The 57,671-nt window shown below is 39.3% G+C and carries 49 protein-coding genes, 1 other RNA gene and 1 pseudogene (1 of these 51 only partly in view); 35 read left to right on the top strand and 16 right to left on the bottom strand.

Annotation, left to right across the window (positions count from 1 at the left end):
• Together rseP and ssrA are read left to right on the top strand one after the other, a co-directional pair.
• Nucleotides 1–579, top strand: the end of a protein-coding gene (rseP, locus tag J7I42_RS31560; protein ID WP_209143857.1) for an RIP metalloprotease RseP. It extends 786 nt beyond the left edge of the window; 579 of the gene's 1,365 nt are visible here — the last part of the coding sequence; its start codon lies off the left edge, out of view; its stop codon occupies nucleotides 577–579.
• 652 nt (nucleotides 580–1,231) lie between these two features.
• Nucleotides 1,232–1,604: a transfer-messenger RNA gene (ssrA, locus tag J7I42_RS31555) on the top strand.
• A gap of 736 nt (nucleotides 1,605–2,340) precedes the next feature.
• On the opposite strand, the pseudogene J7I42_RS35810 reads toward ssrA, so the two are convergent.
• The 6 genes and pseudogenes from J7I42_RS35810 to J7I42_RS31525 form a co-directional block, all read right to left on the bottom strand.
• Nucleotides 2,341–3,120 (bottom strand): annotated as a pseudogene (locus J7I42_RS35810) (recombinase family protein); the annotation flags it as partial.
• On the bottom strand, nucleotides 3,065–3,361 hold the full coding sequence (locus J7I42_RS31545; RefSeq protein WP_014221565.1) for a hypothetical protein: 297 nt from the start codon (nucleotides 3,359–3,361) through the stop codon (nucleotides 3,065–3,067). The pseudogene J7I42_RS35810 and the gene J7I42_RS31545, both read right to left, overlap by 56 nt.
• Nucleotides 3,351–3,611, bottom strand: coding sequence for a helix-turn-helix domain-containing protein (locus tag J7I42_RS31540; RefSeq protein WP_014221566.1), 261 nt, complete (start codon nucleotides 3,609–3,611; stop codon nucleotides 3,351–3,353). Before J7I42_RS31540 ends, J7I42_RS31545 begins: the two co-directional genes overlap by 11 nt.
• Nucleotides 3,612–3,951: 340 nt before the next feature.
• A complete protein-coding gene (locus tag J7I42_RS31535) occupies nucleotides 3,952–4,167 on the bottom strand; it encodes a hypothetical protein (RefSeq protein WP_209143855.1) in 216 nt (71 codons plus the stop codon).
• A gap of 9 nt (nucleotides 4,168–4,176) precedes the next feature.
• Entirely contained in the window at nucleotides 4,177–4,827 is a 651-nt protein-coding gene (locus tag J7I42_RS31530; protein WP_209143853.1) for a helix-turn-helix domain-containing protein, read from the bottom strand.
• Entirely contained in the window at nucleotides 4,820–5,974 is a 1,155-nt protein-coding gene (locus tag J7I42_RS31525) for a HEPN domain-containing protein (protein WP_209143851.1), read from the bottom strand. The genes J7I42_RS31530 and J7I42_RS31525 overlap by 8 nt, the downstream gene beginning before the upstream one ends.
• Before the next feature lie 690 nt (nucleotides 5,975–6,664).
• On the opposite strand from J7I42_RS31525, the gene J7I42_RS31520 reads away from it, so the two are divergent.
• From J7I42_RS31520 to J7I42_RS31490, 7 genes are all read left to right on the top strand, one after another.
• Nucleotides 6,665–6,889 carry a helix-turn-helix transcriptional regulator gene (locus J7I42_RS31520; protein WP_209143849.1) on the top strand — a complete coding sequence of 75 codons (225 nt, stop codon included), beginning with the start codon at nucleotides 6,665–6,667 and terminating at the stop codon, nucleotides 6,887–6,889.
• A gap of 251 nt (nucleotides 6,890–7,140) precedes the next feature.
• The gene (locus tag J7I42_RS31515; RefSeq protein ID WP_209143847.1) at nucleotides 7,141–8,775 is read left to right on the top strand and encodes a hypothetical protein; all 1,635 of its coding nucleotides are present in this window, start codon (nucleotides 7,141–7,143) and stop codon (nucleotides 8,773–8,775) included.
• Nucleotides 8,759–10,600 (top strand): hypothetical protein, encoded by a 1,842-nt coding sequence (locus tag J7I42_RS31510; protein ID WP_209143845.1) that lies wholly within the window; start codon nucleotides 8,759–8,761, stop codon nucleotides 10,598–10,600. The genes J7I42_RS31515 and J7I42_RS31510 overlap by 17 nt, the downstream gene beginning before the upstream one ends.
• A complete protein-coding gene (locus J7I42_RS31505) occupies nucleotides 10,597–11,481 on the top strand; it encodes a hypothetical protein (protein WP_209143843.1) in 885 nt (294 codons plus the stop codon). The genes J7I42_RS31510 and J7I42_RS31505 overlap by 4 nt, the downstream gene beginning before the upstream one ends.
• A gap of 9 nt (nucleotides 11,482–11,490) precedes the next feature.
• A complete protein-coding gene (locus tag J7I42_RS31500) occupies nucleotides 11,491–16,701 on the top strand; it encodes a DEAD/DEAH box helicase (protein WP_209143841.1) in 5,211 nt (1,736 codons plus the stop codon).
• A gap of 158 nt (nucleotides 16,702–16,859) precedes the next feature.
• Nucleotides 16,860–17,570 carry a hypothetical protein gene (locus tag J7I42_RS31495; RefSeq protein WP_209143839.1) on the top strand — a complete coding sequence of 237 codons (711 nt, stop codon included), beginning with the start codon at nucleotides 16,860–16,862 and terminating at the stop codon, nucleotides 17,568–17,570.
• Between the two features lie 29 nt (nucleotides 17,571–17,599).
• Nucleotides 17,600–18,244 carry a hypothetical protein gene (locus J7I42_RS31490; protein WP_209143837.1) on the top strand — a complete coding sequence of 215 codons (645 nt, stop codon included), beginning with the start codon at nucleotides 17,600–17,602 and terminating at the stop codon, nucleotides 18,242–18,244.
• A gap of 200 nt (nucleotides 18,245–18,444) precedes the next feature.
• Here J7I42_RS31490 and J7I42_RS31485 read toward each other — a convergent pair whose 3' ends face one another.
• The 4 genes from J7I42_RS31485 to J7I42_RS31470 all read right to left on the bottom strand — a co-directional run bounded on the left by J7I42_RS31485 (nucleotide 18,445) and on the right by J7I42_RS31470 (nucleotide 24,606).
• Nucleotides 18,445–19,704, bottom strand: a complete 1,260-nt coding sequence (locus J7I42_RS31485; protein WP_209143835.1) for an SMEK domain-containing protein — start codon at nucleotides 19,702–19,704, stop codon at nucleotides 18,445–18,447.
• Nucleotides 19,705–19,826: 122 nt separating this feature from the next.
• Nucleotides 19,827–22,460 carry an HsdR family type I site-specific deoxyribonuclease gene (locus tag J7I42_RS31480; protein WP_209143833.1) on the bottom strand — a complete coding sequence of 878 codons (2,634 nt, stop codon included), beginning with the start codon at nucleotides 22,458–22,460 and terminating at the stop codon, nucleotides 19,827–19,829.
• A gap of 20 nt (nucleotides 22,461–22,480) precedes the next feature.
• Nucleotides 22,481–24,031, bottom strand: coding sequence for an N-6 DNA methylase (locus J7I42_RS31475; protein ID WP_209143831.1), 1,551 nt, complete (start codon nucleotides 24,029–24,031; stop codon nucleotides 22,481–22,483).
• Nucleotides 24,028–24,606, bottom strand: a complete 579-nt coding sequence (locus J7I42_RS31470) for a restriction endonuclease subunit S (protein WP_209143829.1) — start codon at nucleotides 24,604–24,606, stop codon at nucleotides 24,028–24,030. The genes J7I42_RS31475 and J7I42_RS31470 overlap by 4 nt, the downstream gene beginning before the upstream one ends.
• A gap of 993 nt (nucleotides 24,607–25,599) precedes the next feature.
• On the opposite strand from J7I42_RS31470, the gene J7I42_RS31465 reads away from it, so the two are divergent.
• The 4 genes from J7I42_RS31465 (at nucleotide 25,600) to J7I42_RS31450 (ending at nucleotide 27,969) form a co-directional block, all read left to right on the top strand.
• The gene (locus J7I42_RS31465) at nucleotides 25,600–25,881 is read left to right on the top strand and encodes a hypothetical protein (protein ID WP_209143827.1); all 282 of its coding nucleotides are present in this window, start codon (nucleotides 25,600–25,602) and stop codon (nucleotides 25,879–25,881) included.
• 100 nt (nucleotides 25,882–25,981) lie between these two features.
• Nucleotides 25,982–26,884, top strand: a complete 903-nt coding sequence (locus J7I42_RS31460) for a hypothetical protein (RefSeq protein ID WP_209143825.1) — start codon at nucleotides 25,982–25,984, stop codon at nucleotides 26,882–26,884.
• A 44-nt stretch (nucleotides 26,885–26,928) separates the two neighbouring features.
• A complete protein-coding gene (locus J7I42_RS31455; RefSeq protein ID WP_209143823.1) occupies nucleotides 26,929–27,633 on the top strand; it encodes a hypothetical protein in 705 nt (234 codons plus the stop codon).
• A gap of 48 nt (nucleotides 27,634–27,681) precedes the next feature.
• Complete coding sequence (locus J7I42_RS31450; protein WP_209143821.1) at nucleotides 27,682–27,969, top strand: hypothetical protein; 288 nt, start codon at nucleotides 27,682–27,684, stop codon at nucleotides 27,967–27,969.
• 319 nt (nucleotides 27,970–28,288) lie between these two features.
• Here the strand turns inward: J7I42_RS31450 and J7I42_RS31445 are convergent, their stop codons facing one another.
• Nucleotides 28,289–28,537 (bottom strand): hypothetical protein, encoded by a 249-nt coding sequence (locus J7I42_RS31445; RefSeq protein WP_209143819.1) that lies wholly within the window; start codon nucleotides 28,535–28,537, stop codon nucleotides 28,289–28,291.
• A gap of 467 nt (nucleotides 28,538–29,004) precedes the next feature.
• Nucleotides 29,005–29,571, bottom strand: a complete 567-nt coding sequence (locus tag J7I42_RS31440) for a DsbA family protein (RefSeq protein ID WP_209143817.1) — start codon at nucleotides 29,569–29,571, stop codon at nucleotides 29,005–29,007.
• A gap of 241 nt (nucleotides 29,572–29,812) precedes the next feature.
• Here J7I42_RS31440 and J7I42_RS31435 point away from each other — a divergent pair, with 241 nt between their 5' ends.
• The 8 genes from J7I42_RS31435 to J7I42_RS31400 are packed head-to-tail and all read left to right on the top strand — an operon-like array spanning nucleotide 29,813 to nucleotide 34,664.
• A complete protein-coding gene (locus J7I42_RS31435; protein ID WP_209143815.1) occupies nucleotides 29,813–30,625 on the top strand; it encodes an alpha/beta fold hydrolase in 813 nt (270 codons plus the stop codon).
• Between the two features lie 10 nt (nucleotides 30,626–30,635).
• Nucleotides 30,636–32,078, top strand: a complete 1,443-nt coding sequence (locus tag J7I42_RS31430) for an alginate export family protein (RefSeq protein ID WP_209143813.1) — start codon at nucleotides 30,636–30,638, stop codon at nucleotides 32,076–32,078.
• Between the two features lie 4 nt (nucleotides 32,079–32,082).
• On the top strand, nucleotides 32,083–32,223 hold the full coding sequence (locus tag J7I42_RS31425; protein ID WP_209143811.1) for a hypothetical protein: 141 nt from the start codon (nucleotides 32,083–32,085) through the stop codon (nucleotides 32,221–32,223).
• On the top strand, nucleotides 32,198–32,599 hold the full coding sequence (locus J7I42_RS31420) for an MBL fold metallo-hydrolase (protein ID WP_209143809.1): 402 nt from the start codon (nucleotides 32,198–32,200) through the stop codon (nucleotides 32,597–32,599). The genes J7I42_RS31425 and J7I42_RS31420 overlap by 26 nt, the downstream gene beginning before the upstream one ends.
• Nucleotides 32,530–33,156, top strand: coding sequence for an MBL fold metallo-hydrolase (locus tag J7I42_RS31415; RefSeq protein ID WP_209143807.1), 627 nt, complete (start codon nucleotides 32,530–32,532; stop codon nucleotides 33,154–33,156). The genes J7I42_RS31420 and J7I42_RS31415 overlap by 70 nt, the downstream gene beginning before the upstream one ends.
• Nucleotides 33,125–33,304, top strand: coding sequence for a DoxX family protein (locus J7I42_RS35805; protein ID WP_378573150.1), 180 nt, complete (start codon nucleotides 33,125–33,127; stop codon nucleotides 33,302–33,304). Before J7I42_RS31415 ends, J7I42_RS35805 begins: the two co-directional genes overlap by 32 nt.
• Nucleotides 33,305–33,315: 11 nt before the next feature.
• The gene (locus J7I42_RS31405; protein ID WP_209143803.1) at nucleotides 33,316–33,708 is read left to right on the top strand and encodes a Rid family hydrolase; all 393 of its coding nucleotides are present in this window, start codon (nucleotides 33,316–33,318) and stop codon (nucleotides 33,706–33,708) included.
• Nucleotides 33,708–34,664: an NADP-dependent oxidoreductase gene (locus J7I42_RS31400; protein ID WP_209143801.1), complete on the top strand. Its 957-nt coding sequence runs from the start codon at nucleotides 33,708–33,710 to the stop codon at nucleotides 34,662–34,664. Before J7I42_RS31405 ends, J7I42_RS31400 begins: the two co-directional genes overlap by 1 nt.
• A gap of 114 nt (nucleotides 34,665–34,778) precedes the next feature.
• On the opposite strand, the gene J7I42_RS31395 is transcribed toward J7I42_RS31400, so the two are convergent.
• On the bottom strand, nucleotides 34,779–35,519 hold the full coding sequence (locus tag J7I42_RS31395; protein ID WP_209143799.1) for an alpha/beta hydrolase: 741 nt from the start codon (nucleotides 35,517–35,519) through the stop codon (nucleotides 34,779–34,781).
• A gap of 271 nt (nucleotides 35,520–35,790) precedes the next feature.
• On the opposite strand from J7I42_RS31395, the gene J7I42_RS31390 reads away from it, so the two are divergent.
• The 5 genes from J7I42_RS31390 to J7I42_RS31370 all read left to right on the top strand — a co-directional run bounded on the left by J7I42_RS31390 (nucleotide 35,791) and on the right by J7I42_RS31370 (nucleotide 42,479).
• A complete protein-coding gene (locus tag J7I42_RS31390; RefSeq protein WP_209143797.1) occupies nucleotides 35,791–38,022 on the top strand; it encodes a tetratricopeptide repeat-containing sensor histidine kinase in 2,232 nt (743 codons plus the stop codon).
• Between the two features lie 16 nt (nucleotides 38,023–38,038).
• Nucleotides 38,039–39,223: a sigma-54-dependent transcriptional regulator gene (locus J7I42_RS31385; protein ID WP_209143795.1), complete on the top strand. Its 1,185-nt coding sequence runs from the start codon at nucleotides 38,039–38,041 to the stop codon at nucleotides 39,221–39,223.
• A 166-nt stretch (nucleotides 39,224–39,389) separates the two neighbouring features.
• Nucleotides 39,390–40,379 (top strand): catalase family peroxidase, encoded by a 990-nt coding sequence (locus tag J7I42_RS31380; protein ID WP_209143793.1) that lies wholly within the window; start codon nucleotides 39,390–39,392, stop codon nucleotides 40,377–40,379.
• A gap of 25 nt (nucleotides 40,380–40,404) precedes the next feature.
• Entirely contained in the window at nucleotides 40,405–41,439 is a 1,035-nt protein-coding gene (locus J7I42_RS31375; RefSeq protein WP_209143791.1) for an alpha/beta fold hydrolase, read from the top strand.
• Between the two features lie 158 nt (nucleotides 41,440–41,597).
• A complete protein-coding gene (locus J7I42_RS31370; protein ID WP_209143789.1) occupies nucleotides 41,598–42,479 on the top strand; it encodes a helix-turn-helix domain-containing protein in 882 nt (293 codons plus the stop codon).
• Here J7I42_RS31370 and J7I42_RS31365 read toward each other — a convergent pair.
• A complete protein-coding gene (locus tag J7I42_RS31365; protein ID WP_209143787.1) occupies nucleotides 42,458–43,315 on the bottom strand; it encodes a helix-turn-helix domain-containing protein in 858 nt (285 codons plus the stop codon). The two genes, J7I42_RS31370 and J7I42_RS31365, sit on opposite strands and share 22 nt — an antisense overlap.
• Nucleotides 43,316–43,483: 168 nt before the next feature.
• On the opposite strand from J7I42_RS31365, the gene J7I42_RS31360 reads away from it, so the two are divergent.
• From J7I42_RS31360 to J7I42_RS31350, 3 genes are all read left to right on the top strand, one after another.
• Complete coding sequence (locus J7I42_RS31360) at nucleotides 43,484–45,076, top strand: sigma-54-dependent Fis family transcriptional regulator (RefSeq protein WP_209143785.1); 1,593 nt, start codon at nucleotides 43,484–43,486, stop codon at nucleotides 45,074–45,076.
• A 951-nt stretch (nucleotides 45,077–46,027) separates the two neighbouring features.
• Complete coding sequence (locus J7I42_RS31355) at nucleotides 46,028–47,377, top strand: Gfo/Idh/MocA family protein (protein ID WP_209143783.1); 1,350 nt, start codon at nucleotides 46,028–46,030, stop codon at nucleotides 47,375–47,377.
• A gap of 23 nt (nucleotides 47,378–47,400) precedes the next feature.
• Complete coding sequence (locus J7I42_RS31350; RefSeq protein ID WP_209143781.1) at nucleotides 47,401–47,715, top strand: hypothetical protein; 315 nt, start codon at nucleotides 47,401–47,403, stop codon at nucleotides 47,713–47,715.
• Between the two features lie 103 nt (nucleotides 47,716–47,818).
• On the opposite strand, the gene J7I42_RS31345 is transcribed toward J7I42_RS31350, so the two are convergent.
• On the bottom strand, nucleotides 47,819–48,037 hold the full coding sequence (locus J7I42_RS31345; protein WP_209143779.1) for a hypothetical protein: 219 nt from the start codon (nucleotides 48,035–48,037) through the stop codon (nucleotides 47,819–47,821).
• Between the two features lie 349 nt (nucleotides 48,038–48,386).
• Here J7I42_RS31345 and J7I42_RS31340 point away from each other — a divergent pair, with 349 nt between their 5' ends.
• The 3 genes from J7I42_RS31340 (at nucleotide 48,387) to J7I42_RS31330 (ending at nucleotide 51,985) form a co-directional block, all read left to right on the top strand.
• Nucleotides 48,387–49,289, top strand: coding sequence for a helix-turn-helix domain-containing protein (locus J7I42_RS31340; RefSeq protein ID WP_236065624.1), 903 nt, complete (start codon nucleotides 48,387–48,389; stop codon nucleotides 49,287–49,289).
• Between the two features lie 190 nt (nucleotides 49,290–49,479).
• Nucleotides 49,480–50,526, top strand: coding sequence for an NADP-dependent oxidoreductase (locus J7I42_RS31335; RefSeq protein ID WP_209143775.1), 1,047 nt, complete (start codon nucleotides 49,480–49,482; stop codon nucleotides 50,524–50,526).
• 163 nt (nucleotides 50,527–50,689) lie between these two features.
• Complete coding sequence (locus tag J7I42_RS31330) at nucleotides 50,690–51,985, top strand: hypothetical protein (RefSeq protein WP_209143773.1); 1,296 nt, start codon at nucleotides 50,690–50,692, stop codon at nucleotides 51,983–51,985.
• 386 nt (nucleotides 51,986–52,371) lie between these two features.
• On the opposite strand, the gene J7I42_RS31320 is transcribed toward J7I42_RS31330, so the two are convergent.
• Complete coding sequence (locus tag J7I42_RS31320; RefSeq protein WP_209143769.1) at nucleotides 52,372–53,271, bottom strand: alpha/beta hydrolase; 900 nt, start codon at nucleotides 53,269–53,271, stop codon at nucleotides 52,372–52,374.
• A 95-nt stretch (nucleotides 53,272–53,366) separates the two neighbouring features.
• Between J7I42_RS31320 and J7I42_RS31315 the strand changes: the two genes are divergently transcribed.
• The 3 genes from J7I42_RS31315 (at nucleotide 53,367) to J7I42_RS31305 (ending at nucleotide 57,632) form a co-directional block, all read left to right on the top strand.
• On the top strand, nucleotides 53,367–54,236 hold the full coding sequence (locus J7I42_RS31315; RefSeq protein WP_209143767.1) for a LysR family transcriptional regulator: 870 nt from the start codon (nucleotides 53,367–53,369) through the stop codon (nucleotides 54,234–54,236).
• A gap of 100 nt (nucleotides 54,237–54,336) precedes the next feature.
• The gene (locus J7I42_RS31310; RefSeq protein WP_209143765.1) at nucleotides 54,337–54,696 is read left to right on the top strand and encodes a hypothetical protein; all 360 of its coding nucleotides are present in this window, start codon (nucleotides 54,337–54,339) and stop codon (nucleotides 54,694–54,696) included.
• A 356-nt stretch (nucleotides 54,697–55,052) separates the two neighbouring features.
• The gene (locus J7I42_RS31305; RefSeq protein ID WP_209143763.1) at nucleotides 55,053–57,632 is read left to right on the top strand and encodes an FG-GAP-like repeat-containing protein; all 2,580 of its coding nucleotides are present in this window, start codon (nucleotides 55,053–55,055) and stop codon (nucleotides 57,630–57,632) included.
• Nucleotides 57,633–57,671 lie beyond the last annotated feature (39 nt).

Here is a 57,671-nt window from a genome sequence, read left to right as displayed (position 1 = left end):
TCGTTTTTTCAACTGAGTGATATAAAAAAGGAGTATAAGAATAAAGAAGTGGCTTTAACTGTATTGCGTAATCACACCGATACGCAAACGGTAAAACTTACTTTGGATTCTAATGCCAGCATCGGGTTCTATCCTGTTCCCATCGACAAATTCCTGAAATTTGAAGTAAAGAAATATACTTTCCTGGGGTCATTACCGGCAGGCGTGAAAAAAGGCTGGAGCACTCTGGTAATGAACGTACAGAACTTTAAACTGCTGTTCACCAGCAAAGAAGTAAAAGCCAGTGAGTCGCTGGGTAGCTTTTTAACCATTGGTAACATGTTTGGTGCCCAGTGGGATTGGGAACGCTTCTGGACAATGACCGCCCTGTTGAGCATTGTGCTGGCGTTCATGAACATTCTGCCTATTCCGGCCCTGGATGGCGGTCACGTATTGTTCACCCTGTACGAAATGATCACTGGTCGCAAGCCAAGTGATAAATTCATGGAGTATGCGCAAATGGCGGGTATGTTCCTTTTGTTGGGCGTTATGGCCTATGCGCTGGGTCTTGACTTCTGGCGATATTTATTTAAACACTAGCCCTGAGCGGAGTCGAAGGGTTGGCTAGGGGCCGAGCGAAGTCGAGGCTCCCGATTCAACAAGATATAACACATTGATATAGAATAGCCCCGACGGTAACGTCGGGGCTATTTTTTTGCGTGCCCCCGCCGAAGCCTTGGCGTAGGCGGGCCTCACCCGCCGACTGGCGCCGTGTAGTAACCCTGAGGCAGCGTAATGGTGTCAGAAATGTACTGGGATGATAGCCTAATGGTCTGGATATTGTCACAGGATGCTCTACGGAGGCTCGAGGTATGCTCTTGGGATCAGTTCCAAGGCGACTGCCAGACAATACTTTGACCATCCCCTGACCATCCCCTGAGCACTTCCCTACAGGATGACGGCCATTTGCGGAGATACTTTGATACTTTCAAGGACCATAAATGGACCTGGCCAGGACCTAACAGGGATAAAATCCCTTCCAGGTCCTTGTGAGGTCCTTGTGAGGTCCTTGTGAGGTCCTTGTGAGGTCCTTGTGAGGTCCTTTCCAGGTCCTTGTGAGGTCCCTGCGAGGTCAAAATTTAACCCTCCTGGTTTATCTGTTCGGGATCAGAGAACATCAGTTAATCGAGTGGGTGACAGAGATTGGTAATGACGGGGAAAAATAGTAAATTTGCAATTCGCTGTTAATCATGGGGTCGCTTTGGTTTTGACAGCATAGGTCTTTGAAGGTGTAAGCATGTCGTGCGTTGGATAATTAGCACGTAAATCTGAATATTCAAAACTCAAATGGCAATACACAATTTGCCATGGCTGCCTAATCAGTGATTAAGTAGTCATTAGGGCCGCCGGGCAGGTTGTTCTGTTACCAAGCCCCGCCGCCGACTCAAACCAAATACAGAATGCTGCAACCGTAGGCTGTGCCGGTTGCAAAAGACTATCCAGCTAAGGAAACAATTGGTTCGTCCGTCTCCTGTTGTTTCCCGACAATTAATGCCGGAATAAACATGTAGAAAGCTTTTGGAGGATATGTTTGGACAGGGGTTCGAGTCCCCTCGACTCCACTCCACCGGACGGCAGCGAAAATAAGGTTTCGCTGCCGTTTTTTATTTTGGTGAAAGCCGCGTCTGGCGTGAAAAGCGCTTGAATGATTTCGTTATCAGAATTGGTTCGAACTTTTCCATCTTTAAAATGGAACTTCTCCGGAAAGGTCGAACCAAGGAACTGAAACTTCTCTTCCGGCGTAGCGAAATCAACCAGCACATTAAGATGACGCAGAAAGAAAAAGCCGTATTCTATTATTTTATCTTCTTCAGGATCTTTTTGCTCAAAGCTGGCTATTTGCCTGGCTAACCTTTCAATTTCCGGTTCAATTCTACTTTTGATATTTCTGTAATCACCTGCATCAATTCCGCCATCTAACATTAATAGCTGTGCATTTTCTAATCTTTTTTGATAAACTTCCAATTCCTGTTTTAGTTTTTTAAACTCTGTTGCCTTGTCCTGCCCATCAGTTTTGTTTGCATCTTTCAATATCAATTCCATTGATTTGAATAGTTTCTCATTATTAGTGATAGCTGTAAGCTGTCCATAAAATGAAGCATTGGCATCAGCCGCCTGAAACCGTTCCTTGCAACCCCTCCTGCAATGGTAATAAAAATAACGCCCTCCGTTGCCCTTAGAGCCACTGCCGGTTAATATCCGGTTGCACCTTGCGCAGGTTAAAAAGCCGCGCAAAGGCAATTCTTCTCGTTGGGTATGCTTTGCAGGTTGGTTGTTCTTTTTTCTTTTTCCTTCCAGGATATCCTGAACATCATAGAACAATTTGGTAGCAATAATTGGTTCATGTTTAGCTTCCACGATCATGGCAGGATCGACCTTGTAGGCAGGTACCCGAATCTTTCCTATATAAGCAGGATTGCGAAACATGTCATAAAAAGCACTGCGTTTGATTTTGAGTCCTTTTCTATGTGCCAGCATTCTTAAGTGATCAATGTGGTGCAATCCGGTCGCCATTTCCTCGAAGGTCCATTGTACCAGGGATGCTTTATCTGAAGGAATGATGCATGCTTTATTGTTTTCATCCCGGCTGCGTTTGTATCCGAAGGGAGCTGGCCCCATCCAACGGCCTTCTTTCATAGCTTTGTGAATACCGTCAGATATATTTAAGGAACGCCGGTCGTTTTCCACTTCCGGAGCAGCCAGGTAAATGGCCAACATAAATTTGTGCTCCGGAATTTTTAAGTCCAATGGCTGCTCAATAGCCTGTGGCTCTACTCCCAGTTTGTTTAACTGGCTTATCATGCCGTAAGCATCGGCTGCATTTCGGGAGAAACGGTCCCATTTTAAAAACAACAGCAAGTCAGTCGAATGCTTATTACTTTTAAGAAATGCCAGTAGCTTTTTAAATTCAGGCCGGTCAAAAGTTTTTGCTGAATGATCTTCTTTATAAAAGCCAGTTACTTCTATATTATTTAACGCACAATATTTACGAAGTCGCTCTTCCTGGTAAGATAAACTAAAACCCTCAGCTTGCTCGTCGGTACTCACTCTGACATAAAGGATAGCTTTGCGTGTTTTCATATTCTTGTATTTGCTGTTGTTTGATTAGTGTATATTCCTTCTCCATTCTTTGGCTGACGGCAATTATCATCTTCGCTACCGAATACAACCAGTCCCTGATTTTGATTAATTCATCATCTGAGTAACTATGGTGTTCATCATTCCAGATCGCTTTCAATTGTTGCAGGCTAACTTTTTCAGGTAGGCTATCCGTTTCTACAGTATTGGAGTTTTTGGGAATGGCTTTTAATTTATTTTTCATATAAATATTGGTTTAAATGTTCTTTAGAAAAGAGATGCCTTCCCCGTTTTGTATGTTGTAGTGTTTGTAGCCTTCCTGCATATACCAAAGAATAAACTCTTGATACAGACAGGTGCAGGTAAGTTGCAGCTTCCTGTAATGAAAGTGGCGGTGAGTTGATTTCCTGGAAGGATAGTCTTGACTGGATTTTATCCAGTTTGGTAATCAATGTGTCTAACTTCTGCTGGATAAGCTTTAATTCTTCATTCATAGATATGGTATTTATAGTTGGTACCATAAGATCAAATGCCAGGCCTGTTTTGTCATGGCTAACTCGATCAAAATTGCTAACGGAAAGAACTGATAAAAAGCGGTGAAAAGTGTAAACTTCTTTACCAATAAACCATCTAAAGAAAGTCTTAAAATTAAAATCCGGGTTTGTATTGTGGCATATTGTCACTGACATTGATAGAAAACATGAATGCCATACGGTCAGGCATTCATGTAATGTTTAGTTGTTATTAACCCGATAAATTATCATGTTCCTATTAAGTACGCTTCAGGATACATTTAAAAACAATTAAGGACAATTAAGGGTTATTAAAGATTTATCAGGAACGAGTTGCATTTACGTTGAGATTGTAAGCTGCTTCCACCAAACAATAGATGTGTTCATATAGTAACAATAGAAAAGAACGTTCAATCCCTTCGTCATATCCAACACCTTCGTTTGAAATACCAGCATCTAACCAGTTCCAAAATAAAAAACGTAACTGCTTCAGCGTATATTTTTCATAGAAATACTTAAGCACCTGTTCCGGATTCATTACTTGTTCTTAAACCAAATCACGAGGTTGATCCTGGGATTGTGCCGTAGGGTGTGCATCCATTGATTCCGTAGCTCCAACAGCATTTTCCCATTTGCCTTTTTCGTTTATCAAGTGTAGGGCTTCCAGTAATTCAAGTAAATCTTTATAGAAAGTCATTAATGATAAACGAACATCCTCTTCTTCACAACTACTTTTATTATTGGCAATTGCTGCTTTTATCCAATTCCAGGTATCATCACGAATAGAATCAATATCCCGAACTTTAAAGACTTCCTGAATAACTTGGGTAGGATTTTGAGCGACTTTTTCCAAAAGAAGCTCTGGTATTTTTTCAAGCTCACTAGATTCGCCTATTGTATTTAAATTGCTTGCTTCTTCCTCACTCAATTCTCCGTTCTCAACTGCCTGCTTTTTTAATAATGCAATCAAATCGTCCTGGGTAGCCATTAATTGATTCTGCAAGCCAAGAATATAAAAATAACAGGTTTCGCTTTTGAAAAAGGCATCCAGGTGTTTAGCCGTTTCAAACTTAAGAATGGATTTGCCTGCTTCCAATTCGGCATATTGTTCCTTGGACATGTGTAAAGCATTGGCGACCGCTTCCTGGCTTAGATTATTCTTTTCTCGGAAATAGCGCATGAAAATATTCTCAGTCATGTTGGGTAAACTTATTGGTTAATGAATCCATTTTTTCCTGAAAAACCTGTGTTGTCTTGTCATGAAGCATCTGTATGAGACGGAATAATGCCTGTAATTGATTATGCTCAATTTGAAAGTCATCCTTATATCTCGCATGTACATAGGCCTTATATAAAATATGGATCAGCTTTTTGTTGTCCCCTGGGCCGGAATGAAAAATTTCCTGTAATTCAGGAGCGCATTGTCTAGTGAAGCGAAGTAGCCTTTGCAGGTTATGGGTCACGTAATTATGGCCAGTTAGTGCATACAGGATGGCACGAAGGCAATGTTCGGTCGCCTGTTGGAGCATAAAGGCAGTCAGGTTTTTATCTTGTTTCAGATAGAAATAGCCAGCCCCCTCATAGAATAACTGAGCAATGCGAAATGTTTTATCAAAATCCTCCTGTGCTTTGGCTTTGATGGCTGTTATATCAGTAATGACTGGAACAGGTAAGGGAAACCGGCCATTATCATATATCAGGTTATCAGCAGTGCAAACAAATGAATAGAGTATATGACCTTCTTTAATTAGCCTGTAAATTTCGACCGCTTTAGAAAAGCTGATCATTGTATCTGCAATATCCTTGCATGCGGCTTCAATAGCTGCCTGAAGTTCATTATGCGGTTGCTGTAACTTTCCGGGTAGCAATATCAATATATCATAATGGGTAGCATGACCGGCGTTATCGTTTCCCTGGGCATCCAATAGGAATATCTTTTCAGCCTCAGTTATTTTAACAATAATGTCAATAATCCTTTCAAGCGGATCTGCTTCCGGTTGTAGTACTTCGGGAGTGAGTGGAACGATAGGTGTTTCTGTTTTTATATCATCTTCTGTATCTATTACCTCCACGGATTCATTTCCAAGGATTACCCAGGCTGCTTCAATCAGCTTTTCAATATTATCGTGTAGGGTTACATATTCCAGCGCCTCCACATCTTCTGCACGTAAAGCATCGATTAGCCATTCCTTGAGGCACAAACGGATATCTGATAAAGTGTACCAGGTGAAGAATTCTTTCAGGATATGATGAGGATTGTTTATTTCATTACAGGTTAGCCGGAAAGGTTGTTGGTGCCATGCTGGCCAATTGGAAAGTATTCGCTTGTTTAATGGTGTGTTCATTTGGAAAAGTTTAAAGGTGAATGCGTATGGGTGGAAAACGGGCGGTAGCCTTTACGGGCAATAAAGTATTGTTCCAGCTATGCTGACGATAGTTGGTTGCAGATATGTTTAAAAAATTAGCGAATTAGAAGATGGTTAACCCAGTTATAACGGAGTGTGAGGCTTTCCTGGGGGGATGACCTGTAAAGGCGTAGAAAATGTGGTTAAAAAGCTTATATACTTTGTGTAGATAAAAGCAGATGTTTGTTTGACAGGTAGTAGTGAACAATGCATAAAATCGCATTTGAAATCGAAGGAGAATTAAGGCTCACTTGTAAAGACTACCTTGCAGGGATTGAAATAAAATTGCGTGGGTTAGTCCTTACCGATTCTGAAGGGCTGCGACACCCCAAATCACGAATAAGAACGCCCACGCAATAGCGTGAGCGATTTACCTTATTTCTCGCGATTTTTGAAAGGTCGCAGTTTTCAGAATCGAGAATAAAGCAAACACGCTTAAAATATCTTATGTGTTCGCAAAAATAGAGTCTATAATCTAACTATCGTCAACAAGTTGTTTTAGTGTAAATGTCATATTGAGTTTAAAGATAAACAATGGTTATTAAATAACCAACATTGGCTTAATAATGACCAATATTGATAATTTAAAAAATACCTAATAATTTGCTAGTCAACCTTATAGAATAAACGATGGCAAAAAAGGAGAAAGTGAATTTAAACCGGCTCAGGATTGTACTGGCAGAAAAGAATAAAACCAACAGGTGGTTAGCTGATCAATTAGGGGTAACTGAAGGTACTGTATCTAAATGGGCTACCAATACACATCAACCATCTCTTGAAACCCTTTATCAAATTTCTTTGTTGTTTAAAATAGATATACATGAGTTGATTGAGTCAACGATGCCTAAAAAATAACCCTATTTATAGGTCTTAATTGGTAAAAATTGCGATAGTTTTTGAAGACAGTACATTGATATGGTTCTGTTTTATGGGGAATCGTACCACATCCAAGTGTAAGGGAATTCCCCTAAAATTATAAAAAATTGATTTAGATCATCTAAATTAAATTTTAGTTTAGGGAAAATGTTTATACTTTAAGCAGGCTATAACATCCCTAAACCAAATGGGTACCCACAAGCCTACCTGTTATTTACCTACATTATTGAATGTATAATGAGTTCAATAAATATATTTTTAATTCCTTCTTTGGGCCCAGTAACGTAGGTGAAAGCATCTGTCTATCAATTGATGATACTTTTATAAATAAATTTTGTCAATATAGGAATGTCGAGTTTTCGGTTTTTGAAACTTCTATCAAACAAAAATTAAGCTCAAACTGGGCTCCAGTTATTTCTTGCGGAAAAGAAGATATCCCAAATTATCTCGGACTGTTAGTGATGCAAGTTTATGCCGCCTATTTAATGCGTGACGATAACGAAATCTCTGAGAAAGCATATAATCCACGATTGATAGAGTTATTAGGGATAGAAAATATCTCAAGATTAAATATGCTTTATAGGGCTTATCAAGACACAGTATGGAGCAATTTTAGGAAATGGTGTATAACAAACGGTTATTTGGTAAATCTACCAGCTCCAAAAACAGGAAAAGGATGCAATATTCAATACCCTCTTTCACAGGCATTGTTGAACAAGGAGGATTTTAAATCATTATCTAGATTTTTTCACAAAAGGAAAATCAAACCGAAAGAACAGTTTAGTTATTCTACTTTTTGTAAACTTGTTTTCAAGATTAATAAAGGAGAAATTACTGCTCATTATGACCGGCTATACAATAGGCATTTGAAGGAAGGAACACTTGATTATCTGAATCAACAAGTATTCTCCTTTTATTGTAATTGGGATGGTAATATTGAAGGCACCTGCGCTATTTCTGAAAAAAACATTAACGGTAATTCTAGGAGTTCAGATAAAGTCGAGATTCAAAGTCAAATACTTGTAGTTGACCATGCAATAACGTCGGCCAGAATACTAAATGAATGGGATAACGAATTATACAAATTCAATATTTACGAAGAAGATTTTTTTCTGAACGTTAACTCGAAATATGACCTTCCTTATGATGGTGTTATTGTTTTTAAAAAAGATAAAGATTACAATGACTGGGTAGAAACAAGATTTGTAAATAAAAAAGATTGTTGCTTAATAATTATTGACAAAAGTACTTTTTCTAATAAAAATCTGAATGAAATCAGATGGGCTGCAGACAAAAATCATTCATATTCTCATCTTTATGCATTTGAAGTCAATCTTGCCGAATTATCACCCAATTCTCTTTATTTACTAGGAGAACATATAGATTTTGATTCTCAAACTTATTTTTCTGGTGGATTAAAATTACGAAGAAACGTATATATGAAAGGAGCAGGGCCAGAAATAGTATTTAATGGTCCTGTAGATGCCTGGCTAAATAGTGTCAGAGTTTTTGAAGCAAAAGACAGCTTAAAATATGATGCAACTGAATTGGAGGTAGGAGAATATGTACTTAAAGTAGAAAACGAAACACCTAAGCATTTTGCAATTCAAGATCCAATTTTCATCACAAGTAATAGTAAAGAAGGCTGGCAAATATCTAGGAATAATAAAAAATGGGATTTTAGTAAAAGTGAGCCCAATTTTCACGGATTATATTACTTAGGAGGGCAAAACTTGCAAAATAGTAGCTCCGAAATCAGGAATTGGATTAACAACATTATATTCACTAATAGAGAGAAATATAATGACTCACTTATTCTAATTGAAGAGGCAAAAAAACGTGCTAAATATGGAATCAAATTATAAGAATCACTATAAAGCTATTGGTTTTGTTGAAGAGATTTTGGGATTGGAGGTAAACCATGCCAGAGTCAGAGTCCTGGGCTTATATGATGAACAGGAGAAATTTAAGAAAGTGTCTGATCTACAAGCTTCGCAAATAATACAATCAGAAGGGATGGTTTTCTGGAGAGATTATCACAAATATAATAATGAGATAAAGCTTGGTGACTTTATCACTTTTAGCTGCCAATATAGTGAAGGCGAAACAAGAGCTGATAAGTATTATGTTGTAAGACCTGTAAAAAAACATAAAATCAAAATATATCAGGGGGATTCATCTATTATTAAAGATGAAAAGATTTTTAATTTTTGTGAACTGAATAAAGAATTTGGTGACAAAGACATCGATGGTAATTTTTACATCCTAATCGACAATAATCTTTATGGTATGATTAGGATTAATAATAGGAATGAAGTGGAATCTCAATCCGGTAAAACAATTAATGCATGGTATAATATAGAAAATGAAATTTTAAGCTATAACGGAAAAAGTGCTATTGTTAGCGATAGTCTTCGATATAGAGATGAAGAGCTCGACTTTATGGATAATAGACAACTTGTGGAATGGCTTAAGGAAAGAGTAAAAGAATTGAATGGTGATTTTTTTAAAAAGCTAGAAGTGCTTAATTGGCGAGGTGAATTTCGTGCCATATTTGAAAAGTTAAATCAAAGTTCTGTTGAAATAGATAGAATGAGAATAAAAAAGATTAGTAAGTTTCTTAACAATTGGGATTTGACAATCGAAGAAGTTAATTTTTTAGCAAACACCAATAAAACTTTTGCTGAAGATTTTAGAAGTGCTATTGAAAAACATAAAGAGCTATTAAAGCAAAACTATGAATTTGAGCTCGAAGCTCTAAAGGAACAGATAGTATTAGAAAAAAAACACGGAGATACGCATCAGCAAGAGTTAAAAAGTGAAATTGAAAACTTGATGAATCATCTGGCTCAACTCAAGGATCAAGAATCTACAATATTAAAAGGCCTAGAGCATATTCAAAATAACAAGAGCCGGTTAATAACCGAATTTCAATTTCTCCTTGATATTAAAAAGGACTCTACTTATTTAGACAATAGGGAAGTAAAAGGATTTGTAATAGAAGAAATTGCCTGCCCCTATAATGAAGATTTTATCATTAACAACAAATCCGATTTTGTTAAGCGCCTAAAATGCAATCTACATAATGCAAATATTGATAAAAAAATAGCGAGAAGATACATTGATTTATTTCTTTTATACGATTGCATTTTATTACCCAATCCATCATATGCCATTCCGCTAGTTGAAGCAATTGGAAACACCAAATTTATTTTCCAACAGGCGGAGGCCAATTGGATTACTTTTGAGCAACTCTGGATTAATGGCTTAAATGATTTATGGGCATCATGCTTTAGAAACCCTAACACAGTACATATATTTATTCTTGAGGATATAAATTTAGCCAGTATTGAATGTTATGGTAGGCCTCTGATGGACGTAATGAGAGGAATACGAAAGCAAATACCTTATGGAAAGATGCCGAAGCCAAAAAACTTAAAAATCCTAGGAACTGTGCTACCGCATAACTCGCCCAGAATTGGACTACCCATTTTTGAAGAGACTTACAAAAACTGGGGTTGTATTGGATTCGGTGCTCCACTGTTTGCCGCCGATAGTGAAATCCCACCCCATATTGATGGTTATGTAACTGCCGATTCATTAGAAAATATGAAAATTGCCAATGACATAGACCTCGAAGAATTACGATCTGATATAGCTAGGGAATTCGAATTAGTAGTCTCACTATGACTATAGATGTTCAAATACAACAATTGCTTCTTAATTGGATACGCCATCATGGTCGTCGAAAGTTGAATGATGTTAGATATGCTGTCAATATATTGGCTGAGCGCCATGGATTTAGTGGGTTAAATAATTTTTCAAAATTTTTTGTTCCATTACTGCAAATGGGATTTGTGGAATATTTAGGGGACGAGTTTTATGGGCCCGCAAATCCTTTAATTGTGCACAATGAATTTAATGATGTCGCAACTGGAATTAATCTGCCTGAAACCCTAATAATAAAAATAGACCAAAAGTTTTCGAAAGTTGAAGGCGGTCCATTTAATGTTTGCCGATTTCTAGCGTCAGCAAATCAGCTAAAAACCTTTTGTAGATGGAATAACTTGCTATTTCAATCTTCTAATATCGATAATATTCTTCCTGAATTTCCTAGTATTAAAGATGTAATACAGAGTTTTGAGAATACTACCTCGACTAACACTGCGTATCATTTCAATCTTAAAAATCGTAAGTGGGATCTTACAAATTATACAAGGAAGCCTGGTTTATATAAAACCTCTATAGAAACCTTTTCTAACCGCCTGTTTATAGATGATAAGGAAAATTGTTACAAAGTCCCGCCCCCAAAATATAACTCGGAGGCTAGTATGATAGCTAAATGTTATCAAGCAACCTTGGAGGATATTGATTATTTGAACTATAATGAAAATGACAAATTGTTACGTGTAAAATTTATAGAATTGCCGATATTAATAAGCAGAATGTTGTTGTTACCATCAGTATTCAATAGCTCATTTTATTGTGTTCCCATAAATGGAAGCGTAGTTTATGGCAACATTTCAAAAAAATGTTTCACCCAGTTAAAAAGAATTTTCCTTACTAAATAGACCCATATCATGAAAAATCCATTAAGTATTTGGCGCGAATTGAAAAATACATATCTTAAATATATAGACAGTGGTCTTTCTTTTCGTGAAGATGGATATATAAAAGAACGGAGAAGTTTGTATGAAGAAAATTCCGCGATTTGCCAGTCACCAATCATAGAGTTGGTTCCTCACTACGAAGAAATAGAAACGATTTATGAATTTTCTAAAGATCAAGGGATCGATTTGGAATTCTCAGAATTCGCAAAACAGGGCTTGTTTCCAGATTTTAAAGGTTTGCCGAGAAAATTGTATAAACACCAGGCAGAAGCCTTATTATATGCGCACATATTACGGAGACATATAATTGCCACTACTGGAACAGGTTCAGGTAAAACTGAATGTTTTTTATTACCCGTTATAGCTGATTTGATCAAAGAATCGAAAAATTGGGGTGAGACTAGAGTGAGGGCTGTAAGGACTCTCATTCTTTATCCCCTCAATGCTTTAGCAGAAGACCAAATGATCCGATTAAGAAAGTCATTAAACAGTAAACTCAATAATGGTGGAGGGGCACTAAATTGGCTAGATGCGAATCGAGACGGACATCGATTTTATTTTGGAAGATATACTGGAAAAACACTTGGGAGTGGCAAAAAAGATCGAAATAAGATTAAACAAAAATTAGATAAATTGAAAGCAGACTGGGATGACGCTGTAAAAAGATATGAAAGCGACATTGAATTCGAGGACCAGTTGTATTATATCACTTGCATGGATGGCGATACTGCCGAAATGTGTGATAGATGGTCTATGCAAGAGAACCCGCCAGATATTCTTATTACAAACTATAGCATGTTAAACATAATGCTAATGCGAGAGTATGAAGAGAATATTTTTACTTCTACAAAGAAGTGGCTTGAGGAAGATAAGAATAATGTTTTTCATTTGGTTATTGATGAGATGCACACGTACAGAGGTACTGCTGGAACGGAAGTAGCCTACTTACTACGCCTTCTATTATTAAGATTGAACCTGGATCCTAATTCGAGCCAAATTCAATTCCTTGCTTCCAGTGCGTCAATGCAAGAAACAGAGAAAACAAAAGATTATATCTGCGGATTCTTTGGATTTGATAGGATGATGTATGATGATCAATTTCATATGCTTATCAATCCTGACCACCTAACTGTTGAAAAGCCGGATATTGAATTACCCACAGAGCAATTGAAAACTTTGGCACAGTGCAATTATTTAACAGAGAGTAATAGAAGTGAACCCGACCTCAATGCTTTTATTCAATCCGTAGGAAGCAGTTCTTTATCAGATGTATGTACGAAATATTCTTTGCAAGATTGGTTAAAATATGGATTGCAGAGCGAAAGTGGTAAACTGGTAGCTAAGAGTTCTTATTCGTTATCAAGACTACTATTTGGAGAAACAGATAATGCGGATACTGCACTAGAAGGCCTTTTGTTGCTTTTAGGAAAAGTCAAAGAACAAACAGGTGCGAACATTCAATCTATTAGGAGTCATTTCTTTTTTAGAAACTTAGATGGATTATGGGCTTGTTCTAATGAACATTGCACAGCTGTAGATGTACAGTACAAATGGGATAATAGAAAAGTTGGTAAGTTATATAAGACCCCGCGTTCTTATTGCCTATGTGGCAGTAAAGTGCTAGAGGTAATTATCTGCCGTAATTGTGGTGAGATATTTCTTGGGGGCTTCTTAGTTGAGGAAAATAGAGATTATTTTTTAGTAAATGAAAAACCCATCGATATCGATTCGCCTTACTGCGTTATATGGCCCTTTCCTGTTGGCCAGTCTCAAAAGGACAACTCCCATTGGAGAAACCACACATATAATTCTACCAATGGTGAAATCATATTTGAGCGAGGGAATATAGCTGTCTTTGGCCCTGAAAATGATTATAAAGGAATATATCCGAATTGCTGTCCTAAGTGTGACGTCAAGGTTAATATTGACGATAACGAAACCTATCGCTTACCTCTAACTAAACACTCTACTGGTGTTCAGAAAGTAAATCAGGTACTTGCGGATGCTCTAATGCGTATAATGCGTGAAAATGGCATTAATAAGCCTAAGCTTGTATTGTTTTCGGATAGTCGGCAGGCTGCTGCTAAGCTCGCGGCAGGTATAGAGCTAGATCATTACAGGGACGTGCTACGACAAATTATGCTCAGCTCGTTAGAAAGTGAGGATGACAATAAGCGAATTTTGGAAAAATATAGAAAAGACAAAAAAAGTTTGAGTAAGGAAGAAAATGATGTTCGTATAGAATTAAAAAAGGATGAATATTACGGAAAAATAGTTGCAAAGATTTCTGATGAAATATATGAAGACGCAACTGAGCAGGATATTAAAGACATAGAAGAATTCTTTGAGACAAGATCACTTACAGATATCAAGATGATTGAAAAAAAGGTTTCATCGTCCTTGTTAAAAATAGGGGTTAATCCCGCGGGTCCCTATCCTGCCTATTTTTCAGATCATGGCACAGATTGGAAGGAGATTATTGATTGGAATTCTTTTGAACCCGATAGTAGAGGATATAATAGTAGTTTTTACAAAAGAATAATAGCAAAGTGTAACGCTGAACAGTTAATAACCTTATTTGCTCATAAAAATAGATCATTTGAAGCATTAAAACTAGGCTACATTACAGCAAATATAAATACAGAGGGAGAAATATTTAGTCAATATTTAGATGTAGTCATAAGAGTTTTAGGAGAGAGTTGGAAGATTGCAGGGTATGATTCGAAATTTAGTTCAGATTCTTTTCCTCAAAGAGTTTGGGATTTTACAGGAAAAGTTTTTAAAAAAGGGAGAAGAGATAGATCAACCATTGATAAATTAACAAAAATATTAAGAACTAGAGGGATTATATCCGAAACAGTAAAAGAGCTAACAGGCAAAGGATTATTTTTTAAGAAATCGTCAATTGGTGATTCCGTTTGGACCTGCACAAATTGTAAGACGATACATTTAAATCCTTCATGTGGTATTTGCTCTAATTGCTTAGATCCATTACCTTCTTTTGCAACAATAACAGCACAGGAACTTGCAAGTCCGGATGATTATTACACTTACCTAGCCACTAAAACAACTCCATACCGGTTGCATTGTGAGGAATTGACCGGACAAACTTCCAAAGACGACAGCTCTAAAAGGCAACGGTTATTTCAAGGATACTTTTCTGAGAACGAAAACCCTGTTGTTGATGAAATCGATTTGTTAAGTGTGACTACTACCATGGAAGCAGGAGTTGATATTGGCTCACTATTAGCAGTCATGATGGGAAATGTTCCTCCTCAACGTTTTAATTATCAGCAGCGCGTTGGTAGGGCAGGAAGGCGAGGCAACTTTATGTCTATCGCATTGACAGTCGCAAAAGGAAATAGCCACGATCAAACACACTACAACCAAACAGAGCGAATGGTTTCAGCAACTCCTAGAGATCCATACTTGGAAATGAAAAGTAAAGAAATAGCTGAAAGGATGGTTGTAAAGCAGGTATTATATAATTCATTTGTATCGATAGAGCACTCAAATGTGGAATTAGATAATGTGCATGGCAATTTTGGTACTGGCGCTCAATGGAAATACAACAAAAAGCATGTTGCCAATTGGATTTCAAAAAATCCTATATTGATTACTAAAATAATAGAAGTTGTAACAAAGGGTAGTGCACTGGTTGAGCAAAGAAATAAAATATTTGATTTTATCAATAACCAACTTATTAATGAAATTGATATAATATGTGAAAATAAAAAGAGCTATCCTCAAAAAGCATTAAGTGAAAAGCTTGCAAATGCTGGTCTCCTCCCTATGTTTGGATTTCCTACACGTGTAAGACCTTTATACCATACCATACCATTGGATTTACCAGCAGTAGATATTGTTGATAGAAACCTAGATATAGCAATAAGTGCTTTTGCACCTGGAAGTGAAACTGTGAAAGATAAACAAGTATTTAAATCTATCGGGTTTTTAACTTATGAAAAAGATTTTCAAGGAAAAATTAAACCGATTGATGGTCGCAATGTCCTTGATGCCAAAATTCAAGTTTGTTCGAACTGTAATTATATAACAACAAAAGAGATACCAATAAAAGTATGCCCTGTTTGTGAATCTGTTGAAATAAGAATAAGTAATGTATGTTCTCCATTAGGATTCTGTGTTGATTTTAACGCTGATCCAAAAGATTTTAATGGCCGTTTTGACTGGTCTCCAACCACCGGTGAGGCAAGATTAGATTGCGAAGAAAGCCTCATTGAGCGTCCTGCGATTAAAAATCTAATAATTCGAATTAATAAAATTCCTACACAAGGTCTGGTTCATCAAGTTAATGACAATGGAGGAAAATTTTTTAAAGTTGGAAAACTTCCCGGCTCAGAAATTTGGTGTACTAAGGATTCATTGGATATTAAAATACAAGAACGAGTAATTCTGCAAAACGAAGATAATTATTCTCTTATATCTTCAAAAAATACTGGAGTTTTAACTGCTCGTATCCAAACTCATCCTAGTGATATATGTCTAGACGCTTTAATTAGTAATCCGGATAGGGCGGCTATAAAATCGGCATACGTGTCTTGGGGATATTTGTTGCGTAAGGCAATTTGCGATTATTTAGATATAGAATCGAATGAAATCGACGTTGGTTTTCACATAAATAAGGAAAAGATGCCGGAGGTTTTTATAGTCGAAAAGTTGGAGAATGGAGCAGGTTACTGTAATTATTTAAGTGGCAATATATATCCTGAAATACCCGCGGAAGCCTTAGTAGCTCCTTTGCAAAAAGGACCAGGGGGAAAGATATATGACTTATTGAATAGTAAACATAAAGATCACTGTACAGGTTCTTGCTATGATTGTATACGAGATTTTTATAACCAAAAATATCATTCTATTCTTGATTGGCGGTTAGGATTGGATTTGGCTCGTTTATCATATAATAGTAACGCTGAAATTGGATTTGGTACTGAATATTGGTCTGCTCACTATCGCAATGTGTTAGACCAATTCAGTATTAGAATGAATGGTACCAAAATAGAAGTTGAAGATGATATATATGTAGTAGAGAATAAAATTAATAAATGGCTTATTTCACATCCTTTTTGGAGTGTAAAAAAAATAGATAACTTAAAAAAGAAGTACGGCCTGGAATGTGAATCTCTTACTATTTTTCATGCATTGAGAAAGGCTAAAATGTAAAATGTATAACAATTCTTACAAAAAGATGTTAGAGTTTTACCCAACTTGAAAGTGATCAATTCCAATGAAGTGAATACGAGTCCTGGTAATCTTGGCAATGCTTGTAGTGGCCCATCAATATAAAATCCTGGTAAGCATCACCCCAAAAAAATTAATAAATGAATGTAGAATTTACAAAGTATCTTTTTTCGCGCAACTGGAAAGATCTGAGAATTGCTTTAAATGAACGCAAGGACAATTTCCGAATTAGAAAACCTACTACCCAACAAAACGTACTTCTTGAAAAATTAGAAACTAGACCAGAACTTATTGTTCTAGTTGACGAGTTTCAGTCGCGAACTGAAATGGTTGTAAATGTTTCAAAATTGAGGGCGCCAACTTTAAAAATAAATTTATTTTTCTATGATGGACAAAACGACAGAACTAAAAAAGTTATTTCAATTGCATCTGGATGGAGGCACTATTTCAATCTATCCTTTAAACAAATCATTTTCCTACTGATTTCTTTTTGTTGTATCAATACATTAATCGCTCAATCAAAATCGGAAGATGAATGGGCAAAAATTTATCGTCCACAGGAATGGAAAGCAACCGATTATGTGGCCTTGATAGACTCAATCAAGTTCAAGCCAATGAAAAATATGAAGAATCATTCGGTCAGAGATATTAAAGCCGCAATTTTGAGTCTTAATTCCGACGATATAAGACAAATGAATATAACAGGTTCATACTATTGTTCGGTTAAACATGAAGAAATGTTTCAGTTATGGAATTTATATTTTCCACCAATAAGCAAATCATTTTGGAATATAAATTGTAAAGGCCTTATAACTCTTATGGATTTGGATGGATATATAATCAAACAGTAACTAGGTTTTTTAACGTTCAAACCAAATTTATGACAGAACCAGTTTTATTTACCATAAACGCATTAGATAAAATACAACAACCTTATTTTGGGATTGATTGGTGGGGGCAAGGTCGGCTTAACTCTGTAAATGCAAATGAGCAAACGCACAAAGCTGCATTTAGACATTGGGAAAGAGTTTTCACCTACGAATTGTATTATAAGATTAGAAAGATGATTGATGAAAAAATTGGTAAAGGTGAAAATGCCGATTACTGGAATAAAGTAATGCTTCAAGGGGAACTTCAAAAAAAGGAATTAGAAGAAATGTCATTATCTGAGCTGGATCTTGAACAACTTGAAAAGGAGTACATTCCTGATTTCATATTTCATCAAATAGAAACATCTCTATATCAGGAGCTTATTATTGAGGTAAAGACGAAGCCCAATATGACTTTCTCAAACTTTAAAGATGACTTATTTAAAATTAATCAATTTATTAAGAGATATAAATTCAAAGAAGGGATGTTTATTGCTGCAAATAACGAGTTCAAACATATTGAGGAACAAATTAAAGCCAACAATGCTTATATTAATATTGACACCGAAACAAAACAGAATATTTATATTGTTACTCGAAAGGATGAAAAAGATACTTCTAAATATAAAACCCTTAAGGAAATAACTTCCAGTTAATAACTAAGGCTTCGCTTTTGGGCAAGAAACCAGATTAGCTCGTGTTGTTAACTGAATTTATCAATTATATTTACCTTTTATGTTACTTGATCTGCCTAGTGTAGAAGTCCTTTGTTAGCCAAATTAAGAATCAGTAATGATGTCTGAGTTAAATGTATACGCGGTATTTCGTATGGTGCACCACTATTCGTTTCGGCATTCTATTGTATTGAATAATCGTTTATACCAAGTGCGCTTTTGAGATTGTTAATGACATATTCTGTTTGATCTTGCAGAATTGTTATAAAAGGGTCTCCTATTCTCAATCTAGTTTCATTGTTGATGAAGGCATGCATGATTTCCTGAAGCAATTCTGTAAGAGTGGATGAATGAACATTTGTAATTGATTTTGTAAACGTAAAGGGACTCTCCAATGTGTAACTGTGAAATGACTTTGTTAGAACGAGTGAATCAGTTGGGAGGAAGTAAACTACTGCATTCGTCTTCATTACAATGGTTACTTCAATTTCGAAATTTCCTTTTGCTAATTTGCTGAAAAATAAAATAGTCGTTAGCAAAGAGATCATTTCAAATTTAAGATTTGTTAAGATGTTACCATTGGTGTAGTCCGCTTTTTCAATACTGATGGACGACGGTTCCAATAGCATAGCGTGGCCATAAAAATAATTGGCGGCGTGCGTTGTTTGTAATCTTTGCTGGTATTGTATCTGTTTGTTCGATTGTGATTGCCTTATGGCTTCATTGAACGTCGGGAGGCATTGAAATCTGAGCGTTGGGTGCAGTAAGAAGGCATTTAACTTATTATAAATAGTCGGTACCGATACTGTTTCTGTTTTTATTACGACTTGGCTGCGCCAAAAACTATAAGCCGTCATTTTACTTTCATGCAATGAAGCGTCAATATCCAAAATAACTTTTTCTTCAGTTGGTTTGTTCTCCCGTATGGATTCAATCACTCCCTGCACTTCTAATTTGATGTAGTCATGTAAGGCTTTCAGTTGTGAAGGCCCAAGATGCTCAATCTTTTTTAGCAAGTCATTAATATCCAGAATATTGCTTTCGGGAGAAAAGGAAAAATTTGGTTCGGTTAAAGTCTTTAAAGTATAAGATGTCTGCTTTTTCGTAAGGATAAAAATGTTTATTTGTTTGAAGGTTTGATAGTGTTTATACTTTATGCAGGTCGATAAGGTGTTATCCACCTTTTCAGAACTTTTCGTAGTCGTAATTTGAAAGGCAACTCCCTCGCCTGCGTCTCCCAGATCAAGACCAGGGAAATTCATCTTTCCCTTATTGAGATTAATTAATTCATAGTTGTAAGCCACATTCAAGATGCGCATGATGAATTTTTCTGACTGCTTATTGATGTCAGTTAAGCCAAGTGCTGAAAACGTTTGCACCTCTGATCTAAAATTATTCAGCATCGATACGATCTCTTCAAAGAATTTCCCCGTTGTCAGCATTTGGTTTATTATTGATGATTGTTAAATGGTAATGTTTCTTTTGTTATTGCCTTTTTAAATTTCCTTTCGACTTCCTTACACCAAAAGGGTATTTACAGAGACTCCTCTTTTCATGTATAGAATTAATCTTTGCTATTAACTAATAATAAGCTTGCAGATTTAATAAAACTCTCTATCAGGTCATCAATTTCGTTGAAGCTAAGTTTGACATCGTGTTGTTTGTTGAGCATTATTAAAATATCTTCCACCTCATTCTGCATGTCCCTTCGTGACTTCGCATTTGATTGCCAGTCGCGAATAGCCAATGACTTTAAGGAGGTAGATATCGATTCGGAATATTGAGTTAATTGCTGATCTTTGATTCTTGTTTTTTTCTTGAAAGCTTGTTTTAATAGCTCAAGAATGATAGAGGTTAACAGGTCATTCTCCTTGTAAACCAACGTCTCCTTTTTTTCACTTAAAAGATTGTCTACTGTTTGGGTTAATGAGCGAGAACTCTCTGTAGACGCGGTCTGCATCTCTTTTAATGCGTTCCATAATAGTGATAATCGCTCTTTATATCCTTTGATTTCAAGAGAAGGCGATGAATCTAGGTTGTAAGAATTTAGCTTTATTATTTCTTCACATTTCAATAATTTACTTAGATACAACTCTTCTAATTCAACTTTCGGCATTTTGTTATATCTGATGCGTCGTTTTATTTTTTCCGTATTCCCAAGAAGCACATTTTTTATATTTTCAATATCAGTAAAATGAAGTTCTAATTGTTGTAACTCTTTTTCCACAGGTATAATCATTTCTTTTGGCTGATTATATGCTTCTAAAGCTTTTGTCAACTGGTTCATTACACCAACATAGTCCACTACGCGGCCGTACATTTTTCCTGGATAAAGCCGTGATATACGTCCGATGGCTTGTAATAAATAAGTCCCCTGGAGATATTGGGTTAAGTAAAGCGTATTAATAAGGGTCCCGCTTGATTCAGACAATAGCATATTGCAAACAATGACCAGTTCGAGTTCGTTAGTTGTTGATTGTATTTGTTGTAGAACTTCTTGTTTATTGAACTGCTGAATATTATGATACGAATCCTCCTCGTCCCATGCGTTGGTAGTGTCTGAAATTAAGAGCTGTGAATTGATTTGCTGATCAGTACCTTTTAAGCTGTCAAAATATCGTTTGTACTCTATTGCTACCTGCCTTGAGGGAGCTACAAGAATGGCTTTAAAGGGTGTTCCCTTATTACAAGCATAAAAATGTTTGATAATATCATCCGCAATGGTATGAATAGTTTTTTCCTGGGATTGCAGGAAGAGGCTTCTATCCCGTTTTTTCCAGGTTTTCTTTATTTCATCAGGATTATATTCATCTACCTTATTCAGCGAAAAATGATGAGAGCGATTTTCATAAATTGTAGGAAGTATGATATTATTATCCACCGCATTTTGCAGGGAAAGCAAATGGATCAATTCACCTGAAATAATATGAGGGGGTAGTTTATTTTGGATTGGAAAGCTTGTGAATCCGATAAAACATGCATCTGGAAATAATCTTTTAATTGTTTGACCCAATACGCCTGAATATCCCCTATGAACCTCATCAACCAATATGAACAAATCTTGACGGTCAGTTAAAGCTGATGATAAATTATCAGTGTTATAGAATTTTTGGGAGTTTGTGATGATAATCGGCGCCTCACTTATCAATAAATTCAAAAGCGATTGGAGGGAATTGGCGCTGGAAATAGGTAAACCAAAAGATAGGAAATTATGCAGAAACTGGTTTTCTAATTCTACCCTGTCGGTTATAATCAATATTTGTGAACGTACAATGCTTCTGGCTTGAAGTAAATATTGCGCCAGAAACATCATGGTTCTTGTCTTTCCAGAACCTGTAGGATGCGCAATATAGCCTCCTCTTTTCGGATCCCCCTGGTTATATAATTGAATTCTTTTTAATACACTTACCACTGCTTCTACCTGGTACCAGGTTGCTGGCACTCTTTGCGCATCACTGGTAAGGATAAAATGATTTATATAAGTTAATAGCTTTCGAGGAGCACATAAGTCGTATAATGCGTCTTTTAATTCAGTCGCATTATTTTTACCAGGGGCACGCCACTGATGCCAATAATTGGTATTAGCGTTTGTGGTATTATACCTTAAATGGTCTGAATTTATTAACAACAAGAGCTGGGCAAAAGAGAGAGGGGTACTTTTTTGTTGTTGATTATTTAGGCTTTCTAATTTATTAAAAATGCTTCCATCTGAACTTGGGGATTTAAAATTGATCAGAATTATCGGAATTCCGTTTACAAAAAGGGCGAGATCTATTCGTATAATTTCTTCGCCAAAAGCAGCTTCGAACTCACTAACAAAATGAAAGGTATTATTGTCAATATTATTCCAGTCAATGTATTGGATAATTACTCTTTTGCTACCTGATTCTACGAACTCAAGCTGGGAATTTCCGTGCAATAGCCAATTGTAAATTTTACTATAGTTATTAGGACGTACATATTTGAGTGCTAAATATGCTTCTTCAATACTGTATTTTGAAAACGTTTGTAGGATGTCTGAAGCTAAAAAGGCGTTAAGTTTAAGGAGCTGTGATTCTAATATGCTTTCCAGGAAAGGAGACGAATTATTTCCTCTTCTGGCCTGATTTACATCAGCCGAAGACAACGATACATAGCCCATCTTTTTCAATTGGTTAAATGTATGTTGACGTATATCTAATTCTTTCAGGTCTGTCATTTGTAAGTACTGGTACTGTTTTAAATACCGAGTAATTGGAAATTATTTTTAATGCCTATTCTGACTTCTTCCAAACTTTTCCTCAACTCTACGATCTTAAGTTCAAGTTCCATACAATTAATGCTTTCTTTGTTGTCAGTGTTTGTTGGAATGTACATCGGAACATAGAAGCTAAAATTGTGATTTGATACATCTTCAGGAGAAACGACAGTACTATTAGAAATCTCGGTTGAAGTAGTTGAACCTGTATTTTTGAAATTATCGTAAGTAGAATAAATATGCTCGATATCTATTTCCCTTAATCTGTTTTGCCGTTTGTCGACTTCAAACTCCTTGCTGGCGTCAACAAAAAGAATATTTTTCTTTTCTCCTCTATTTTTGTCCAATATAATTATTGCACAAGCGAGCTTAGTATAAAAGAACAAATTGACCGGAAGCATAATTACAGCATCCAAAATATTGTTTTCAACTATAGCTTGTCGAATTAGTCGTTCCTTACCTTCCCTGAATAATAAACCGGTCGGAATGATTACTCCGATTCGTCCTTCTGAAGAAGTTGTGCTAATCATATGCTGAATATAAGCCCAGTCTCCTTTCATTTCTGGAACCAATCCCCACTTAAACCTTTTAAACACATCATTTTTTGCCTCCTCATATCCCCAATTTTGAATATTCCAAGGGAGGTTTGATAAAACAATATCAAATTTTATTAGTTCTCCGTTTTCTGCCTTTAATGGATTGCGGATAGGGTCGCTTAAGGATATCTGTGCACCATCCAGTTCTCGGATTAATAATCGTATTCTAGCCAGATATGTAGCAGCTGCTTGGGCTTCCTGGCCATAAAGCGCAAAGTTTCCTGATGGGTTGTTCTCATCATCAGTTACAGCAGCTGCAGCTTCAATAAGTAAAGAACCGGCTTTGCAAGAAGGATCATATATGCGGCATCCACTTTTGGGGTTGAGTAGCTTTATTACCAAACGGCCAAGATTAGCAGGGGCGTAATGTTGTTCTGCTGCTGAACTATTAGTTTGGTTCAACCAACGAGACCATATATACTCTAATAATAGTTCGGCGTCCACCGCCTGATCAGTAATTTCCGATGCCAAGGTCATTTTTCCAACGACATCTACTAAATTAACGAGGAATTTTGGCCAATCTGCAATAGAGGTACCAACGTGAGTTGCGTTATTAAAATCAACGGACCGAAGTAGCCCTCCAAGCATTTCTTCATTGGCCAGTTCAATCGATGACGTAATCTGATTTAACAACGTACCTGCATTAAGAGGGTAGGCATTTATTTTTTTATGCAGGCTTGTAAAATCTGTGTCCGGAGGAAGGACAAAACGCTCTCGTTTCATCTTACGATTAATTACGTCCATATCATTTTTGTGCACACGCTCATAATGTCGGCGTCTGCATTCAAGATAATCGTTAACATATTTTAGCAACACAACTGATAATACACAAAGCCCAGTATGATTATCATTAAAATGCTGAAATCTTCTGCGAAGAGCGGAAATACCGTATACAGCTTCTTTGGAAACCATTTCATTGTGAGAGAGGTGTTTCAAGCAGTGTATCGTTTTAGAAATTGCAAAAAATGTATATCCATTAAACGACTTTCTTTTTCAATAAGCTCTTGTTGTATTGACCGTAATTTGATTCTTTCCCGATATAATTCTCCTAAAATGAACTGTTCTTCATTTTTAGGAATTGGTATCTGAAGTTCTTGAATAACCTTAATGGGAAGGTTCAATACCGTTGTGCCGGCTTTCCTGGATAACAAATATGTTTGGGTGGCTTCCTGTTGCAGATACCAGGCTAGGAAATAAGGATCTAGCTTTCCTGAGGTCGTTCGGATTATTACAAATGCAGAGCTCGCAATTATATGCGGCAAGTCATCATTAATTACCATGACTGGCGTGTTTTTTCCTTTGGCAAGAATCAAAAGGTCTCCTTTAAGCAGGAGATATTTACCCCCAATATTTCCGTCGATTCTCGTCGCCATATCAAAAAAAAAGGAATTGACTAATGGGTTAATATCCCTGGGTTGAAGGATGGCGTATTCACCATTGTCAGAATCGTTTATCTGAAATCGTGGGGTATAGCCAAAAAAAATATCTGCATACTTATTAAGTCTATCCATTGACAAGAAGTTGTAATCATTTCAAAATTAATGAATATTATTGGGTGTAGTCAAAATTTATTATTTATGATGACGTTGTATGGGATTATACGTTTTATTATTGCCGTCATATTTTTGGACATCTTTTCTCTTTTGGTAGTTTATATAATTGATTATTAGTTAAATATGCTTTATGCGCTGCCAATTTTCAAGTGATGGTTTAGATATTATATAGTTTGATCGATCTAACAGGTGCCAATTGGCTTGGCCAGCTGATCCTGCTAAATACTGTTCTCAAATTTTCATGGGTTGCAGATCATTGTATTTATCTCTCGCCCCAAATAGAATATCGGGAAAAGCGATCTTGACAGGTGTATTTACATGATATGATAAGCGGATATGGATGAGAATAAGTTCCATCACGACTAAAGGGTATTACCAATATGTCCACCTAAAGGTGATCGGCCGCTAATGGGAGCAAGAACATTCCCATCTTGTTTAGCAATTTTACGCTGAATAGAGTTAATTCCACGGAGATAAAGAAATGTGACTATATCATATTGATAGATTACCCTTCTTCTTTTTTTGGCAAATGTTTGTCTGCTAATGACTTAAGTTGAAAAATGCGTAGAAGCAGTGTCTTTGTTTGGTTCGACAATCTGCCGGCGGACTCCACGAAGTTATAAAACCCGCTCTGGCAGCGGGTTTTTGCGTTTTAGGAATTCGAATTGCTTTTATGTATATATTTTACTCCTGTAAAATGAATTAATTATTGGTTCGAGTCCGCTAGGTCGCATGTATATAAATCTCTGCAGGTATGTTTCGTACTACATAACGTTATCCGATTATTGCCAGGCTTAATTTCTCCTTCCCGTCTAATATTTCGGATTTCCTGGAACGATACCTAAATATCTTTGATAGTTCCGATTCAGATATATTCAACTGTATTTCTGGCTCAAATTTGAGTATTATTGGGCTTAATAAGTCCGATTTTGAGTTTAATTACCACTTCCTATGGCATTAATATTTTTAGGTCAATCAACGTGTGCCCTTTGCGGTCAGCTTCTTATGCCTGGCGAACAAGTGAAAGGCTTGCCTGCAATATCTAACACAATCCATCCTTTATACAAATATTTTGACTGCGGCTTCCATTTGCAATGCTTCCAAAACTGGGATAAAAAAGAAGAAGCTTTGAATCTTATTAAAGAAGAAAAGCAAAAGTTCAAGAACTCAGAATATTTTAAGGAGATGGCTGCAAAGTATGGGATACCAAAATGGCTGGAAGAAGATGACTAATAACTCAGGACAAACGCTGATGCGTACAGGTTTGGGTGAAATAGAGGCTGAATATTTTACATTTAAGCACCGGAGACTGAAATAAATCAATACAAAGTAAATGAATCAAATTCCTGAAGATTACACCGACTTTTTATACTGGGTAAAAGAAACGACAGAATCTTTCTGGGCTAAGGAGTCTGAAGACGATGAAGATAATGAACCTGGTACAGAATGGCTGCATGACGCTAAATGGATAGGCTTGAGTGAAAATGAAATTGATGATATTGAGAAAAAGTATTCGATCAAGTTTAACCAGGAGCACCGAGCGTTTTTAAGAATTCTGCATGCAATTGATAGGAAAGAAGAAATAATGTATAAAGAATCTTTTGATGAAAATTCCCCAATAATAACTGAAAAACGTCCATTCTTCTATAACTGGTTAGAAGATGAAACAGAAATAAAGGAAAGATTTGAATGGCCATATAGAACCATATTACAGGATGTTTTAGGCGTAAATGGCGTTTGGTTACAATCCTGGGGACCATGCCCTCAAACGGATGAAGATAAAACAAGCATTTTTTTATCGTGGTTTAATAAAACACCCCGGTTACTTCCAGTTCGAGGGCATCGGTTTTCAGTAAGTGATCCAGACCTTAAAGATAAACCAGTGCTTTCGGTATGGGGCTCCGATATAATTGTGTATGGATGGAATTTCCGCCATTACTTGTTGCATGAACTTGAAGATCACCTGGGGCTTTGGGAATCGGTATATGATGAAGAAGATGAATGTTTTTATTCTGAATCCAATAAAAAAATAAAAGAAATATATGAACAGGAATATACTTTATCTAAAGAAAGAGATATCCCGTTCTGGAAAGAAATGATCATGTATTGGAGTTCTGGTTGGTATAGTTTTGGTCTGGAGTATCCCCAAAAAGATAACTCCATTAGACAGCCGATTGTTAAGGCAAATTTGCCTGATGATAAGGATAACAATCCAAAAACATTTAATAGCTTTTAGATATTTTAAGTACATAAACGGAGTCCATAAGGCAATACAGTATCATGACAGAAGAATTAAGATCAGCAATTGAGAAGCTATATCAAACATTTGCCATTTATCCATGTAAGCCAACAATGGAAGGATGCCCGTGTTGTGTTTCTGCGGCTGACAAAGAAATAATTCATTCAAAGCCATTAAAGCAGCTTGAAGAAGATGACCTTGCTAGATATGCACGCAAAGCAATGACCACTTGGGGTGATACGGAAGATTATAAGCATTATTTACCAAGAATTTTTGAACTGATGGCAACTACAGGTTTTATAGTTGACACATTCATTGTATTAGGTAAACTTGAATATGGCCAATGGAAAAATTGGCCGGAAAATGAGAAAGATGCCATAGTCTCGTTTTTACTAGCCTGGTGGCCAGATTTAGTAAAGAACAGTTCCCGTTTTGACAAAGTAACATTTGTTGAAATCTGCAAATTAACACACGACATAGATAAATTACTTAACTGCTGGACAATAAGCTTTGATGACAATAGTTTCAACAACTTCGTTGAATTGGTTTATGATTATTACAACGACCTGACCGGCAAAAGGAAAGAATTCAAGGTGTTGAACGACGAAACAATTAAAAAAATAATCGACTGGATAAAGAAAAATTCAACTGTGTTTGAAGCTGGATTTTTTCACTATGAAGGCAAGGATAAGAAATTTGCAGAAAAGGTATCGGCAACGCTTTATGTATTTGAACGAATGGCATGATGGAAAAGGAAGCCGATGAAGATTTTAAAATGTTAATATCAGTAAATAATGAAAATAAACCCAGACAATATTGTTGAAAGAATTATAAACCTTTGGGACATTGGAGTAGACGAGGAAGAAAAGGTAATAGAAATCGTTCAAACAGAATTTCAAATCTCTGAAGATTATGCAGAATCGATATTTGAGCTTATCAAAATTGGACTTTTTCGGGCACAATTAAAATCTACAGGTGCTAAATATCCCAAAAATAATTTAGATGATGATCCTTATGTAAGATCCGCATTGAAAATTGGTTTACGAAATTTAGGATATAAACCCTGGTGGAAATTTTGGTAAGTAGCTTCAATATTTACCAACAAAACCCTTTATAGATGATTTGATTGCTAACATAATTTAAGTCTATTTACCTAACGATAAGTGAGTACTGTTATATGCATAAAATTTATCTACTAATTGTTGAACAAGGTGTATACGATTAAATAATTCTTTTAATTGGTTCGACATTCTGCCGGCGGACTCCACTTAAGCGAATGGTCAGCTATGATCATTCGCTTTTTTTGTTTAAGCAAGCTCCTGATTGTCTATAATTTATCTCACCTTTTTGGATGTAAAATCGGGGTTCGAGTTTTTTTCGAGAACGATTTTTTTCTGGCTATTAATGCATAGGACTCAATAGTAAGGCTGAGTCCAGGGGTTCGATTTCTTTCTTAGGTTCAGGTTTGCAGGAATCATATTTCTGCTGGGTTTTAAATGTTTTTGCAATGCGATACAGGAAATCTAATATTATTTGTGCGTTTTCCTTGTTTACCTGAATTCCATTTCGGTTTAATATCCGAATGGCCAACTCTACAGAAACTTTCCTGGTTGAAAAATCTCTTGACCTTTCATAAAGAAGCTGTTTCATGTTATTTGATTTGAAAATGGATAATTGGAAAGTAACGGGAATAGTTTTCATTCCCCCCTCGTTCTTTGCCATGCAGGTCTTGCCTTGATAAATCCTTCGTTGTTGATGAGGATTATAGAATATCATTAATAAACATTATTCTTTTTTTTGACACATATTCTTGCAACTTATTTTGTATTATTTCAGGGAAAATGCATTTGTGCATTTTTTCTGAAATAACCAGAATACCTTTTATATAGTAATCCGGGGCGTCAATGGCGTATACCATTTTTTCATAGAAATGTTCTGTATCACTCCGAAAGTAATACATCTCGCGTATATCAAACTCGCTTGCTTTTAACCTGGATTTATTCTGCGAACAAAAAAGCTCATTTTGGGAGAGGCCATAATCAAAAGTAAATCCCCTGGAATGGAGGTCGATAACAATATCAACAATATTTGGCCTGGTTGAAAGTTCCATAATATGTTTACGATTTTGAATTGAGGAAATTGTTATTGTTTCTGTTTTCTGCACATATAAGTTTACAGGTACTATATAAGCTATCAAAGTCGTTTGGCCCATTATACCGCATGCCATTTATAAAAAAGGCAGGAGTGATGTTGACGCCGCTTTTTACGCCACTCTCAAAATCACCTATAACTTTTCGAAACACTTTTTTGTCTTCTCTCTGCAATTCATAAAGAAGCATGTCCAGTTCAATATCTTTTGCAAATTGTACCAGGGCAGAACGTGTAAAACTTCCATGATTTTCATAAAGAATATCGTGCATATACCAGAATTTATCCTGTAATGAAGCCGTTTCCGCTGCAATGGCCGCTTCAAGCGAAAGAGGATTGACATTAGGCCGGGGAAAATGCCTGAAAACAAATTTTAACTTATGACCCATTATGTCCTGTAACAATTTTATATCAGAGTAAACTTTCACGCAATCCCTGCATTGAAAATCTCCATATTGAACCAATTCTATATCAGAAGCTGGATAGCCGTAAAAGTGATCGTATTTTATGTTGAATGATGGTTTAAGCATACTCATATATCCAGGTTTGGTTGGGAGGAAATCTTACGTAGCAAAATTTAAAAAACAAGTGATAGCAGAAAATGTCTCCATGAAGGATGTTATTGTATAAATCAATATAAGACCGGTTGTCTGAAACAGGTCATCTATGATTTATGCATTATAAGCTGTAATGTTTCCATTGAAGCAGCCACTCCACAACGGCAACTTTGTAGCCTTCATTTGTAAACATGTTTCGTTCACCTTTTTAAAAAGTAATATGAAAAAAGCGACAATATGCCTGATGCTGACCATCTTAATTGGTTGTTGCATTGCCGGCTGTTCAGTGAAAGATGACAACCCATTCTACAATACGAAGACATTTGTTCTTGTTCATGGTGCATGGCAGGCGTCATATGTTTGGGAGGCTGTAAAAAAAGAACTGGAATTAAAAGGGCAGAAAGTAGTGGTTGTTGAATTGCCTGCACATGGCAATGATACTACCTCGCCTGCAACGGTGTCTGTTGATCTTTATGCAAAAACCGTTATTGCGGCGATCAATGGCATAAAAGGTAAAGTGATTCTGGTGGGCCATAGTATGGGTGGGGTGGTAGTTTCGTCAGTAGCAGAAAAAATACCTGAACGAATTCAAAAGCTTATTTACATCGGGGCATTTGTGCCTTCCAACGGTCAATCTCTGCTTGACCTTGCTTTACAAGACAAACAGTCGCACCTGGGGCCAAACCTGATCCCTTCCAAAGATCAGCTGACACTTGATGTAGCACATGATAGTATTGTTTCTATTTTTTGCCAGGATGCGCCTAAGGTTGTTCAACAACTGGTATTGGACAGGTACAGGGCCGAACCTGCTATTCCTTTTACAAATAAAGTGACATTGACGGCGGCAAATTTCGGCAAAGTCGATAAATATTATATACATACACTGATGGACCATGCAATCGGCGCCGATCTTCAGGACCAGATGGTTGCAGCCGCTAATATCACAAAACTATATTCAATAAATACCGGCCATTGTCCATTTCTTTCCCAGCCCGATGAAGTAACCAGGCTATTGCTTACTATAAGTCAGTAATGGAAAAAATATGAAAAGGATCACATTACTGTTATCAGCCTTGCTGTTTTGTTCCCGGTATGTACATGCCCAGGCACAACAGACGATCTCAGAAAAAAAGCCGGATGCATTAAAGGAACAGCCTTCATTCCGCTTATTTCGTGAAGATGAGAACTATGGGTATCTATCCAGGCGATCAGAATATAAAAAAGACTTCTGGGACCCCGTCAAATATATACCGTTGAATTCGGTACATGGCATTTTTTTATCTCTGGGCGGACAGATCAGACCGCGTTATGAATTTTTCCGCAACACAAAGTGGGGTGAAACGAGAGATGATAAGGCCGGTAGCTATAGTCAGCGTATTGCATTCTATACCGATCTGGAAATAGGAAAATATGTAAGGTTATACGGAGAACTATATCATGGTCATACCACGAGAATAACACGGCCTGTTATTACGGAAGATGATGATGCAGACTTTCACCAGGGTTTTTTAGATATGCGACTCCCCGATGGCGACCAGGAAAAACTAACACTGCGCATCGGAAGACAGGAAATGCAATACGGATCGCTCAGAATGATCTCTTCCCGTGAAACGCCTAACATCAGGCGGAGTTTTGATGCAGCCAGAGTGATGTACCGCCGGGAAAGGATAAAGATCGATGCATTCTATGGAAGCGAAGTTACTACTTCCCCGAAGGCTTTCGACAACAGTTCTTTTAAAGGTACTTTATTATGGGGGTCCTATTTGTCGCTCCCCGACAAAAAGTTCAAAGGAGGTGATGATCTTTATTATATAGGATTTCATTCGGGTAATTCTGTTTACAACGACGGAAAGGGCAGGGAGAACAGGCATAGCCTCGGAGTCAGGAGATACGGCAATATAGGCTCGGTATTCTATTTTAATACAGAAGCTATTTATCAGTTCGGGAGGCTCTATATAAATGGTAAAACGAAAAACACCTCTGCCTTTGCGCTTGAATTCGATTACCATTACAGGGATCAGCGGCGGGTTAAATTAGTAAAGGACATTGGAATAAAATTCGACTATACGAGTGGTGACAGGAAGTACAACGATGACAGGCTGCAGACATTTAACCCGCTCTATCCCAATCCCAACTATTTCGGGCCGCTTAGAATGATGACACCTATGAACCTGATGGATGTGCATCCATCCGTTACCCTTCAGGTATGGAAAAAATGGGAAGTGCTGGCTGATTGCGATTGGTTCTGGCGATCGTCACTGCAGGATGGGATCTATATTCAACCCAGGATCCTGGAAAGAAGAGGTGAAATAGCTAATGATCGTTTTATTGGCGCGCAACCCGGACATACAGTCACGGGTCAGATTAACCGCCATATCGATATCAGTGTTGAATCGGCTTATTTTATCACCGGAGCCTTTGTGAAAGCCACCGGTCTTTCCCGGAATGAGTTTTATTTCTCTAACACAGTATCATACAAATTCTAGGAAAATGAAAAAGAACGTTGAACTATTGAAACGGCAATGGATATGTTTTACCATTGGAGTACTTTCCTGCCTGGGACTTGCTGCGCAGGACCCGATCTGGGATGCGAATAAAGATCATATTGATCACAAAACAAATAGCGCCTGATGTATATGGTGTATTCCCTGAGAACGATTTTGATGATAAACCCAATGCCCCAAAGGGAACTTCGGGCGGCTTCATCGTAGGGAAGAACGGTGTATTGGTAATTGAATCGTTTTTAAATGCCGATCTGGCCGGACAGATGATTTCCCAGATCAGAAAAGTAACGCAGTTGCCTGTAAAATTCCTGGTGAATACCAGTTACCACGGCGATCATAGCTATGGTAACTACATTTTTCCCGCCGGAACCACCATCATTCAGCATAAGGCTACCGGTGAGTATGTACATCAACATTTTAATGCCGACACGGTTTGGATGATGCAGAAATTCGGCAGGGGCCGGGGAATAGAGAAAGTAGTTCCGAGAACGGCGATATCCTGATCGATACAAATCTTTCGGTTGACCTGGATGGAAGGCCGGTTCAGATCATGACCTTTGGATTTGGTCAAACACCCGGTGATCTTTATGTATGGGACGCAACTGCCAAAACACTTTGGACAGGTAATGTGATCGTTTGCCCGGAACCGGGGATACCCTGGTTGCTGGATGGCCGTCATGCGGAAGTACTGAATACTTTAAAAAAGATCCGCGACTTCCTGCCCGATGATGCGATCATTGTGCCCGGTCATTACAAGCCGATCAGGAAAAGTGAAATTGACTTCTCTATCAATTATCTACAGGCTTTGCACGACGGCGTTAAAATGGGAATTGACCAGCACCAGACGCTGGAACAGATCGTTGCTTCTCTCAAAATGGAAGAATTCAACAAAGGCTATCCTATCTGGAACTGGCTTCAGTTCCAGGTTAACATACCCAATACCTATAAAGATTTGAAAACAGGATCTGCTGTTTATCGTTGTTGGATTTTACACGCGGGTGGCTGCTCTTATTGCGCTCGCGGTGCCCATGACGGGATACCTTGTGGTTCATTGGAATGATTCATTGGCCGAAAAGGATGTTCCGTTTATGTATAGTATCTCTCTTCTGTTGATCATTGTTTGTGGTGCGGGTAAATATTCAATGGATCATTACCTGGCCAACCGGGATCTGATAAAAAATACAAAACCTTCCCGATCACTAATATAAAAAACACAATTATGAAAGTAAATAAGGAAGTACAAAGCCTGGGTATGCCATGGGAAAAGGAATATGGCTATGCGCAGGGCGTAAAAGTAGATGATACCGTATATCTTGCCGGACAGGTAGGGCACGATGAAAATGGCAACCTGGAAAATGGAATGGAGAACCAGGTGCGAAGAGCTTATGCCAACATTAAAAAACTATTAGATGGCTTTGGTTTTGCTATGGATGATGTGGTGGAAGAAGTGCTTTATGTAATGGATATGGGAAATGCGTTCATGGCCCGCGCCAAAGTAGGGAAAGAAATGTATAGCAATCCCATGCAGATACCCAGTACCCTAATACAGGTAAGCCGCCTGGCCCTGGATGGTCAACTGGTTGAAATTAAGATCATCGCAAAAAAAGCTTAATGGAAACACTAATAAAAAAATATATGAAAGCTATTCGTTTGCATGCAAAAGGAGGGGTTGAACAGATCGTTTATGAAGAGGCCCCCGTTCCCGGCCTGTCGGAAGGAGATGCCCTGGTAAGGGTGCTTGCTTCGGGCATTACCACTAATGAATTAAACTGGGGACCCACGTACGTTGATGAAAAAGGCAATAGCAGGTTGCCCACCATTCCCGGACATGAGCTTTGTGGCATTGTTGAGAATGTTTCTCCCGGAGCAACAGGAGTTGCAGTGGGCGACCACGTATATGCGCTTACTTCTTTTTTCAGGAACGGTACTGCGGCAGAATATGTTGCTGTTGAAGCCCGAAACCTTGCTCCCAAACCGTTAACGCTGAATGCGGTTCAGGCTGCAACGCTTCCCCTGGCTGCTCTTACTGCCTGGCAGGCTTTATTTGAGCATGGTGGTTTGTTGCCTGGTCAGAAAGTGCTGATCCATGGCGCTGCAGGAGGGGTTGGCAGCATTGCCGTACAGATTGCCCGCTGGCGTGGGGCAACGGTCATTGCAACCACAGATGCAGAAAGTGTTGACCTGGTAAAAAGCCTTGGAGCTCATCAGGTGATCAATTACAAATCGGAACGATTCGAGAAAGTGATCAGCGACGTGGATCTTGTGTTGGACAGTATCGGCGGCGATACGCAGGACCGTTCATGGCAGGTACTGAAAAGGGGAGGTACACTGGTGTCTATTGCGGGGGAATCAATAAAACAACCACCTGCAACATTAGGAGTGCGGGGAATATTTTTTATTGTAAAGAGTAATCGTTTGCAATTGATGGAAATTGCACTGCTCATCGATCGCGGACATATCAGGCCGGTAGTAGGCGCTGTTATTCCACTTGCCGATGCACGCAAAGCTTTTGAAATGATCTTTCAGTCCGGGAAAAAAGGAAAGATCGTGTTGCAGGTTAGTGAATGAGTAATACCCGGCGGCGTTGCTTTTGCCGCCGGGTTCCTGGTAAAAAAGATAGAAGCAACAGAAAGGCTAAAACCCATTCCTGTTCAGCCAGGCTAACGAGTAGGAGGCCAGTTCCTACCAGCCATGGTCTAAAGCCAATGAATGGCCGCGATTTTCGAATAATTTATAATCTGTAATTACGGAAGGTTTATATTTTTTTGCCGCAGCACTGCTGAGTATTGCCGGAACGATGTGGTCCTTTTCACCACCTGTAATTAAGAGCGGGCCCCTGGCAACATTATGGGTATCAACTTTTGTTTCTGAACCAAAAAAAGATGCGGTGGCTGCCTGGAAAAGAGGCCTTGCTGGAGATGGTATTGCCCATTTGTCATATATCGCCCTTGCTTCATTTTCAGGAATGGCATTCCCAAATGCATATCTGAATTGTTTGAAGGTTAGTGAAACGGCTTTTTTAAGGTTGAATGGATTGCTTAAAACAGGCCATGCGGATCTGAGGGCAGAGAACGGTAACTGCCAAATACCTTTCATGGGTGCAGGATCGATGGCGATCCCCGCTGCAGCAATCCCCCGGCTTAGCAGTATTTGTGCAATGAGTCCGCCAAAAGAATGACCGATGAGAATGGGAGGTTCATTAAGCGTGGCAATAATGGAAGCATAGCTGTCTGCAATTTCCTTTACGCCATGATTGGCAATAAGCCGGAAACGTTCTTTTGTTTCAGCAACTGTAAGGCTGTCACCGGGCCATCCGGGATTCAACGTCGGGTATCCATGCTGACGGAAGTATTCTATCCATGGCTGCCAGGAACTGGCATGAAGCCATAATCCATGGATAAATACGATCGTTCTTTTTGTCATAAGGGATTATTTTTAGGTGATAAGTGTTTGCATCATATAACTGCGTTCCAAAATTATCGAGGTTCCGCATAAACATAAATGTATCAAACCGGGTAATGATTGCTTAGATCATCGATTCCGGTACAAAAACAAAGCCTGGCCAGATGATCTGCTTATTCATTGTATGAATGAAGGGTTTTGTTGTATAAATCTCATATATCATCTTTTCAATGAGCAACCCCTGGGGAAACAGTGGCAAATCAAACTATCTTTAGCACTTAAGCACCGCCGTATGACCTCAAAGAAGCAGATTTTTTGTGTATTCCTTCTTCATCTTACCATTATCGCCGGCGGTCAAAGTATTACCCGCGAAAAGGCAAATTCGCTGCTACTACAACTCGAAAAGACGCCTGCCGATACAGGGAGGCTTAAAATACTGGTTGAACTGGGTAAGTTTCATATTTATAAACCAGGCGAAGCAAAAAGTGATCTGGACAGCGCCTTTTTCTATCTGGAGGATGCAAAAAAGTTAAATAAAAACCTGAAGAGCGAAAAATGGGATTTTGAAATTGAAAGCGTGATAGCCATTGGAACTATGGAGAAGGGTGAAGATCAGCAGGGTCACGCCCTGGTGGCAGACCTGATTAACCGCTTTAGAAAGAAAGGCGATAACGAAGCCAAGGAAGCTGAAGCCGCTTTACGTTTCAAATTTGGGATCTGGTTAAGCACAAAGGTGAAAAATTATCCGGAAGTGCTGGATAACTACAACCAGGCAATGGCTCTTTACAAAGAAACAAAAAACCAGGAGCAGGAGATCAGGGTGTTGAAAGAAACCGCCATTATCCATTTAAACCAGGGTAACCTCGATCTCGCAGAAATTGAACTGGAAGATGTGATCAGGCGATATAAAATGATCAATTATAAGCGGCTTCATTATGCGTACGATCTGTTATCGGCCGTTAACCGTTTGAAAGGCAATCTGAATAAGGCGCTGGATTATAGCCTGAAAAGTTTAGAGAGCATGGAAAATACGCACGACACGGTTTTGGCTGCCAATTTTTACGCAAGTCTTGGGCGGGTTAATCTTGAGATCGGAAACAGGCAGAAAGGAATGGAATGGTATAAAAAAGCTGTTGAAAAGTGGAGGAGTCAGGGCTTTCCAAGTTTTGCCATGTTTTATGCTGCGGGTGTTATTGTGCAGGAGCTGATTTCACAAGTCAAACCTAAAGATGGTCTTCGTTTTATATTTACGCTTTCACGGGATGTGCCACCGCTTACACAAATTCAAAAAGGATGTATTGCGCAGAATTTAGCCTATTGCTACGAGGCGCTGGGAAACTATCGGGAGGCTGAAAAACTATATTTAGAGATGATGCGGTGGTACAAGCAAACCGGTAACGATCTGGAGGCCACGCAAAGAGCGCCCTACGATATTGGAAAATTTTACCTGCATCAAAAACAATTTACAAAAGCAGGTTATTATTTGCGTAGCGCGCTTGCCTTTGATCCGCAAAAGAACGAGTTGGCCATTATAAAAGACATTCACCTGATGTTGTTTGCTGTTGATTCAGCAGAAGGGCATTTTCTGTCTGCTATCGATCATTTCAGGCAACACAAACTGTTAAACGATTCTATTTTCAATGAAAAAAAGAGCCGGCAAATAGAAGAGTTACAAATAAAATATGAAACGGTAAAAAAAGAACAGGACATCCGTTTACTGCAAAATATCAATAACAGCCAGCAGATCAGCTTACACGAAGCCGACACGGTGAAAAAATTGACATTTCTGGGCCTGGCGCTTTTGTTGGTTATTTTATTTCTATTAAATTATCAGTACCAGGTAAAGAAGCGCAACAATAAAGAGATCAAAGAAAAAAACAGCGCGTTACAACAACTGGTAAAAGAAAAAGAATGGCTTGTTAAAGAGATTCACCACAGGGTTAAAAATAATTTACAGCTTATAATAAGTTTATTCAATGCGCAATCTGAGTTCCTGGACAATCCATCAGCCATAGAGGCCATCAATAAAGCCCGGGAACGAATGCAGTCCATTGCCCTGATACATCAAAAACTGTACTTACCCAACCAGGAAAATTTGATTAATGTGGCTTCTTATCTTACGGATATGATCAGCCATTTAAAAAGCAGCCTGGCTAACGTGGCTCACATTGCATTCAATTTAGATATTAACAATATAAACCTCGATGTTTCTCAGGGTGTTCCTGTAGGACTGATATTAAACGAGGCGATCACCAATTCCATTAAACATGCCTTTCCCGAGAACAGGAAAGGCACGATCTTCGTCTCATTAAAAGATGAGGGAGAAAACCTGGTACTTACAATAAAAGACAACGGCATTGGGTTTGCTACGCAGTGTGAAACCAGTGAATGCGCCTCGTTGGGTATTCAGTTGATAAAACTATTTTCAGAACAACTGGAAGGCGCTCTTAGTATTCAAAACGACCAGGGGGCGGAGATTTCCCTGTCTTTTAAACCACAATATTTTGACAACCCTGTTGAATAGGTATAATAAATTTTTCATGGAAAGAATATTAATCGTAGAAGATGAACTGATTGTAGCAAGGGACATACGGAAGATCCTTGAGAAAGCTGGCTATAAAACCACAGGCGTTGCCCGGTCGGTAGAAGATGCCATGACGATCATTGCTGAATCAAGGCCAACATTTGTATTGGTGGATATTTTTTTGAAGGGCAAATTTACCGGCATTGATCTGGCATTACAATTAAACAAAGCCAACATACCGTTTATTTATATCTCAGCCAATTCAAATCAGGGGGTGTTGGAAGCGGCAAAAACCACCAATCCCTATGGTTTTATTGTAAAACCATTTAGGGAAAGAGATCTGCTGGTAACTCTTGACATTGCACGGTACCGTTACGAAATGCAAAGGCAATTGCAGAGCCAGGAGCTTTCCAACAGTGCAACTAAACCATTCACCGGGAACAGGAGTACAAAAATCCATCGTCATGCATATAAGGATCTGATTGGCGCCAGTGCATCGATGATCCAGGTTTATCAGTTAATTGAACAGGTGGCGCCTTTCGACACCTCTGTATTGTTGTTGGGCGAAAGTGGTACCGGCAAAGAAGTAGTAGCCAATAGTATTGTTCAGGCATCAGAACGAAAAACAAAACCTTTTATCAGGATCAATTGTGCAGCTATTCCTGCCAGCCTTATTGAAGCCGAGCTGTTTGGTTATGAAAAGGGCGCTTTTACCGGCGCCAATAAAAGCAAACCAGGTAAACTGGCATTGGCAGACGGGGGCACGATCTTACTTGATGAAATTGGCGAGATGCCCATGGACATGCAGGCAAAACTGTTGCGTGTATTGCAGGAAAAAGAGATTGAACCCATTGGCGCTACTGCTTTTATAAAAACCAATATCCGTATCATTGCCGCTACCAACAGGAATCTTGAACAGGAAGTAGGGCAAGGGCGCTTTCGACTGGATTTATATTACCGGTTACATGTGTTTCCGATCACGCTTCCGCCGTTACGCGAACGAAAGGAAGATATTCCACTATTAGTAAAACATTTCATTCAATATTATAGCAATAAACTGCAAAAAACGATCACGGGGGTTGATGAACCTGCCATGCAAAAATTGCAGCAATATAACTGGCTAGGCAATGTACGTGAACTGCAGCACCGTATAGAACGGAGCGTATTGCTGGCAAAAGACAATGTTATTCACGATATATAAAATATCACTGTAAACAGTTCTCTCGTACCTGGAAGGGTTTCATAAAAGCAGGATTGGATCGTGAAACAATGAAATTAACAAGCAATGCGATAATTGGTCTATCCATTGACCGGTTTAAATATTTCATCTTCGTGATCAATAATATTTTTTTACCAAAACAGCTTTTATGAATCGTTTTTTCCCTTTACACTATTTTTTATTCACCCTGGTTATGGGTGTAATGAATACGGCAACAGAAGCCCAAACCACTGGTGAACCAGCCTCTCCACCGCAATTGGTCGATGCACTGCATAGTGCTTTCGGCAAGCACGAAGCCCGGGCTGTACATGCAAAAGGGATTTTTTTTGAAGGCAAGTTCACACCAAACAGGGAGGCTGCGAGGCTGACTACCGCATTTCATTTGCAAAAGCAAAACAGTACTGTCATCGTTCGCTTTTCCGATTTTACCGGCATACCCGACATACCTGATAACATCGGACCTGCCAATCCGCGCGGGCTTGCCATAAAATTCAAATTTCAGGATGGCCAGACAACGGATATTGTTTCCCATAGCTTCAATGGCTTTCCCACGGCTACGTCCGACGAGTTTCGCCTGCTGCTCCTGTCCATCGGAAGCAGCGGCCAGGGGGCAGCAAAGCCAACACCGCTGGATACATTCCTGGCTGCTCATCCTGTAGCCAAATCTTTTCTTTCGAGTCAAAAGCTGCCGGCAAGCTATGCAACCATTTCATACTTCGGTGTAAACAGTTTTAAATTTACCAACAGTAAGGGACAGGTCCATTACATTCGTTACCAGATCCTTCCCGAAAAAAGTGAAGAGCTGCTGACTGCAGAGACCTATGCGCAGAAAGATAAAAATTATCTTATAGATGAGATCGGTAAACGGATCGCGGCCCAACCGGTACGCTTTAAGTTATATGCACAAATTGCAGAAGCCGGTGATGAAATAGAAAACCCCTCCATTGCATGGCCAGACAAAAGACAGAAAGTTTTATTAGGCATTATAGAGATCAGCAGGATCATTGATAATTCCACGCCGGCAGATAAAGCGCTTTCCTTTAACCCGGGTAATGTTCCCGCCGGCATCCAAACTGCCGATCCTATGCTAACCCTGCGTACTAAAGCCTACCCAATTTCGGTAAAAGAACGCCAGTAGCAACATCCATAAACAATTTCAACATATGAACAGCACCCATTTTACCATCAGTATTCCTGCGTTTTGCAGGTCAATACGGCTGCTTTATAGTTTAACTGCCGTTATGTTACTTGCTTTTTCATGTTCCAATGACAATAGAAAGATGGCTACAACAAACAGCGATAGCAATATTATAAAGACAGATACAAATAAGACAGCCGAAGGATCTTTGCCCAGGCCAGCCAATCCACCTTCCAACTTTCGTCACCAAACAACAAATGTCAATGGTATAAATATTCATTACGTTATTGGTGGAACCGGCGAACCACTGTTGTTATTGCATGGCTTTGGACAAAACTGGTTTATGTGGAACCGGTTACTTCCTGAACTGTCAAAGCACTTTACTGTTATTGCGCCAGACCTTCCCGGTGTAGGAGAATCTGATAAGCCGGAAAAGGGCTACGACAAAAAAACGATGGCTGCACATATACATGACTTAGTAAATAAACTGGGCTATCAAAAAATAAACCTGGCCGGACATGATATAGGTTTAATGGTTGCCTATGCCTATGCAGTTCAGTACCAGAATGAAGTGAAGAAACTGGCCCTGATGGACGCACTGGTGCCCGGTATTGAACCTGTTTGGAGTAACGTGCATGCTTTTGCCTGGTGGTTTGGCTTTTTTGCCTGGCCCGCGTCCGGTGAACTGGTGAAGGGAAAAGAAAACCTTTTTCTAACTAACTTCTGGCCGCAGGTAGGGCATGTACAGAATGCATTTACGAAAGAAGAAACAGATGAATTCATCAGGGCTTATTCGGTAAATGGCGCCACCACCGGCAGTTTTAATTGGTTTGGTGCTTTTTCCCAGGATGTAAAAGACAACCTGGCTTTTGCAAAACACAAATTGACTATACCGGTATTGGCTATGGGCGGAGAATTTGCGGGTAACTATATGCCGGATCATATAAAGTTAGTAGCACAAAATGTAAAAGGTGTGATCATTAAAAACAGCGGTCATTGGGTGGTACAGGAAAATACTGAGCAAACCGGCGCGGCGTTGCTCAGCTTTTTTGCCCAATAAATTCTTTAGCGCCCGGATTACATGTCCGGGCGCATTTTGATGCCTGTCGTTAAATTACGATATATCGTTATTGAGAAAAGCGGGTTAATGTAAATTGAGCTGAAAATCAGCATTTTATTTTGGGCATATAATTAGAGTATATAAAGAAAAAAACAACCATGCGTGCAACCTGTCAACCTGCCCAAAACAATATACCGACCAATAAAATTTCTTCTTTTTCTATTTGTTCTTTTCCATCGTATGAAGCAAACGCTGAAAGCCAATATTCACCTCACAGTCATCCGCACTTCCAGTTTCTGTGGATTGAAAAAGGCAAAGGGATGTTTTATATAGACACCAGTTGTGTAACTGTTGCGGAAGGAACTATTTGCTTTGTTAAACCCGGCCAGGTTCACCACCTGGTTGAGGAAGATGCCATACAAGGCTACTCCCTGTCTTTTTCGCTGGAGTTTTTGTATTCCGGAGAAACTGAATTTAGTTTATTTTATCATGCGCGGCATTTTCATGTATTTGACAGTACTACACTTCTTTCAAATGGAACGAATAATATTGTAAAAGATATCATTGGCAAAATGAACAATGAAAATCAGAAAACGACAATTTACGGGGAAGATCTTTTGCGAAGATATTTTAAGATCTTTCTGCTGTATCTGTTCCGTGAGTTTGAATGTAAAAGTAATTCAGAAACAGCAGTAAAACCCAGTCATCTTGTGCAGCGTTTTCTGCAACTGGTAGACGAGCAGTTCGTGGAGAAAAAAATGGTATCCGATTATGCCATTCAATTGTCTGTTACGCCAAATTATCTAAATGACATTACAAAACAAATTACCGGATCTACAGCAGGGCATCATATCAGACAAAGGGTGCTGAAAGAAATTCAGCGAAAAGCTATTTATACAACATCAAGCATGAAGGAAATAGCATATAGTCTTGGGTTTATTGATCCGGCTCATTTCAGCAAGTATTTCAAAAAAATTACAGGGATGAATTTTACAGAATATAAGTCGAAGTTTTTGAATTACTCAACAGCTAAGGCATGACCGTACGTTTTTTGTATGAATGCAGAAAAATTAATGCCGGTGGCTGCTTTAAAATATTTGCTGAAATGGGTTAGATCGGTAAAGCCCAGGTCGAACGCAATTTCCTTCATGCACATATTGGTATAGACAGCTTTTCGTTTTGCTTCGAGCACAATTCGTTGTTTAATATGGTATGAAGCGGAATGACCTGTAGCTTTTTTAACGACCGTATTTAAATAAGTGGGCCCTACCATTAAAGCTTCCGCATACTCAGCAACAAATTTTTTTGAGCGGAAGCTTTTTTCCAGCAACTGTTGGAACTTTTTAGCAAGCTTGTTATCGTGTTCTTCCAAAATACTGTTTTCCTCTAATTGCTTTAAAATAGTGAGTAATAAAATTTTAAAATATCCCTGCAAGATCTCCTCTTTAAAAAGATGCCCGTGTGTTTCTTCTTCATAAATGCTGTTTAACAGGCTGTTTATTCGCAGCTGCTGGCTAAGTTTCACTTGTATAAGCTGCTTCGGTAAAAACAAATCCCTGAAATGCGGGTGGTAGATCAGTGCCGGATCATATGCTATGGCCTCCTGTAGAGGTTTGTGAAGCATGAGGTAATAGCCGGAATTTTTTTCTGCATTTTCGATTGTAAACTTAGTTTGTGGCTCCAGCCAGAATAAACTTTCCGGGGCTGGTGAAACAGCATTGTCAGGTAATAGCAGGGTAGCAAAGCCCGACCTGAAAAAGAAAAGAAAAAAAAGGGGGTCAAAACTCCCGCTGTCGATTGTTACATTTTCTCTGCACTGTTCCAATGATTGTATTGTTAACCATTTTAAGCCGGGTTGGGGTTGTTCATACTTCATAGCTGCTGGTTTGTATATAAGTATGCTAATGCCATGCCTAAAAAAATATGTTGACAACCAGTTTGTTAGAAAGCCTTATTTTCCCGGCATTACGATATTTCGTAGTTTAACGGGCCGTATCTTTGCTGAGGCCTGAATATGATTTTTAATTTATTCAATTAGTTTATAATGAGGGGGGAAAATAATTATGATCACTTTTCTTCGAAGGAAAAAGATATGCTTCTTTCGTTAAGCAGGGATATTACTTCGAGCCGTAGCAAAGAAGCTATTTTAGACCTGATCAAAAATAAACTGGGCTCCGTTTTCCAGTACAACGCTGTTACCGTTTCACTGCTTCATCCGAACAAGATCAATCATGGCGCCTATCTGTATACTTTACCCGAAGAAATGATGAAGCACCCTGACTTGCCAAAAAGAGCGGCCGAGAAATATGTAGTAGATGATGGTGTTTATGATGTATTACTGGCATCTTCGGTACCGGTAACCTATGATCTGGATGAACTTATGCAAAGGGAAAAAGTTCCCGGCTATGTTGATTTTTTTTATAAAAATGGCATCAGGGAAATGGTTGCCTTTCCTATTCGCCTCGACGATGAAACTGTTGGTGGGGTATGGATACATTCTAAACAAAAAAACGCGTTTACAAAAACACAGTTGAATTTTACTGAAGTTATTTGTTCTCAGATCGCTATTGCAATTTCACATATCCGGGCATATGAAAAAATAGAAAGCCAGTTAGCCGAAATTGAAAAATATAAAGCCACATTAGAGCAGGAGAATGTGCTTTTACATCAGCAAATTCAAAATATTTCTGCACACTCATTCATTATCGGCTCCAGTGAATCCTGGAATAATGTATTTGAATTGATCGCTCATGTTGCTGCTTCAGATAGTACCGTATTGCTATACGGAGAAACAGGCACGGGGAAAGAGTTGGTTGCCCGAGCAATTCATGAAGGGTCTTTATGCAAAGGAAAGCAGATGATAAAAGTGAATTGCGCAACCCTTCCTTCCTCACTTATCGAAAGTGAGTTATTCGGGCACGAAAAAGGAAGCTTTACCGGGGCTACAGAAAAGCGTATCGGGAAATTTGAACTGGCGCATAACAGTACTTTAATGCTCGATGAGATCAGCGAATTGCCATTGGAACTTCAGGCAAAATTATTGAGAGCCATTCAGGAAAAGGAGATCGAACGGGTAGGTGGTAATACCCTCATTAAAATTAATGTCCGTATTATAGCAGCTACCAACCGTAATCTTCAAAATGAAATAGATACCGGAAGATTCAGAATGGACCTGTTCTACAGATTAAATGTATTTCCAATAAATCTTCCGCCTTTGAGGGAGCGCAAAGAAGACATTCCCCTTTTTGTCGCTCATTTTATGAAAGAGTTTTCTGCCAAATGCCGTAAAAAGGTCATCAACATTTCGCAAAAAGCTTTAGATCAAATGATGGCATACGACTGGCCGGGAAATGTAAGACAACTGGAGCACTTAATTGAAAGAGCGGTTTTGCTGACTAATGGAAATACTATAAAAGAAGTGAATTTACCAATAACAGAGGTGAAAAGTATCAATAAACGTCAGTTTAAAGAGGTGCAAACTCTTGACGAAGTAGAGCGTGATTATATTTTATTTGTTTTGAAGAAAACCAACGGAAAAGTACATGGTCCTGGCGGTGCTGCTGAATTATTGAAAATTCCTTCCACCACATTGGCTTCTAAAATGAAAAGGCTCGGCATTCTGAAGATTCATATGTGAATAGTCTTACCCCCGAATATTTCAATTTTGTCCCTTTCTTAAAGTTTCATATTGATATTTCAATCCCTTTCCCTTTCTGTATCGGAAAGATAATGGCTTGTCGAAGATAGCTGCCATTCAAGCGAGCGGATTGCGAGGCTTGTTAACCTCGCGCACAAATCCGGCGGGATACCAAAGCAGCAACAGAAGAAGATTTTTTAAAGACCAACCTCAAATTGTAAAAAAGGCACCTTCAATGATCAAAGTCCGTTGTTGGAGGATGCAACTTAAAAGGGCACATTCAATAAATCTGCTAAATTTGAAAAAGACGAGTTATTCTATGTTAAATGAAGTAAGATTAAGGAGAATTTAGCCATTTTGATCGACCATCACTCGACTAAAAAATGCGGCACCGATTTTCAATTAATTTTACGGATCCGATGAATCTGCTCGGAACCTCAAAATCAAAGATCGCATAATCGCGGGAGTGCTTCCTAAGCAACAAAAGCACTTGATATTACAGGATGATGATATGCGAATTTGAAACATTTTACAGAATAGATAACTTAAAGTATTGATTTTAAGCAGTTTTTATCAATTTTATAAAATTAAGGAGATCGTTAAGTGATTCGATAGAACTGCGGTCACCTCCACGAAATTGTAAAACCCGCTGTTGTAGCGGGTTTTTGCGTTTTAGGATGGTTATAATTGTTCTTTCATCTTGAAAGTTAATGCTCTGTGAAGAGTTCTTCATCGTGTAACGGGATCGATAGCGTCCGTTTTTAGAGTAAAATGTTATAGAAGCCCTTCCTTGTACTTCTGTTATTGTCAGACCGGCCGATCTGCTAAAAGATTATATTGTAGCTGGCCTTGCGAATGATGACCAACTGCTCCCCGCTATTGAAAAGAAGCGCAGGATAGAACTGGCCATTGTGCCGGGGCATTTCAGAAACATAAAAATAAAGAACTACAATGCGTAAAGAGATGAAATCATCCCGTAGAAAGTTTATAAAAAATATGGCAGGCACTGCGGCAGCGCTGACAGCAGGGAGTATTTCCAGCAGCTTTACAGCCAAAAGTTATCGCAGAATTATCGGTGCTAACGACACAGTTCACATGGCCGTGATTGGCTGCAATGGTCGTGGCGCAGGTATGGCCGCTATCTTTGCCAAACAGCCGCTTACCGATGTGTTGTACATGTGCGATGTGGAAGAAAAGGCCTGTCAGAAAGGAATCGATGCGGTTGTAAAAGCAGGGAAGCAGGCGCCCAAGGGCGAGAATGATTTTCGCAAGATGCTCCTCGACAAAAAAGTAGATGCTGTTTACATTGCCACGCCCGACCACTGGCATGCGCCTGCCTCCATTTTAAGCTGCGCTGCAGGTAAACACGTGTATTGTGAAAAACCACTTTCGCACAATCCCCGTGAAGGCGAACTCGCTGTTGCTGCAGCTGCTAAGTATAAACGGATCTTTCAGGTGGGCACCCAAAGAAGGTCCTGGAAATTGCTTTCTGAAGGTATTGAGCAGTTGCACGCAGGCGCTATTGGGAAGATCTATATGGTCAAATGCTGGTATACCAATAACAGGAAATCCATTGGTATAGGTAAACAAACGGCGGTAATGCCCGGACTGGATTACGACCTTTGGCAGGGCCCTGCTCCCCGCAAACCATACCAGGACAACCTGATCCATTACAATTGGCATTGGTTCTGGCATTGGGGCACAGGAGAAGCTTTAAATAATGGTACGCATGAAATTGATGTGGCACGTTGGGGGCTGGGACTTGATTTTCCGTTATCGGTGAACTCTACCGGTGGCCGCTATTTCTTTACCGATGATTGGCAAACGCCCGATACGCAGCTCATTACTTATCAATGTAAGGAGGCAACTGTTTTATGGGAGGGAAGAAGCTGCAGTCCTTACAAGGTACAGGATACCGACCGTGGGGTGTTGTTTTATGGTACCAAAGGGGGGATGCTCACGGGTCATGATGGTTACACTATCTTTGATGAAAAAGGAAATGTGCTGAAAGAAATAAAATCAAATGCAGTTGTTGATGGCCGTAATACCGCCAGTCCAAATGAAGGGCTCGACGCAGTACATATTGACAATTTTTTAAACGCCATCAGGCAGAGCACTCCTGTCAATGCAGATGTTACTAAGGGATTTAAAAGCACGTTGTGGGTGCAGTTAGGCAATATTGCACAGCGGGTGGGGCATACTCTGCATATCGACCAGCAAAATGGTCATATTCTGCAGGATAAAGATGCGATGAAATTATGGGGGCGCGAGTATGAACCTGGCTGGGAGCCGAAGGTATAGGAAGTAAATCCAAAATTACCTATATGTCATCAAGGAGAAACTTTATTCAACTGACCTCGCTGGGGCTTGCAACTGCTGCCATGCAGGTCCCTTTGGCAGGCATGGCTGCATCAGCAGCGCAGAAAAAGCCCCAATTGTCCCTTGGTATTGCGGGATATACTTTTACTAAAATTGAGATGGCGTCTGCCATTACAATGATGAAGCGGCTGGATATTTCCAATCTGTCCCTTAAGGATGTTTATCTCCCATTATCAAGCAGAGATGAAAAGATCCACTCGGTGGTGAGCCAGTTTCAACAAAGCGGGATCAATATCCACAAGAGAGAATTCAAAGTCTGACGAGCGCCAACTAACTTTAGGGGTAAGCAGGAAATTGAGTGATTATAAATGAAGCATGCTCAAAGTAGCCTAAGTATATCCTTCTATTTCCGTACTCATCGGTTCACCACTTTATTTCCCATTGCGATTGGTCGTTCACAAAATACACCAGGCCATTGCTCATGTGATGTAGTGTTTTCCCTTCCGCAGGTTTTTCACTTTTTACTTCATACACTCGTATCCCATTGTTTTCCCGCGTGAGGTAATTAATTAAGGCTGGAACAGTGGGTGAAATTTCATGAAGCCACTGTTCATCATGCTCCTTTACGAATGCCTGGCTCATAATTAAATATTTTTAATTTTTTGTTCAACAGTGGTTGGTCCAATTGTGTTTACCCTTTATAATGGACTATATTTTCTTCCAACTACCCCTTATATTTTTATGCCTTGCAAAAATTGCGCCTGGTGCAGATATAAGTAAAGGTTTTTACGTCCGGTTTTGCACCTTGCACAAATTCTGGGACATAATCGTTCCTGTACTGCACACCATTTTAGACCCAGATCAACTTTAAACAAGCTGCCGGGCATTCTGGCTACACTTTTTACAGATTCGGATAATTTTTCATGGCTGTCTTTACTGACCTTTGTACTCAGAAAGGTTATCGCAGTATTAACATTAATTAGCCTAAGTCATGAAAGCTATATCGCCGCCTGTCATTTATAAAAGTATCTCCGAGTTAATGCGGGATATGAATATGCCTGAACCCAAGCATCCTTTGATAGCGTTGGTGAACAACAATGTAAATCGAAACAGCCCAAAGGGTGAACATAAATTGCTGATTGATTTTTATAAAGTCTCTTTTAAAAAAGATTTTAAAGGCGAGGTAAAATATGGACAAGGCTATTATGACTTTGAGGCAGGTGGCCTTGCTTTTTTAGCTCCCAATCAACTGCTGACAACGTCGGGTGGGGAAAGCTGCTACGACGGTTATACGCTTTATTTTCATTCCGACCTCATCCGAAATTATCAGTTGGGAAGGAATATGCATCAGTATGGTTTCTTCTCTTATTCGGTAAGCGAGGCGTTATTCCTTTCAGAAAAAGAGAAAAATATAATTACCGGCTTGTTTGAAAATATTGCAGCCGAGTTGGATAATAATATTGATGCTTTTAGCCAGGATGTATTGGTTTCGCAGATTGAATTGCTGCTTAATTACAGTAACCGTTTTTATAATCGGCAATTCCTTACCCGCAAGACAGTTAATCATGACATAATCAGTCAAATGGATGCTTTCCTGGCAAATCGTTTTGCTGACAAGCAGGGTGGAATACCGACGGTACTTGAAGTAGCCCGGCATCTTGAAGTTTCACCAAGGTACCTAACAGATATGCTCAAGTCATTAACCGGACAAAGTACCCAGCAGCATATTCATGACCGATTAATTGAAAAGGCTAAATTGATCTTAAGCACAACCCGGCTCAATATTTCAGAAATCGCTTACCAACTGGGTTTTGAGCATCCGCAATCATTTAATAAGCTATTTAAGCGCTATACTAATCTTTCACCAAACGTCTTTAGAAAGTCTTTTAATTGACGACTGAATGGAAGTTTTCCATTTGTTGTTAAAAAGCACTGAATGCATTTTAAGAATCCGGTGTAGCAGTAATAAGCACTATTATACTTCTCCAACGCTATCCATAGCAGATACCGAGGCTTTATGCCGGTCCTTGGTATTCTAACAGCCAGCCTGAGTCGTAAGAATTACAAAATAAAATCTCAATAAAATGAATCAAGTTGAAAAAAATGTGAACAAGCGTGAACCTGCGCTGTTGATGAAGGCGATCCGGATGCACGAATTCGGAAGCCCCGAGGTATTACGTTATGAAGAAGTTCCCCTTCCGGCGCTGAAGCCCGGCGAGCTGCTTGTTCGCGTTCGTGCGGTAGGCGTCAATCCGCCTGATTGGTACCTGCGAGACGGGTATAAGGTACTTCCTCCCGATTGGAAGCCTTCAGTGCTCTTTCCTGTTATTCCGGGTTCGGATGTGTCGGGTGTGGTAGAGGCCATTGCCGGGGATGTGCAGGGATTTTCTGTCGGTGATGAAGTTTTCGGTATGATCCGCTTTCCCAGCTTTGGGGGAAGTGCTGCGTATGCTGAGTATGTAACTGCGCCAGCCTCGGACTTTGTACACAAGCCGGCCGGTGTTGATCATGTGCACGCTGCTGGGTTGCCGATGGCAGCTCTCACCGCTTGGCAGTACCTTATTGAGGTAGGCCACAATTTGCCGAACCCACTTCAACCGGAAATGCACCACCCGGTGCCCCTTAGTGGTAAGACAATACTCATAAATGGTGCTGCGGGTGGTGTGGGGCACTTTGCAGTGCAACTTGCAAAGTGGAAGGGTGCGCACGTTATTGCGGTGGCATCAGGTAAGCATAAGTCATTCCTGAACAACCTGGGTGCCGACGAGTTCATCGATTATACAAAGCACCCTCCCGAAGATGTTGCGCATGAGGTTGATCTTGTTCTCGATACTCTTGGTGGTCCTACTACCGGCCGTTTCCTGCGTACGCTCAAACAAGGCGGCGCTTTGTTTCCTGTGTTCTTTGGCTTCTCCAATGCAGACGAAGCCGCGAAACGGGGTATAACCGTTTCAATGACACAGGTGCACTGGAACGGCTTGCAGCTTGCAGAACTGGGGCGCTTACTCGATAACGGCACAATTCAGGTTGCTATCGACAGTACGTTCCCGCTTGCCGATACCCGGTTAGCGCACGAACGGGCCGTTCGTGGACATATCCAAGGCAAGATCGTGCTTACAATTCCTTCATAATTAAATAGGGGTCTTAGTGATGGCGGCCCGGCTGTAGCGGGGCTGCTATCTCATTTTTTTATTATCCGATAATCTTCAATATACTTACATCCAATTATTGTATATTTAACCAACGCCATTAGGGCCGGGGAATGGTTCAGATATCCTGCATATATTTATACATATGACCCGCCTAATAATATTTATACTATCCCTGGCAACAACTACAAGAGTAATTGCACAAAGTAAAAATTTTATAACTACAGACATTGACAATTTCTGGGCTGCTTACGATAAAATAAGTTCAACAAATGATAGTATTCAGCAATATGTTTATTTAAAAGAGTTATACTTTGATAAAGCAACCGCCGGCCTCAAAAGCTTATTACAGGTACGGAATTACTCCGACAAGGAATTTATTGGTGCAATCAATAGTTACCCAAAATTTTGGACGTCCATAAGGAAAAATACACTTACAGTTAAAGAACATTATTCAGAAATTGAATCATCAATTGAAAACCTCAGAACTGTTTATCCTTCATTAAAGCCTTCAACCATATATTTTGCTATCGGAGCATTTCGTACAGGTGGTACAACACAAGACGACAGGGTCATGATAGCTTGTGAACTGTCTTTTGCTGATAAATCAGTTTTCATAGATGAACTTCCAGCCTGGCTACAGCCTTTTTACCGACTATATGACCCCATCAATGACATCACTCTGCTATGTACCCACGAATATGTACATACCCAACAAAAAGCCGTGGTGAATAATTTACTCTGCAATTCTTTAAGAGAAGGGGTTGCTGAATTTGTATCCTGTTTAGTAACAGATAAACCCTCAAACACACCATCCTTTGAATTTGCCAGTAAAAATGAGGAGTTAGTCAGGAAAAAATTTATAGATGATGTATTTATTCCATCCCGAATGTATAACTGGATTTGGGGAGAGAATAAGAATGAATTAAAAGAAAGAGATTTGGGCTACTATATTGGCTACAGGATTTGTGAGAATTATTATAACAAGGCGAAAAATAAACAACAAGCCATCAACGATTTGATTGAACTTGACTATTCAAATGAGAAATCCGTGGAAACGATAATAGATAGATCAGGCTTTTTCAACAAAACAATAAAGCAGTTGAACAAAAGCTATGACAAATCGAGACCTAAAATAACCAATATAGAGCAGTTTAAAAATGGAAGCGTGCATATAAGCCCCAATCTCAAAAGAATAACGCTTCATTTCTCAACAGAAATGAATAAAAACCGAAGAGGCTTTGACTATGGGCCTTTGGGAGGAAACAACGTATTGCTGGTAAAAAAAGCAATTGGTTTTTCAGAAGATGGCAAATCATTCACATTTGAGGTTGAATTGAAACCTAATACCCGGTATCAATCACTTGTAACAAACAACTTTGTATCAATAAATGGAGTCCCATTAAAACCATTTTTAATTGACATAAGAACCACAAAGTAGAAAAAATCAAACAGCTATTGAGCAAGGGTAATATTGATCCTGTACAATCTGTTTTCCCTGTAATTCTTTCGATTATTTTTCCAAGGATAATATAGTCGGCATTATTATAATCGAACCGGGTACCCGGTCTGCTAACCAATGTGTCACTGCAATAGCTATGTTATCAGTATTCTTTAACCCTTATCGAATTAGCAATTTTTGTAGGCATCTCGATCATCATGTTTTTCCATGTTTTCATGCCACAAAACTATTTGCCAGCAAGTCCGGAGGCAACCAGCCCTAGGTTAACAGGGTGGCAATGTCGGTAAAAACGCATTTTGAACCGGTAGAATTAAATGAACTGTTTTGGGTTCGAATAACAAGCCAACCGACTTCTATGAACTGCTTCACTTTACTAATTTATACCTGATATACCCGGCTACAGTTGCAATTGCCTCTTTGCCCTGATCTATTATTCCTCCCATTTGAAAGAAACCATGTATCATTTTTGGATAAACCTTTTCAGTTACCTCCACGTTCGCACTGCGAAGTTTCTTTGCGTAAGCTGCCGCTTCGTCCACCAACGGATCATATTCTGCTGTTATAATGAATGCATCCGGCATGCTATACAGATCATCGTTGTATATCGGCGCCGCATTTATTTTATCTTCCGTATAATACTCCCATAACTCGATAGCGCTTTTTAAAGTTACAACAGGGCCATCTGCAAACGCTGCCCAGGAATGAGTAGTAAAAGATGAGTCAGTAACGGGATATATGAGGACCTGGCAAACAATCTTATTCAACCTTCCTGCTACAGCAGTAGCTAACGCCCCCCCTGCGCTATCTCCGGCTACTGCTACGAGATGGCTGTTTATATCCAGCGCTGTTGCATGGTTCATTATCCATTCAGTGGCATCAAGACAGTCATTCAAACCATGAGGAAAAGGGTACTCAGGAGCAAGCCTGTAATCAACGGAAATAACGACTACACCTGATAAATTAGCAAGCTGCCGCAAAGGACGGTCATGCGTTTCAAGACTACCTTTGAAGAATCCGCCCCCGTGAAAATAGACTACTGCCGGCAATGCTTTTTTTTCGCTCGGTCTGTAAATTCTGATATTAATTTTTCGGTCAGGTAATTCGATATGACTGTCATCGACAGCATATACGGCTTCCTGTTCTCCGGCAAGTGGATTCAATCTTTCATAGAATACTCTTGACGCCTGCAACTTGTCTTCGATATCTGTAACCTTAACAGACTTCATGTAATTCAATACTTCCTGTACCTGTGGTAATATTTCCATTTTTTATTATTTAAAGGCAAATTTCCGCCGCAGATACATATAAATAAAATAATGTGATTTATGGGCGGTTATAAAATTATTTATAGCTTTATGGTATGGTAAATCTGGAGTGGTACAGAACGTTTAAAGCAGTTTATGAAACAGGATCACTAACAGCTGCTTCGAAGGCCTTGTTTATATCACAGCCGAATGTGAGTCAGCATCTTTCTTCTTTGGAAGCGAATATTGGGAAAACATTATTTGAACGGAAGCCCAAAATAGTACCTACAGATTATGGTAAATTGTTTTATACACAGGTTGTTGAACCATTGTCAAAATTAGAGAAGGTAGAAGCGAATTTCAATGCCGCGTGCTTAAAAAAGCAATTGCCAATCATCCGTTTAGGTTGTGTACAGGAGTATTTTCAGGCTGTATTGTCTGAGAGAATAGCCACTATCGATGCCAATCTTATTTTGTCTTTTGGACGCACCAAAGACTTACTTTCCAGGTTGAACAAAGGGACACTGGATTTTGTGGTAGCAACCAGGTTGACCGATTACAAGAGCCTTGTTTTTGAGCCTGTGCGGCAAGAGACCTATATCATCGTCGGCAGCAAAACAATCGATACCGCAATATTTGATAAATACGTCAGTACAAAAGATCTGGAAAATGCAGAAGCATGGCTGTTATCACAACCTTGGATCGCCTATACTACAGACCTTGCTATCATACGAAGGTTCTGGCAAAAGAATTTTTATAAACGCCCGGTTATTAAACCCTACTGTGTAATACCCGATATAAATGTTATCTTAAAATCTCTTAAACACTGCAATGCTTTGACAATAGCAGCAGATTATCTGTTAGAAGATGATCTGAAGGTTGTCTGGAGCGGTATTGCCCCAACGGAAACCACCTTGTATCTGGCTTATGATCAAACAAGAGTTACATCAGACCAGGTTAAATTAATGAAGCAATTTTGTTGCTAACATGAATGAATAAAAAAGGTCGCCAAATTCATAGATGTACAAATGGATAATTCAGCGAATACTTATACTCATTATCTTTACAACATCTTAGGCAAATAATATGACATACGAAGAACTGGTAAAAAAGCATCCTGGCTCCCTGGTGGAGAAAATCGTGACAGAAGTAGTAAATAAAGATACCGTAGAGGTGTACTTTGAAGATGCGGACGACGAACAGTGGGCAGTAATAAAAGTGCATATTTATGAAGAGGACAAGGAGATGGCGGTCCGCTTACTAGCTGATAATAAATGGGTATTACAGTTCGGATACTATGATGACGAGGATGAATTCATTGAGCTGCTGCAGCCGCTTAATCAGCTTGAAATCGATCTAATTCCTAAGAGACTTCAAATGGTGATGCAGAAAGTCTTGTCAGGTGAAGAAGGTTTGCGGCTTCCGGGAAATTTTTTGTCTGCATAAAACTGTACTATTGTAGCCGCCTCATGTTTGCGGTTGTTTACTTTTGTTCGTCAGTTAGGGGAAGAATATATTACTAGTGTAGCCAAAGTCCAGATTGTTCATGGTTTTAAAACGCCAAAATGAACAGGGCAGAATTAAAAACTACCTGTTTCGCTAAAGGGACATTTGTACAAATATTATTGATTCACCAAACTGCAGGAAAGCGAATAGGGGTTCGATAGAACTTCCCTCGACTCCACTTTTTTGAAGCCTGCCGACCTCGTCGGGAGGCTTTTTTGCCTTTTTAAAAACATTTTTATATTTTGTCTTCTGAACCGGAAGGCGTCTTAACCCTTAGAAATTACAATAAAATACCTATGCTCTGTAGCGAACTGAAGAAAGTCTTTCATCGATTTCCGGTTATTCTGCTTGCTGTTCTCTTTTCGTCACCACTTTTTGCGCAACCATCCATTAGTTCAATCTCTCCATTAGCCGCACCGGCTGGTGCAACTGTAGTGATCATTGGCAGCAATTTCAGCACCACAGCAACCAATAACATTGTTTTTATTGGCGCGATGAGAGCGGTGGTAACCGCTGCCACAACTGGTAGCCTTACCGTTACGGTTCCGGCCGGCGCTACTTACAGTTATATAACGGTCACCACAAATGGTCTTACCGCTTACTCCAGATTGCCTTTTAATATTATTTCCGGTACCAATCTTACTCCTGCGTCATACGCCAAACGAGACTTTCAATATGGTTTTTTATCTAACACCAATTTTTTAGGCCTGGTGGCCTCTGACGTGAATGTTGATGGTTATCCTGATTTGGTGGTTGCCAATAAGGGAGGGTCGTGTATTTCTGTTTTCAATAATTCACGTATTCCAGGTAGTACATTTATGTATGAAACGGCATGGTCAACCCAATATGGATTGGAAGGGCTGGCTATGGGTGATATAAATGGTGATGGCAAACCCGACATTGCACATACATCCATTGCGACTAAAGAATTTTCTGCTTATTTAAACATCGTGACCCCATTGGCGTTTACCTTTAACAGGTTCGATTTCCCGGCAGGGCCGTCAAGCATACCGTTTGGTGCAGCCATCAATGATGTGGATGGCGATGGCAAACCCGATTTGGTAGTGGCTGACGGCAATAGGATCGTTGACCCTGTTACCAATACAAGTCATGGAACTATTTCGGTATACCTGAATACCTGCCCCTTCGGTACCACCTGGTGGCCTACTTTTGCCCCGGCCGTTACTTATAATACGGGTGACAACCCCCACGAAGTTTTTATAGGCGATATGGATGGAGACGGTAAACCCGATATTGCCGTTACCAATAACGGATCGGCCAGCGTTTCTGTTTTTCGCAACAGCAGCACACCTGGGTCTGTTGCATTTTCTGGCAGGAAGGATTATGTAACAGGCAGTAACCCCGAAGTAATATCCATGGGCGATTTGAATGGAGATGGAAAAGTTGATATGGCTGTCAGTAATTTTGCCTCCTCCACTGTTTCTTTGTTTACAAACACCAGTACAACCGGAGCTATTTCTTTTGGTTCCAAACAGGATCTGATGGTTAATTCTCCTCTCGGAATAGCCATAGCAGATGTAACGGGCGATGCAAAACCCGATCTGGTGGCTGCCGCTTATACTGCCGCTGCGGTATCTGTATTTGAAAATACAACTATCGGAGGCTTCCTGTCATTTGCTCCTAAAATGGATTATGCCGCAGGCAACACCCCTGCTTACGTAACTGTAGTAGATGCTGATATCGATGGCATACCTGAAATATGTGTTACCAATGGATCCGCTATTTCTTTTTTAAAGAGAGCGCCCCTGGTATTAACTGTTGAGTTAGGAAATGATACTACCCTTTGCCAGGGAGACTCCCTCGTACTTACTGCCCGTAATCAACCAAGAGGTACCACCTATCTGTGGAATACCGGTTCTGCTGATAGCAGCATTACAGTTAAACAATCAGGGGCCTATTCGGTAACGGTAACCAATGGAAAAAGTACTGCCAGCGATGCTATAAATATTACCTTCAAGCCGTCACCAGTATTTAATTTGGGAAATGATATTGAACTATGCGAAGGAGAGAAAAGGCTGCTCCAGCCTGTGAGTGCATCGACGTACCTATGGCAGAATGGCTCCCATGCCGATTCAATGGTAATAACACAAGCAGGTACTTACTGGCTGCAGGCGCAAAAAGACGGGTGTACGGCTTCAGATACTCTACATGTAAGTTATAAGCCAGCGCCTCCGTTTAGCCTCAACAATGACACCGCCATTTGCCGCGGAAGCGCCATTACATTGGATGCGTATAGTGCCAACGCTACTTATATATGGAACAATGGTGCCAGTACGGAATCTATCAAAACAGACCTTGCAGGCACTTATTGGGTAACTGTAACCGGCAACAATGGTTGCACTGCTACCGATACTACTCATGTCGAATACCTTGTTTTAAACGCATATCTTGGAAATGATACTACCCTGTGTGATGGAATGACCATTGTTCTTAAGCCTGTAGCCAGGAATGCCTCTGTTGTTTGGCAGGATGGATCGAACGGCGCTACATTTACTGTTACGCAACCTGGTACCTACAAAGTTGCTATAACCAATCAGTGCGAAACCGCAGGGGATGAAATTACGATAAAAAGGGGGCTATGCGAACTGTTTATGCCGAATGCATTTACACCCAACAGGGATGGAGTTAATGATGTTTTCAGGGTGAAAGACCATGCATTTATTAAAAGTTTCGATATGCAGATCTTTAACCGGTGGGGTCAATTGGTGTATAAATCAAAAGATGCCGGCAGTGGATGGGATGGGACCCTTAATGGCTTGATACAACCTGCGGGTAATTACATTTGGATGATCGTGCTCACTGATCACGAAGGAAATCGCAAACAGTTCAAGGGAACTGTTCTATTGATTCAATGAGGCGTTTCAGTGAAACCTTCAGGGGGAATAGGTTCTATA

Source organism: Niastella soli (genome assembly GCF_017742245.1).
Lineage (GTDB): Bacteria > Bacteroidota > Bacteroidia > Chitinophagales > Chitinophagaceae > Niastella > Niastella soli.
This window is presented reverse-complemented; position numbering and strand designations above follow the sequence as displayed.

Bases quoted from the DNA above. Each gene is read 5' to 3' on its own strand.
- J7I42_RS31380 (WP_209143793.1), top strand. From the start codon at position 39,390: ATGAATCGTTTTTTCCCTTTACACTATTTTTTATTCACCCTGGTTATG.
- J7I42_RS31465 (WP_209143827.1), top strand. From the start codon at position 25,600: ATGGCATTAATATTTTTAGGTCAATCAACGTGTGCCCTTTGCGGTCAG.
- J7I42_RS31360 (WP_209143785.1), top strand. From the start codon at position 43,484: ATGAGGGGGGAAAATAATTATGATCACTTTTCTTCGAAGGAAAAAGAT.
- J7I42_RS31435 (WP_209143815.1), top strand. From the start codon at position 29,813: ATGAAAAAAGCGACAATATGCCTGATGCTGACCATCTTAATTGGTTGT.
- J7I42_RS31515 (WP_209143847.1), top strand. From the start codon at position 7,141: ATGTATAATGAGTTCAATAAATATATTTTTAATTCCTTCTTTGGGCCC.
- J7I42_RS31470 (WP_209143829.1), bottom strand. From the start codon at position 24,606: ATGGATAGACTTAATAAGTATGCAGATATTTTTTTTGGCTATACCCCA.
- J7I42_RS31400 (WP_209143801.1), top strand. From the start codon at position 33,708: ATGGAAACACTAATAAAAAAATATATGAAAGCTATTCGTTTGCATGCA.
- J7I42_RS31405 (WP_209143803.1), top strand. From the start codon at position 33,316: ATGAAAGTAAATAAGGAAGTACAAAGCCTGGGTATGCCATGGGAAAAG.
- J7I42_RS31485 (WP_209143835.1), bottom strand. From the start codon at position 19,704: ATGCTGACAACGGGGAAATTCTTTGAAGAGATCGTATCGATGCTGAAT.
- J7I42_RS31445 (WP_209143819.1), bottom strand. From the start codon at position 28,537: ATGAAACAGCTTCTTTATGAAAGGTCAAGAGATTTTTCAACCAGGAAA.
- J7I42_RS31305 (WP_209143763.1), top strand. From the start codon at position 55,053: ATGCTCTGTAGCGAACTGAAGAAAGTCTTTCATCGATTTCCGGTTATT.
- J7I42_RS31390 (WP_209143797.1), top strand. From the start codon at position 35,791: ATGACCTCAAAGAAGCAGATTTTTTGTGTATTCCTTCTTCATCTTACC.
- J7I42_RS31525 (WP_209143851.1), bottom strand. From the start codon at position 5,974: ATGAACACACCATTAAACAAGCGAATACTTTCCAATTGGCCAGCATGG.
- J7I42_RS31460 (WP_209143825.1), top strand. From the start codon at position 25,982: ATGAATCAAATTCCTGAAGATTACACCGACTTTTTATACTGGGTAAAA.
- J7I42_RS31375 (WP_209143791.1), top strand. From the start codon at position 40,405: ATGAACAGCACCCATTTTACCATCAGTATTCCTGCGTTTTGCAGGTCA.
- J7I42_RS31430 (WP_209143813.1), top strand. From the start codon at position 30,636: ATGAAAAGGATCACATTACTGTTATCAGCCTTGCTGTTTTGTTCCCGG.
- J7I42_RS31535 (WP_209143855.1), bottom strand. From the start codon at position 4,167: ATGAATCCGGAACAGGTGCTTAAGTATTTCTATGAAAAATATACGCTG.
- J7I42_RS31350 (WP_209143781.1), top strand. From the start codon at position 47,401: ATGTCATCAAGGAGAAACTTTATTCAACTGACCTCGCTGGGGCTTGCA.
- J7I42_RS31530 (WP_209143853.1), bottom strand. From the start codon at position 4,827: ATGACTGAGAATATTTTCATGCGCTATTTCCGAGAAAAGAATAATCTA.
- J7I42_RS31310 (WP_209143765.1), top strand. From the start codon at position 54,337: ATGACATACGAAGAACTGGTAAAAAAGCATCCTGGCTCCCTGGTGGAG.
- J7I42_RS31500 (WP_209143841.1), top strand. From the start codon at position 11,491: ATGAAAAATCCATTAAGTATTTGGCGCGAATTGAAAAATACATATCTT.
- J7I42_RS31440 (WP_209143817.1), bottom strand. From the start codon at position 29,571: ATGAGTATGCTTAAACCATCATTCAACATAAAATACGATCACTTTTAC.
- J7I42_RS31340 (WP_236065624.1), top strand. From the start codon at position 48,387: ATGAAAGCTATATCGCCGCCTGTCATTTATAAAAGTATCTCCGAGTTA.
- J7I42_RS31370 (WP_209143789.1), top strand. From the start codon at position 41,598: ATGCGTGCAACCTGTCAACCTGCCCAAAACAATATACCGACCAATAAA.
- J7I42_RS31510 (WP_209143845.1), top strand. From the start codon at position 8,759: ATGGAATCAAATTATAAGAATCACTATAAAGCTATTGGTTTTGTTGAA.
- J7I42_RS31330 (WP_209143773.1), top strand. From the start codon at position 50,690: ATGACCCGCCTAATAATATTTATACTATCCCTGGCAACAACTACAAGA.
- J7I42_RS31355 (WP_209143783.1), top strand. From the start codon at position 46,028: ATGCGTAAAGAGATGAAATCATCCCGTAGAAAGTTTATAAAAAATATG.
- J7I42_RS31455 (WP_209143823.1), top strand. From the start codon at position 26,929: ATGACAGAAGAATTAAGATCAGCAATTGAGAAGCTATATCAAACATTT.
- J7I42_RS31545 (WP_014221565.1), bottom strand. From the start codon at position 3,361: ATGAAAAATAAATTAAAAGCCATTCCCAAAAACTCCAATACTGTAGAA.
- J7I42_RS31450 (WP_209143821.1), top strand. From the start codon at position 27,682: ATGAAAATAAACCCAGACAATATTGTTGAAAGAATTATAAACCTTTGG.
- J7I42_RS35805 (WP_378573150.1), top strand. From the start codon at position 33,125: ATGACGGGATACCTTGTGGTTCATTGGAATGATTCATTGGCCGAAAAG.
- J7I42_RS31345 (WP_209143779.1), bottom strand. From the start codon at position 48,037: ATGAGCCAGGCATTCGTAAAGGAGCATGATGAACAGTGGCTTCATGAA.
- J7I42_RS31315 (WP_209143767.1), top strand. From the start codon at position 53,367: ATGGTAAATCTGGAGTGGTACAGAACGTTTAAAGCAGTTTATGAAACA.
- J7I42_RS31365 (WP_209143787.1), bottom strand. From the start codon at position 43,315: ATGAAGTATGAACAACCCCAACCCGGCTTAAAATGGTTAACAATACAA.
- J7I42_RS31385 (WP_209143795.1), top strand. From the start codon at position 38,039: ATGGAAAGAATATTAATCGTAGAAGATGAACTGATTGTAGCAAGGGAC.
- J7I42_RS31395 (WP_209143799.1), bottom strand. From the start codon at position 35,519: ATGACAAAAAGAACGATCGTATTTATCCATGGATTATGGCTTCATGCC.
- J7I42_RS31320 (WP_209143769.1), bottom strand. From the start codon at position 53,271: ATGGAAATATTACCACAGGTACAGGAAGTATTGAATTACATGAAGTCT.
- J7I42_RS31520 (WP_209143849.1), top strand. From the start codon at position 6,665: ATGGCAAAAAAGGAGAAAGTGAATTTAAACCGGCTCAGGATTGTACTG.
- J7I42_RS31425 (WP_209143811.1), top strand. From the start codon at position 32,083: ATGAAAAAGAACGTTGAACTATTGAAACGGCAATGGATATGTTTTACC.
- J7I42_RS31335 (WP_209143775.1), top strand. From the start codon at position 49,480: ATGAATCAAGTTGAAAAAAATGTGAACAAGCGTGAACCTGCGCTGTTG.
- J7I42_RS31505 (WP_209143843.1), top strand. From the start codon at position 10,597: ATGACTATAGATGTTCAAATACAACAATTGCTTCTTAATTGGATACGC.
- J7I42_RS31480 (WP_209143833.1), bottom strand. From the start codon at position 22,460: ATGACAGACCTGAAAGAATTAGATATACGTCAACATACATTTAACCAA.
- J7I42_RS31495 (WP_209143839.1), top strand. From the start codon at position 16,860: ATGAATGTAGAATTTACAAAGTATCTTTTTTCGCGCAACTGGAAAGAT.
- J7I42_RS31490 (WP_209143837.1), top strand. From the start codon at position 17,600: ATGACAGAACCAGTTTTATTTACCATAAACGCATTAGATAAAATACAA.
- J7I42_RS31540 (WP_014221566.1), bottom strand. From the start codon at position 3,611: ATGAATGAAGAATTAAAGCTTATCCAGCAGAAGTTAGACACATTGATT.